The 49,841-nt window shown below is 54.4% G+C and carries 45 protein-coding genes (1 of these 45 running past the window's edge); 24 read left to right on the top strand and 21 right to left on the bottom strand.

The window, feature by feature from the left end:
* Together hisC and CSTAT_RS12775 are read right to left on the bottom strand one after the other, a co-directional pair.
* Nucleotides 1-373 carry the start of a histidinol-phosphate transaminase gene (gene hisC, locus CSTAT_RS12770; protein WP_075723712.1) on the bottom strand. It extends 674 nt beyond the left edge of the window, so 373 of the gene's 1,047 nt are visible here — the first part of the coding sequence; it begins with the start codon at nt 371-373; the stop codon falls past the left edge of the window.
* Between the two features lie 103 nt (nt 374-476).
* Complete coding sequence (locus tag CSTAT_RS12775; RefSeq protein ID WP_075723943.1) at nt 477-2,147, bottom strand: alpha-keto acid decarboxylase family protein; 1,671 nt, start codon at nt 2,145-2,147, stop codon at nt 477-479.
* A 139-nt stretch (nt 2,148-2,286) separates the two neighbouring features.
* Here CSTAT_RS12775 and CSTAT_RS12780 point away from each other — a divergent pair, with 139 nt between their 5' ends.
* A complete protein-coding gene (locus CSTAT_RS12780; RefSeq protein WP_075723713.1) occupies nt 2,287-3,492 on the top strand; it encodes a helix-turn-helix domain-containing protein in 1,206 nt (401 codons plus the stop codon).
* Nucleotides 3,493-3,546: 54 nt separating this feature from the next.
* Here CSTAT_RS12780 and CSTAT_RS12785 read toward each other — a convergent pair whose 3' ends face one another.
* Genes CSTAT_RS12785 through CSTAT_RS12795 form a run of 3 tightly spaced genes read right to left on the bottom strand, consistent with a single transcriptional unit; the run spans nt 3,547 to nt 6,186 of the window.
* Nucleotides 3,547-4,335 (bottom strand): ABC transporter ATP-binding protein, encoded by a 789-nt coding sequence (locus CSTAT_RS12785; protein WP_075723714.1) that lies wholly within the window; start codon nt 4,333-4,335, stop codon nt 3,547-3,549.
* Complete coding sequence (locus tag CSTAT_RS12790) at nt 4,328-5,203, bottom strand: ABC transporter permease (protein WP_066797135.1); 876 nt, start codon at nt 5,201-5,203, stop codon at nt 4,328-4,330. Before CSTAT_RS12790 ends, CSTAT_RS12785 begins: the two co-directional genes overlap by 8 nt.
* Nucleotides 5,200-6,186, bottom strand: coding sequence for an ABC transporter substrate-binding protein (locus CSTAT_RS12795; RefSeq protein ID WP_075723944.1), 987 nt, complete (start codon nt 6,184-6,186; stop codon nt 5,200-5,202). Before CSTAT_RS12795 ends, CSTAT_RS12790 begins: the two co-directional genes overlap by 4 nt.
* A gap of 825 nt (nt 6,187-7,011) precedes the next feature.
* Between CSTAT_RS12795 and CSTAT_RS12800 the strand changes: the two genes are divergently transcribed.
* The 6 genes from CSTAT_RS12800 to trpA all read left to right on the top strand — a co-directional run bounded on the left by CSTAT_RS12800 (nt 7,012) and on the right by trpA (nt 13,805).
* A complete protein-coding gene (locus CSTAT_RS12800) occupies nt 7,012-8,526 on the top strand; it encodes an anthranilate synthase component 1 (RefSeq protein ID WP_075723715.1) in 1,515 nt (504 codons plus the stop codon).
* On the top strand, nt 8,523-9,158 hold the full coding sequence (locus tag CSTAT_RS12805) for an anthranilate synthase component II (RefSeq protein ID WP_075723716.1): 636 nt from the start codon (nt 8,523-8,525) through the stop codon (nt 9,156-9,158). Before CSTAT_RS12800 ends, CSTAT_RS12805 begins: the two co-directional genes overlap by 4 nt.
* 74 nt (nt 9,159-9,232) lie before the next feature.
* On the top strand, nt 9,233-10,252 hold the full coding sequence (gene trpD / locus CSTAT_RS12810; protein ID WP_075723717.1) for an anthranilate phosphoribosyltransferase: 1,020 nt from the start codon (nt 9,233-9,235) through the stop codon (nt 10,250-10,252).
* Nucleotides 10,242-11,717, top strand: coding sequence for a bifunctional indole-3-glycerol-phosphate synthase TrpC/phosphoribosylanthranilate isomerase TrpF (gene trpCF / locus CSTAT_RS12815; protein ID WP_075723718.1), 1,476 nt, complete (start codon nt 10,242-10,244; stop codon nt 11,715-11,717). Before trpD ends, trpCF begins: the two co-directional genes overlap by 11 nt.
* A 13-nt stretch (nt 11,718-11,730) precedes the next feature.
* Nucleotides 11,731-12,939: a tryptophan synthase subunit beta gene (trpB, locus tag CSTAT_RS12820; protein ID WP_075723719.1), complete on the top strand. Its 1,209-nt coding sequence runs from the start codon at nt 11,731-11,733 to the stop codon at nt 12,937-12,939.
* Nucleotides 12,940-12,941: 2 nt separating this feature from the next.
* Nucleotides 12,942-13,805, top strand: coding sequence for a tryptophan synthase subunit alpha (gene trpA, locus CSTAT_RS12825; protein WP_075723720.1), 864 nt, complete (start codon nt 12,942-12,944; stop codon nt 13,803-13,805).
* Nucleotides 13,806-13,896: 91 nt separating this feature from the next.
* Here the strand turns inward: trpA and CSTAT_RS12830 are convergent, their stop codons facing one another.
* Complete coding sequence (locus tag CSTAT_RS12830) at nt 13,897-15,177, bottom strand: dicarboxylate/amino acid:cation symporter (RefSeq protein ID WP_075723721.1); 1,281 nt, start codon at nt 15,175-15,177, stop codon at nt 13,897-13,899.
* Nucleotides 15,178-15,361: 184 nt separating this feature from the next.
* Between CSTAT_RS12830 and CSTAT_RS12835 the strand changes: the two genes are divergently transcribed.
* The 8 genes from CSTAT_RS12835 to CSTAT_RS12870 all read left to right on the top strand — a co-directional run bounded on the left by CSTAT_RS12835 (nt 15,362) and on the right by CSTAT_RS12870 (nt 23,059).
* Nucleotides 15,362-15,832, top strand: a complete 471-nt coding sequence (locus tag CSTAT_RS12835; protein ID WP_075723945.1) for an SdpI family protein — start codon at nt 15,362-15,364, stop codon at nt 15,830-15,832.
* A 244-nt stretch (nt 15,833-16,076) separates the two neighbouring features.
* Nucleotides 16,077-17,114 (top strand): zinc-dependent alcohol dehydrogenase, encoded by a 1,038-nt coding sequence (locus tag CSTAT_RS12840; protein WP_075723722.1) that lies wholly within the window; start codon nt 16,077-16,079, stop codon nt 17,112-17,114.
* A 704-nt stretch (nt 17,115-17,818) separates the two neighbouring features.
* Nucleotides 17,819-18,415: a hypothetical protein gene (locus CSTAT_RS12845; protein WP_075723723.1), complete on the top strand. Its 597-nt coding sequence runs from the start codon at nt 17,819-17,821 to the stop codon at nt 18,413-18,415.
* 57 nt (nt 18,416-18,472) lie between these two features.
* The gene (locus tag CSTAT_RS12850) at nt 18,473-19,213 is read left to right on the top strand and encodes a Crp/Fnr family transcriptional regulator (protein WP_156845138.1); all 741 of its coding nucleotides are present in this window, start codon (nt 18,473-18,475) and stop codon (nt 19,211-19,213) included.
* A gap of 101 nt (nt 19,214-19,314) precedes the next feature.
* On the top strand, nt 19,315-19,551 hold the full coding sequence (locus tag CSTAT_RS12855) for a heavy-metal-associated domain-containing protein (RefSeq protein WP_025388355.1): 237 nt from the start codon (nt 19,315-19,317) through the stop codon (nt 19,549-19,551).
* 219 nt (nt 19,552-19,770) lie between these two features.
* Nucleotides 19,771-21,651 (top strand): heavy metal translocating P-type ATPase, encoded by a 1,881-nt coding sequence (locus CSTAT_RS12860; protein WP_075723724.1) that lies wholly within the window; start codon nt 19,771-19,773, stop codon nt 21,649-21,651.
* Between the two features lie 109 nt (nt 21,652-21,760).
* On the top strand, nt 21,761-22,732 hold the full coding sequence (locus tag CSTAT_RS12865; protein ID WP_075723725.1) for a bile acid:sodium symporter family protein: 972 nt from the start codon (nt 21,761-21,763) through the stop codon (nt 22,730-22,732).
* A 15-nt stretch (nt 22,733-22,747) separates the two neighbouring features.
* A complete protein-coding gene (locus CSTAT_RS12870) occupies nt 22,748-23,059 on the top strand; it encodes a hypothetical protein (protein ID WP_075723726.1) in 312 nt (103 codons plus the stop codon).
* Nucleotides 23,060-23,137: 78 nt separating this feature from the next.
* On the opposite strand, the gene CSTAT_RS12875 is transcribed toward CSTAT_RS12870, so the two are convergent.
* From CSTAT_RS12875 to CSTAT_RS12890, 4 genes are all read right to left on the bottom strand, one after another.
* Nucleotides 23,138-23,470 (bottom strand): branched-chain amino acid transporter permease, encoded by a 333-nt coding sequence (locus CSTAT_RS12875; protein WP_075723727.1) that lies wholly within the window; start codon nt 23,468-23,470, stop codon nt 23,138-23,140.
* Nucleotides 23,463-24,176 (bottom strand): AzlC family ABC transporter permease, encoded by a 714-nt coding sequence (locus CSTAT_RS12880; protein WP_075723728.1) that lies wholly within the window; start codon nt 24,174-24,176, stop codon nt 23,463-23,465. Before CSTAT_RS12880 ends, CSTAT_RS12875 begins: the two co-directional genes overlap by 8 nt.
* A 117-nt stretch (nt 24,177-24,293) precedes the next feature.
* Entirely contained in the window at nt 24,294-24,890 is a 597-nt protein-coding gene (locus CSTAT_RS12885; protein WP_066839453.1) for a YqgE/AlgH family protein, read from the bottom strand.
* Nucleotides 24,890-26,302, bottom strand: a complete 1,413-nt coding sequence (locus CSTAT_RS12890) for a CCA tRNA nucleotidyltransferase (protein ID WP_244892943.1) — start codon at nt 26,300-26,302, stop codon at nt 24,890-24,892. The genes CSTAT_RS12885 and CSTAT_RS12890 overlap by 1 nt, the downstream gene beginning before the upstream one ends.
* A 52-nt stretch (nt 26,303-26,354) precedes the next feature.
* On the opposite strand from CSTAT_RS12890, the gene CSTAT_RS12895 reads away from it, so the two are divergent.
* From CSTAT_RS12895 to CSTAT_RS12910, 4 genes are all read left to right on the top strand, one after another.
* A complete protein-coding gene (locus CSTAT_RS12895) occupies nt 26,355-26,939 on the top strand; it encodes an NUDIX hydrolase (protein WP_066797192.1) in 585 nt (194 codons plus the stop codon).
* On the top strand, nt 26,939-29,197 hold the full coding sequence (locus tag CSTAT_RS12900; RefSeq protein ID WP_083640876.1) for a hypothetical protein: 2,259 nt from the start codon (nt 26,939-26,941) through the stop codon (nt 29,195-29,197). The genes CSTAT_RS12895 and CSTAT_RS12900 overlap by 1 nt, the downstream gene beginning before the upstream one ends.
* Entirely contained in the window at nt 29,181-32,666 is a 3,486-nt protein-coding gene (gene murJ / locus CSTAT_RS12905) for a murein biosynthesis integral membrane protein MurJ (protein ID WP_075723730.1), read from the top strand. The genes CSTAT_RS12900 and murJ overlap by 17 nt, the downstream gene beginning before the upstream one ends.
* 315 nt (nt 32,667-32,981) lie before the next feature.
* On the top strand, nt 32,982-33,518 hold the full coding sequence (locus CSTAT_RS12910) for a YceI family protein (RefSeq protein WP_075723731.1): 537 nt from the start codon (nt 32,982-32,984) through the stop codon (nt 33,516-33,518).
* Between the two features lie 70 nt (nt 33,519-33,588).
* Here CSTAT_RS12910 and CSTAT_RS12915 read toward each other — a convergent pair whose 3' ends face one another.
* From CSTAT_RS12915 to CSTAT_RS12925, 3 genes are all read right to left on the bottom strand, one after another.
* On the bottom strand, nt 33,589-35,322 hold the full coding sequence (locus tag CSTAT_RS12915) for an ABC transporter ATP-binding protein (protein WP_075723732.1): 1,734 nt from the start codon (nt 35,320-35,322) through the stop codon (nt 33,589-33,591).
* The gene (locus CSTAT_RS12920; RefSeq protein WP_075723733.1) at nt 35,323-36,765 is read right to left on the bottom strand and encodes an ABC transporter transmembrane domain-containing protein; all 1,443 of its coding nucleotides are present in this window, start codon (nt 36,763-36,765) and stop codon (nt 35,323-35,325) included.
* Nucleotides 36,766-36,915: 150 nt separating this feature from the next.
* Nucleotides 36,916-37,344: a VOC family protein gene (locus CSTAT_RS12925; protein WP_075723734.1), complete on the bottom strand. Its 429-nt coding sequence runs from the start codon at nt 37,342-37,344 to the stop codon at nt 36,916-36,918.
* Between the two features lie 137 nt (nt 37,345-37,481).
* On the opposite strand from CSTAT_RS12925, the gene pepN reads away from it, so the two are divergent.
* The 5 genes from pepN to CSTAT_RS12950 all read left to right on the top strand — a co-directional run bounded on the left by pepN (nt 37,482) and on the right by CSTAT_RS12950 (nt 43,699).
* Nucleotides 37,482-40,025: an aminopeptidase N gene (gene pepN, locus CSTAT_RS12930; protein ID WP_075723735.1), complete on the top strand. Its 2,544-nt coding sequence runs from the start codon at nt 37,482-37,484 to the stop codon at nt 40,023-40,025.
* A gap of 159 nt (nt 40,026-40,184) precedes the next feature.
* Nucleotides 40,185-40,733, top strand: a complete 549-nt coding sequence (locus CSTAT_RS12935; protein WP_075723736.1) for an RNA polymerase sigma factor — start codon at nt 40,185-40,187, stop codon at nt 40,731-40,733.
* A gap of 209 nt (nt 40,734-40,942) precedes the next feature.
* Nucleotides 40,943-41,869, top strand: coding sequence for a thioredoxin-disulfide reductase (trxB, locus tag CSTAT_RS12940; RefSeq protein WP_075723737.1), 927 nt, complete (start codon nt 40,943-40,945; stop codon nt 41,867-41,869).
* A 7-nt stretch (nt 41,870-41,876) separates the two neighbouring features.
* Nucleotides 41,877-42,203 carry a thioredoxin gene (gene trxA / locus CSTAT_RS12945; protein WP_066839472.1) on the top strand — a complete coding sequence of 109 codons (327 nt, stop codon included), beginning with the start codon at nt 41,877-41,879 and terminating at the stop codon, nt 42,201-42,203.
* Nucleotides 42,204-42,514: 311 nt separating this feature from the next.
* Entirely contained in the window at nt 42,515-43,699 is a 1,185-nt protein-coding gene (locus CSTAT_RS12950; RefSeq protein WP_066797223.1) for an N-acetylmuramoyl-L-alanine amidase, read from the top strand.
* A gap of 87 nt (nt 43,700-43,786) precedes the next feature.
* Here CSTAT_RS12950 and CSTAT_RS12955 read toward each other — a convergent pair whose 3' ends face one another.
* The 8 genes from CSTAT_RS12955 to rpmH all read right to left on the bottom strand — a co-directional run bounded on the left by CSTAT_RS12955 (nt 43,787) and on the right by rpmH (nt 49,044).
* Nucleotides 43,787-44,476 carry a hypothetical protein gene (locus CSTAT_RS12955; protein ID WP_075723738.1) on the bottom strand — a complete coding sequence of 230 codons (690 nt, stop codon included), beginning with the start codon at nt 44,474-44,476 and terminating at the stop codon, nt 43,787-43,789.
* A gap of 42 nt (nt 44,477-44,518) precedes the next feature.
* Nucleotides 44,519-45,643 carry a ParB/RepB/Spo0J family partition protein gene (locus CSTAT_RS12960; RefSeq protein WP_066797225.1) on the bottom strand — a complete coding sequence of 375 codons (1,125 nt, stop codon included), beginning with the start codon at nt 45,641-45,643 and terminating at the stop codon, nt 44,519-44,521.
* A 16-nt stretch (nt 45,644-45,659) separates the two neighbouring features.
* Nucleotides 45,660-46,508 carry a ParA family protein gene (locus CSTAT_RS12965; RefSeq protein ID WP_066798043.1) on the bottom strand — a complete coding sequence of 283 codons (849 nt, stop codon included), beginning with the start codon at nt 46,506-46,508 and terminating at the stop codon, nt 45,660-45,662.
* Between the two features lie 10 nt (nt 46,509-46,518).
* Entirely contained in the window at nt 46,519-47,118 is a 600-nt protein-coding gene (rsmG, locus tag CSTAT_RS12970; protein ID WP_228385279.1) for a 16S rRNA (guanine(527)-N(7))-methyltransferase RsmG, read from the bottom strand.
* Nucleotides 47,119-47,232: 114 nt separating this feature from the next.
* Nucleotides 47,233-48,216: a membrane protein insertase YidC gene (gene yidC, locus CSTAT_RS12975; RefSeq protein ID WP_075723739.1), complete on the bottom strand. Its 984-nt coding sequence runs from the start codon at nt 48,214-48,216 to the stop codon at nt 47,233-47,235.
* Nucleotides 48,217-48,252: 36 nt separating this feature from the next.
* On the bottom strand, nt 48,253-48,528 hold the full coding sequence (gene yidD / locus CSTAT_RS12980) for a membrane protein insertion efficiency factor YidD (protein ID WP_191373151.1): 276 nt from the start codon (nt 48,526-48,528) through the stop codon (nt 48,253-48,255).
* Nucleotides 48,529-48,897: a ribonuclease P protein component gene (gene rnpA, locus CSTAT_RS12985; protein ID WP_066797230.1), complete on the bottom strand. Its 369-nt coding sequence runs from the start codon at nt 48,895-48,897 to the stop codon at nt 48,529-48,531.
* A gap of 3 nt (nt 48,898-48,900) precedes the next feature.
* The gene (gene rpmH / locus CSTAT_RS12990; RefSeq protein ID WP_003847033.1) at nt 48,901-49,044 is read right to left on the bottom strand and encodes a 50S ribosomal protein L34; all 144 of its coding nucleotides are present in this window, start codon (nt 49,042-49,044) and stop codon (nt 48,901-48,903) included.
* Nucleotides 49,045-49,841 lie beyond the last annotated feature (797 nt).

Below are 49,841 nucleotides of genomic sequence, written 5' to 3' on the forward strand. Positions count from 1 at the left end.
TAAGCTCCACAGGCACGGGGGTTGCACCGACGACCTGCGCGAAGATTGGATAAGCCTCGAAGCTGCGCCACGGGAAAACCACCTCATTATCGGCAGTGGTGGTGGCGTGGACCAGCTGCTGGCACAACGCGGAGGAACCCGTGCCAACGGCGGTCTGTTCAAAATCCACACCTAAATGCTTGGCCAACGCGGTGCGCAATTCAACGGCACCCATATCTGGATAGCGATTCACGCCAATTGCTGCCTCGCTCATGGCCTTAGCTACCGAAGGCAGCGGGGCATAGGAGGACTCATTGGATGAGAGCTTGACGGCATCATCCATGCGTGCGCCTGGTACATAAGCGGGGAGGTTGTCCAGATCTTTTCGGATCATTATCTATAGCTACCTTTTCTTGTGCTTTATTAAACGCTGCAGGTTTATAGGGTGTGACCGCGAAACCTAGCTTTATCCTAGCCCGCGGGCAACCAGTCCCATGTTATGGATTACGGGGACCGCGTGGGCCGAAGTCAAAATCAGCGGTCATAGGACCAAAGGCCTTCAACCCAGCAGGTGCATCCATAGCGTCAAGGTGGACTTCGAGGAAAGCTCCGGCATCAGAAGCCTGAATCTTGCTCAATGCGTCTTCGAGTTCACCTTCGGTACGCGCCTGGTAGGACACCATGGTGGTATCCGGGACAAAGACTTGCGGAAGCTTGGCGTATTGCCAATCAGCAATGTCGTTGTACTTTTCTTCCATACCGAGGATATAACGCTCAATGGTGTAGCCCTTGTTGTTGACCAGCACGATAATCGGCTTGAGGTCTTCACGCAGGATGGTTGAGAGTTCCTGGGCAGTGAGCTGGAAAGAGCCATCGCCGATAAAGAGCACGTGTCGGCGGTCGCGGTTTGCCAGCATGCTGCCCAATAGTGCGGGCAGGGTAAAGCCAATAGCGCCCCAGATAGGGGAGTTGATATAACGTGCACCCTTGGGCAGACGCTCTGGGGTGAGACCAATGTGGGAGGTTCCGGCCTCTGCAATCACGGTGTCATCGTCTTCCAAGAAACGGATGAATCGCGGCCACATGCGCGCATGCGTTAATGGTGCTTCGGCCCTAACTTCCCATTTTTCGTAGACAAACTCTTCCTTTTTCTTCTTGCGAGAGGTCTTGGTGCGGTCGATAAGGGCATCGAGAAGCTCTAGCGTATTGATGCCGACGAAAAACTCACCGCCGACGTTGACGTGCTGGTCACCGAAGTTCACGATGGCTTCCGCAGGCAGGTGGTGGGTGAAGGAACCGGAATTCACCTCGATGAAGCGTGGGTTGGTGGTAAAGAGCAGGTCAGCCGATTCCACAATCTTTTGAACACCCGGTGCGGAAGCCTTGCCGTTGTAGGAGCCAAGGAAAAGGCCATCGCGTTCGGAAAGCACGCCCTTGCCGGAAGTCAGCTGGGAATAAGGAATCTGCAGCTTATCCACCAAGGTACGAAATTTTTCCGTGAAACCGTGGCGATCAGTGTCCTGGTCAAAGAGAAAGACAGGCTTTTTCGCCTCGGCGATGCGCTCTAACACGCGGGCGGTGGCGGCTTCGAGGCGTTCGGCATCGGAAGTTGGCAGCGTCGTGTCCAATACTTCGTCTGGTGCTTCAATTTCCAGATGCGTGATATCCGAAGGGATCTGGATGTGCACTGGGCGCTTTTCGCGCAAGCAGATGTGCAGCGCGCGGTCTAGCTCTTCCACCACGTTCATCGGCGTAATGCGCACCGCTGCACCAGTAAACGGCAGGATAGATTCGAGCATGTTCTCAAAGTCGCCATCGGCAAGCGAGTGGTGCAGATTCCAGCGATATTCCGTGGAATACAACGGGGGAGAACCGGCCAAGCTCACCATGGGAATGTGCTCCGCGCGTGCACCAGCGATGCCATTGAGCGCGGAGAGCTCACCCACGCCATAGGTCGTCAGCAGCGCGCCGACGCCTGACTGACGGCCGTAGCCATCTGCCGCATATGCCGCGTTGAGCTCATTACACGCGCCTACAAATTCGATGTTGTCTGCTTCGTTGATCTGCTCGATGAAGCTTAAGTTGAAATCTCCGGGCACACCGATGATGTGTTCAATCCCCAGTTCTTTCAACCGCCTAATGATGAATTCACCTACGGTAGTGCGCATCGTCTTATCCTCAACTTTCTTGCCATGTGACGGCATTATCCTGCATTAACACCTATTGTGCTGCACATCACTTTCAAAGTCACTAGACAAAAAGCGTGAATTTCTTCGACGAATGTCAAAATGTGCCACACTTTGAACCATGGATTCCTCCACGCCACAAGCAACACCCCGCGCGGCCCAGCTCGGTCAGATTCAATCTTTGGTCGATGAGTTAGCCAGCAAGCTGCAGCGTTCAGTCCAGGTTGATACGCCGGCCTTTTATGCCTTTTGCTCCAGCCCACAATATGGCGAGGTCGATAATGAGCGGGTTTTTAATGTGCTGCACCGTGAACCCAACCCCGAGCCCATCCCGTGGCTAGTTGCCAACGGCGTACAGGAATCCCGCGATGCTGTGCGTGTGCCCGCTCATAAAGAATTCGACTTGCTTCCGCGCCTGTGCGTTCCGCTGTGGGAAGGGGAGAAGCTGTGCGGACACATCTGGCTCATTGACTCGCCAGCTATTAGTGAAGAGGACTTAGAGATCATCACCAGCTATCGTCGGCCGATTATTGACCTGATGGCCGCGCGCGATGAAACCTTTGTACGGCGCGTAGCAGAGATGCGCGAGATAGCTCGCGATGTCACCTTGGGCCTAGATGGGTCGCTCGCGCATGCGGTGGACAATAATTTCTTGCCGCGGAGCGGGGTCATCCGTATTCACCAGCTCACCATTCGTGAGGCCGCCGAAGCTGCAGTCACCACAGATGCACCTGAGCGGCTCATGTTGGAATTGCTGCGCTTTCGGCGCCGTCGACCTTTCCTTGTCACGGATAATCATGATGGGTTGACCATCGTCGAGCGCTCAGATGATGTGGCCGCATCGCAGTCGCTTTTCGATGCCCTCCAGGCCGCCTCAGTCGCCGTCGGCGCCCAAGTTGTTTCACGTGGAACATCGACAATCAATGAGTTAAGTGGCGCCCGCAATACAGCCCGGCGCGCGAGTTTCATCGCCACGGTGGCGTCACTGCTTGGGCAAGAAACCCTCACATGGGAGGATTCCGGCGCTTGGCGCTTGTTGTTGGGCTGGGAGCTTACGCCCGCGACCGTCAGCGCAATTTCCCCAGCAGCGGCAGCCCTGATTGCTGAGGGTTCCCAATTTTTATGGGAGACGGTGCTGGAGTATTTAGACAATGCTCGTAATGTCACCGCCACCGCAGATAACCTGTTTATTCACCGCGCTACTTTGCACTACCGCTTGGAAAAAGCTCGAACAGTGTTGCCCCAAGGCGCGCTCGATGATGGTTGGGAGTCCACCTGTTTACACGCAGCGCTGCGCCTTCATGCGGCGTTGAATACAGTGCCATAGAAAAATCCAGTCTCGCCCGGGGAGAACGAAGACTGGATTTTCGGAGCAGATTTTCTACTGCAGCAGAGTGCGGTCAGAAGTTCCGCCTTTAATCTTGGCAAATTCTGACATGAGGTCTTGCACGGCGAGTTTTTGCTTTTGCTCTTCGGAAGCCTCGTAAATAATTTTGCCATCATGCATCATGATGAGTCGGTTGCCCACCTGGATGGCTTGCGCCATGTTGTGGGTGACCATCAAGGTGGTTAGGTTGCCTTGGGAGACAATACGTTCCGTCAAGGTGGTCACCAGCTCCGCACGTTGGGGGTCTAGCGCTGCGGTGTGCTCATCGAGCAGCATCACGTCAGGGTTGGTAAAGCCCGCCATGAGAAGGCTGAGCGCCTGGCGCTGACCACCCGACAGCAGACCCACCTTGGAGCCCATGCGATCTTCGAGGCCAAGTTCTAGGCTTGCGAGCTGCTCGCGGAAGAATGCCCGGCGCTTGGAGTTAAGTCCCAATGACAGCCCACGGCCTTTGCCACGCAAGTATGCGAGGGAGAGGTTTTCTTCAATCGTGAGGTTTGGTGCAGTACCCGCCATCGGGTCTTGGAAGACGCGGCCGACAACCTTCGCACGCTTGTGCTCCGGTTGGCGGGAGACATTCTTGCCTTCGATGGAGATGGTTCCGGAATCAACTATCAACCGACCTGAAATCGAGTTGAGCAATGTTGATTTTCCGGCGCCATTAGAACCAATCACGGTGACGAAATCACCGGGATTTAGATGCAGGGAGACATCGACAAGCGCCTTGCGTTCGTTGGCTGTGCCGGCGAAGAAGGTTTTGGAAATGCTATCAATCTTAAGCATTGGCTACCTTCCTCCCGGCGACTTTCGGCGTCCGGCCAGTCAGCTTCGGCAGCAGCAGCGCGGCGATGACAAGCACTGCGGTAATCAACTTCATGTCGTTCGGATTCAGGCCCACCGTCAGCGCCACGTAGATGATCAGGCGGTAGAGGATGGAGCCCAACGCAACCGAGCCGACAATCAGCCACAGGCGACGCTGCGGGATAACAGCTTGGCCGACAATGACAGATGCCAGGCCGACCAAGATGAGGCCGACACCCATGGAGATATCCGCGAAGCCCTGGAATTGCGCAATCAGCGCGCCACACAGGCCAACCAGACCATTCGACAGTGCGAGGGTCAGCGTCTTGGTGAAGTCAGTGGAGACACCGAAAGAGGTAATCATCTGCTGATTATCACCTGTAGCGCGCAGCGCCAGCCCGAGGTCGGTGGACAGGAACCACACGATGAGTGCAACCAGCGCGATGGCGCCGATGACCAACAGGCCGACGACAGCCCAGTCATTTTTGATGCTATCGAGCGGGGTAAACACGGAGTCTTGGCTCAGCAGCGGGATATTCGCACCGCCCATAATGCGCAGGTTGATTGACCACAGGCCAATCATGGTCAAGATACCAGCGAGCAGGCCGTCAATCTTGCCCTTGGTGTGCAACAGGCCGGTGATGATGCCGGCGATAAAACCCGCAACGAAACCCACGCCCGTAGCGAGGATGGGATTAACACCGTTGGTAATGAGCACGCCGGCGGCAGCAGCACCGGTGGTGAAACTGCCGTCAACGGTTAGGTCAGGGAAATCTAGAACTCGGAAGGTGAGGTAGACGCCTACCGCCATCACGGCATAAAGGAGTCCGAGCTCAACTGCACCGATCATACGGTTTCAGCTTCTTCCAAAATCGCTTCTGGAATCTCAATGCCCTGCGCCTCAGCAGCTTCTGGGTTGACGACGTAGGTAAATTCCTTCGCGGATTCCACAGGCGTAGACGCTGGCTCTTCGCCGTCTTGCAGGATGCGCAGCGCCATCTCACCGGTCTGGCGTCCCAGCTGCTCGTAGTCAATACCCAAGGTTGCAGCAGCGCCACCTTCAACGGTGCCGGCCTCAGCGCCGATGACTGGAATCTGCTTCTCATTGGCCACGTTGATCAAAGAAGCAATACCGGAGACCACCATGTTGTCGGTGGGGACGTAGATGGCATCGACATCGCCAAGCGCCTGCACTGCCTGCGGGATTTCAGTCACGGAAGTCACGGTCTGGGACTTCACATCAATATCAGAGTCACCAGCAACGGAAGTCAGCTCATCCACCTGCACCTGGGAGTTGACCTCACCAGAGGCGTAGACAACTCCAACGGTCTTCGCATCCGGAACCAGTTCCTTGAGCAGGTCCACCTGGTCAGAAATCGGCGCGATATCGGAGGTACCAGTCACGTTTGCGCCCGGAGCATCGTTGGAATCTACCAACTCTGCTGCCTCTGGGTCAGTGACAGCGGTAAAGAGCAGGGGAGCGTCCTTGATGGACTGTGCCATCGCCTGCGCCGCTGGGGTAGCAATAGCCAAGTACAGATCGTGGTCGGCATTAGCCATCTGCTGCGCGATGGTCACCGCGGTGGACTGCTCACCGTTCGCATTTTGCTCATCCCACTCCACCTCGACGCCGGCGTCTTCGAACGCGGCCTTGAAGCCTGCGGCGCTGGCATCCAGTGCCGGGTGCTGCACGAGCTGGTTGATACCGATGGAGTAGCTTTCCGATGCACCTTCGCCGCCAGCGTTATCGCCAGCAGCGTCGTCGCCGCTTTCCGATGAACAGCCGGCGAGCACGAGGGCAGTCGCAGAAAGGGTAGCGATGACTGAAGTCATGCGGGAGGGCTTGGAGATTCGATTAATTCTCATATTGAGAGCTTCCTTATGTGTTGAAGGGAGTTCACAGGAAACGGTGGCGCCAGTTGGCGCACCACGGCGCTTCCTTCTGCAAAACCAGTAGGGTAGTTCTAAACATATCCGTTAAGCAGGGGTTTCAATACTCTTTCAACAAATTAATTCAGGCTCTATACAGCTGAATTCTTCGCCCAATCCCCAAGCTTGCGTAATGCAAGTCACATAACATGCAGCTCATAGCTACGCCAGTCTTTTATTCACGCCTTGCCCTAACTGTCTTTACGGTCAGTAAATATTTGGCTTTCTAGCCCCGACTGGGGGTATCAACCTATGGCATAACGGTCCAGGATTCCCCGCATCCGGAACATAACACTCAACATAGTACTTAACATAGTAATCCGGAGTAAAAGTACTATCTCAAGTACGGAGTTAAGCACTATGCTAGAATATCCGCAGTTCAAGTCACGTTTTGAGGTCTTGGACTGTAATGAGTTGGATGGGCAATACTTAGTAGTGGTGAGTATGGGCCCGGGAGGAAAGAATTAAATTCGGGATCCGTATCCCATTTTTGAAGAGGTAGTGCTACAGTGTGTTTCATGAAGAACTTGAGCACCGTTAATCTTTGGTGGTGGCGCGCGTAACACGCGGGCCCATTGAAGCTTCCTTCTTTAAAGCTTTCCTTAAAACCAGGCTCGCAGTATGCGGGCCTTTTCGTTGTCTTAAGGGACATAAACCGGTATAGACCCGCGAACTGCGAGATAAAAATAATTAGTCTCTCAATAACACAGTCGCGAAAGATAGATAGCTATGACCGGATTTTCTACCGCATCACGGCAGCTCCCGTACTACACGGATGCCGCTGCATTATTTGATGCCCTGGCCACCACGCATGATTCCATGCTGCTGGAATCAGCAGATATTGAATCCAAGAAGAATGTACAGTGCCTCGCTGTTCTGGATGCCGCGCTCAAGGTCACCTGCCGCGGCCAGCGCGTATACGCCGAGGTGCTTTCTCCCACTGGGCACGCGATGCTCGAGCGCTTAGAAGAACAGCTTTCTGAGTACCGCGTTGGGGCAGGGGAGTTTGAATTCCAACGCCCTACCGATAGTGATGAACGCCGTCGCCTGAAGGCCATTTCCAATGCAGAAGTCCTGCGTAAGCTGCAGTTAGATGCAGGTTATTCACATGAAATGTTGCCCTTTCTAGGCGGCGGCTTTGCTTATGATTACCTCGATACATTTGAGGTACTTCCTGAGGTGCCAGATAGCACTAATGAATACCCGGACTATGAGTTCATCGTGGCACAGACCTTGCTGCACGTTGATCACCTCAACCACAGCATTGTTATCCACGGCGTCGATACTGATGAAGCTGCGCTGCAAGGGCGCTTAGATGAACAGCTGGACAAAGCACAAAAGCTTGCCGATGCCCCCCTGACCGAAACCACTGAGGTCGCCGAAAAGAAAACCGTGACCGTCACCGCGGATATCTTGGATAAGGATTTCCGCGAGCATGTAAGCAACCTGCAGAAGAATATCTACGAGGGCGATATTTATCAGGTTGTGCCAGCACGGTCTTTCTCCATGGAATGCCCAGATGCTTTCGCTGCTTACCGGAAGCTGCGCGAGACCAATCCTTCGCCCTATATGTTCTATATCCGCGGCGCAGATTATGAACTCATTGGCGCATCCCCTGAATCCAACCTGAAATTCGATGCTGATACCCGCGAGGTGCAGCTCTATCCCATCGCAGGTACCCGTCCCCGCGGTGCAACGCATGAATTAGATATCCGCAATGAGCTGGACATGCGCACCGATACTAAGGAACTGGCCGAGCACACCATGCTCGTTGACCTCGCGCGCAATGACCTGGCACGGGTCGCGGTTCCTGGAACCCGGCGCGTGGCGGATCTTCTGCAGGTGGATCGCTACTCCCGCGTGATGCACTTGGTCTCCCGTGTGGTGGCAGAGTTGCACCCTGATTTCGACGCGATTGATGCCTACCGCGCATGCATGAATATGGGCACACTCACCGGCGCGCCGAAACTGCGCGCGATGGAATTGGTTCGCAACACCGAGAACAAGCGCCGCGGTTCCTATGGCGGGGCAGTGGGGTACCTGCGCGGAGATGGCTCCATGGATAACTGCATCGTCATCCGCTCCGCCTACATCAAAAATGACACGGCAATTGTCCAAGCCGGTGCCGGCGTTGTCCGCGACTCCGTTCCACAATCCGAAGCCGATGAAACTTTGCACAAGGCTTATGCCGTCCTGCACGCAATTGCTGCTGCCAACAACGCCACCCTGGAGGTCATCCGATGAGCACTGTAGAAACCAAACCGAAGGTTTTACTTCTCGATAATCACGATTCTTTCGTTTATAACCTTGTCGATGCTCTTTCTGGCTATGACACCGTGGTTATGCGCAATACCGTCACAGTGACGGAAATCCTCGATGAGTCCCCTGACCTGATTGTGCTCTCCCCAGGACCCGGACACCCCACTGATGCCGGCTGCATGATGGAACTCATCGACACCGTCTTGGGCAAGATCCCACTGCTGGGCATATGCCTCGGTTTCCAGGCGCTCTTGGAATACCACGGTGGAAAGGTCGCACCGTGCGGACCCGTCCACGGTTCTACCGACACCATGGTTCTCACCGGTGAGGGAGCGCAGCACCCCGTTTTCCACGGACTGACTACCGACGTGGAACCAGACCAACCCGATTACGTAGGCACCCAGGTTCCGATTGCGCGTTATCACTCCCTGGGTTGCACGCAGTTGCCAGAGGGCTTGCGCGCATTGGGCTATATCGATGACATCGTGATGGCCGCCGAAACCACTGACGGCACCGCACTAGGCCTGCAGTTCCACCCAGAATCCGTGCTCACGCCAACAGGTCCCGTCATGTTAGAGCGTTGTGTGGAGCAGTTGGCATCGAAAAGCGTGCTCTAAGCACACCATTAACCGCACGTTAAACCATATTAATTAAAGTATCTATTAAGAACTAGAAAGGATGCCTCCCTCTCATGGCAGCACCACTGAATGTATTAATGAAATTCCTCGACAACCCTGCGCCCACGGTGGAGGAGGCCCAAGAGGTCTTTAACCCGCTGAGCAACGGCGATTACGACGACATCCATATCGCTGCACTGCTGGCCACCATCCGCACCCGAGGCGAAACCTTCGCGGACTTGGCTGGCGCAGCCAAAGCCTTCCTCAATGCCTCACGCCCATTCCCGATTACTGGCCAAGGCATCATGGACTCCGCTGGCACGGGCGGTGATGGCACCAATACCATCAATATCTCCACCGGCGCATCGCTGGTGCTCGGCGCTGGGGGAGCGAAGGTCGTGAAATGCGGCAACCGTTCCGTATCTTCTAAGTCCGGCTCCGCGGATGCACTAGAAGCTCTCAACATCCCACTGGACTTGGACGTTGACCGCGCTGTGCGCCAGTTCGAGGAATCCGGCTTTACCTTCCTGTACGCACCGGCGTACCACCCAGCGGTCGCGCACGTCATGCCCGTTCGCCGCGCGCTGAAGGTACCCACGATCTTCAACTCGCTGGGTCCCATCCTTTCCCCAGCGCGCCCAGAGTTTCAGATCATGGGCGTTGCCAACCCGAAGCTGGGCCGCACCATCGCTGAGGTCTTTAAAGAATTGGGTCGCGGCCGCGCCATCGTCATGCACGGCGCAGGCACCGACGAAATCGCTGTGCACGGCCCAACCCAGGTGTGGGAGCTACGCGACGGCGAGATCGAAGAATACACCGTAACCCCAGACGATTTCGGCGTGGGCACCCACCAACTTGCCGACCTCACCGGTGGTGACGGCGCCGAAAACGCCGAGGCACTGCGCCAGGTCTTCAATAACACTGCACCAGCTGCACACCGCGATGCGATTGCCGCGAACGCCGGCGCCATGTTCTACCTCACCGGCCACGCTGATAGCTACAAGGAAGGCACCGACAAGGCGCTCGGTTTGCTTGCCGATGGCACCGTGAAAGATTGGTTGCAGCGCCACGAGGAGGCTAACTATGCCAAGTAATCATCAATTACCCACGGTCCTAGAAAACATTGTGGAGACCCGTCGCACGCACTTAGAGGACATCGCCGAGCGAATTGCGCACGTCGATGTTGCCAACCTGCCGCGCTCGACACGCTCGCTGTATGACAACCTGCACGGCGCAACCAATGCCTTCATCATGGAGTGCAAGTCATCGTCTCCATCCCTGGGCCTTATCCGTGAGCACTACGAGCCCGGCACCATCGCACGTACCTACTCTCGTTATGCCGCTGGCATCTCCGTGTTGTGCGAACCCGTGCGCTTCGGTGGCGACTACGACCACCTACAAACCGTTGCTTTGTCCACACACCTGCCGGTACTGTGCAAGGATTTCATTGTTGACGAGGTCCAGATTCACGCAGCCCGCTACTTCGGGGCCGATGCCATCTTGCTGATGCTCTCTGTCCTCGACGATGAGGAATACACCCGCCTGCAGGATGAAGCACACCGGTTGGGACTCGACGTCCTTACCGAGGTTATCGATGTCGAAGAAACTGAGCGTGCCATTCGCTTAGGCGCGAAGATCTTTGGCATTAACCACCGCAACCTGCATGACCTCAGCATCGATCTGACCCGTTCGAAGACCTTGAGCGAGCTTTTGCCTGAAGGTTCGGTAGTGGTGTCTGAATCTGGCATTCGTGACAACAAGACCGTACGCAGCCTGGGCAACCACTCCAATGCCTACTTAGTGGGGTCGCAGCTTACTTCAGCACCGGATGTCGATCGGGCCGCTCGCGCACTCGTGTATGGCGAAAATAAGGTGTGTGGTTTGACCACTTGGTCGGCTGCACAAGCTGCGCGTGCCGCGGGAGCTGTCTATGGAGGCCTTGTTTTTGAAGAGGCTTCTCCGCGCAATGTTTCACGTGAAACAGCGGAAGATATCATTGCGCATGAACCCGACTTGGACTACGTCGCAGTTTCGCGCCGCACCGAAGACTGGGCCGAACTAGCCGCCATTGATGGGGTAGAAGCACTCCAACTGCATGCACCTTACCAGGGAAGCATCGAAGCAGAGCTCGACTACATCCACACCGTGGTTCAAGAAGTCCGTGACGCCGGTATCCCCGTTACATCCTCCAAGGATGAGGATTTGGACTTCGGCGCAGAGCAGGAGAGTGGCTTACAAATCTGGCGCGCTGTCTCCATGAGCCATACGGATGGCCCGGCCTTGGCCCAAGCACTCATTGCTGACAAGGCCGTTGACCGCATCGTCCTCGACTCCGGCAACGGCGGAACCGGCACCAGCTTTGAGTGGGATACCGTTCCCGCTGAGGTTTTAGATTACGCGCTTCTTGCCGGCGGCATCGGTCTGGATAACATTGAACAAGCTCTAAAAATCGGCACCGTTGGCGTTGACCTGAATTCCGGGTTAGAAACGGTCAAGGGCACCAAAGACACCGGCCTCATTGCACGCGCATTTGCCACCATCAGAAATTTCTACCGCTAAGGATTAACCACCCATGACTGACAACTCTCGGGAAACTTTACTTCCTGCGTATTTTGGAGAGTTCGGCGGACAGTTTGTCCCAGAATCTCTCATTCCCGCATTGGACCAGCTCGAAAAATCCTTCGTGGATGCAATGGCGGACGAGTCTTTCCAAAAGGAACTCGCAGACCTCCTGCGTGACTACTTGGGTCGACCAACGCCCATCACCGAGGTTCATAAGCTCGGGGGCAAAGCGCGTATTTTTCTCAAGCGCGAGGACCTTGTCCACGGCGGCGCTCACAAGACCAACCAGGTTTTGGGTCAGGCGCTACTGGCTAAGCGCATGGGCAAGACCCGCATCATTGCCGAAACCGGTGCGGGCCAACACGGCACGGCAACGGCTCTTGCGTGCGCACTCTTGGACCTTGAATGCGTCGTGTACATGGGCGCTAAAGACGTCGCGCGCCAGCAACCCAACGTTTTCCGCATGGAACTCATGGGCGCAAAAGTCGTTCCCGTCGATACCGGCTCCGGCACCCTAAAAGATGCCGTGAATGAGGCGCTGCGGGACTGGACCGCCACCTTCCATGAGTCGCACTACCTGCTTGGCACAGCGGCTGGCCCACACCCATTCCCAACCATCGTGCGTGAGTTCCACCGCGTCATCTCCACTGAGGCGAAGGCGCAAATGCTTGAGCGCATCGACGGCCTGCCGGACTTGGTCGTCGCCTGTGTGGGTGGCGGTTCCAACGCCATTGGCATGTTCGCAGATTTCATTGATGAAGAAGGCGTGGAACTTGTCGGCGCTGAACCCGGCGGAGAAGGACTCGATTCCGGCAAGCATGGCGCAACCATCAACAATGGCACCATCGGCATTTTGCACGGCGCTCGCAGCTACCTCATGCGCAATAGCGACGGCCAGGTGGAGGAGTCCTACTCGATCTCCGCCGGACTGGATTACCCAGGCGTAGGCCCACAGCACGCGCACTTGCACGCTACCGGTCGCGCGAAGTACGTCGGCATTACTGATGCTGAGGCACTTGAAGCTTTCCAGCTGCTCTCCCAACAAGAGGGCATCATTCCAGCACTCGAATCTTCCCACGCGCTGGCTTATGCGCTCAAGCGCAAGGACGAAGACATCAACATTCTGGTCTCGCTTTCCGGTCGTGGTGACAAAGACATCGACCACGTTCGCCAGACTCTCGAAGCACACCCTGAGCTTGTCATCAAGGAGAAGAACTAACCATGACTACAACCCGTGATGGCGCTAGCCGCTTTGAAGCACTATTTGCTGCACTTGATGAGAAGAACGAAGGTGCATTCGTCCCTTTCCTCATGCTCAATGACCCGACGGCTGAAGACAGCATGGAAATCATCCGCACCGTCGTCGAAGCAGGCGCTGACGTCCTCGAACTTGGCGTTCCTTTCTCCGACCCAGTTGCTGACGGCCCAACCATTCAGGGCTCACACATCCGCGCTCTGGACAATGGCGCAACCGTTGATAATTCCCTGAACCTAGTTCGCCAAATCCGCGAAGAGTTCCCTGATACTCCCGTCGGCATGCTCATCTACGGCAACGTTCCCTTTACCCGTGGGCTAGATAAGTTCTACGAGGAATTTGGTGCTGCTGGCGCTGATGCCATCCTGATCCCGGATGTTCCAGTCCGAGAAGGCGCACCCTTTGCCGCCGCTGCTGAGAAGGCTGGGGTAGCTCCAGTATTCATCGCTCCGGCCCGTGCTTCAGAGCGCACCCTCGAAGGCGTTGCTAAGTACTCTAAGGGCTACATTTACGCTGTCTCCCGCGATGGAGTAACCGGTACAGAGCAAGAGTCCCAAACTCTTGGCCTCGACGAGGTAGTTGCCAATATCCACCGTTATAACGGTGCCCCAGCTCTTCTCGGCTTTGGTATTTCTACGCCAGAGCACGTTGCCGAAGCGATCGCCGCTGGCGCCGCTGGCGCGATTAGCGGCTCAGCAATCACCAAGATTGTCAACGGTTACGTTTCACGTGAAACAGAGGATTCTCCCGCCGTCATTACCAACATGGAAGCTCTGAAGAAAGAAATCACGGAATACGTCTCCGCGATGAAAGCTGCGACCAAGAAATAAAAAAGAAGCCTGGTTCCTTCTTACCTCTTTCAAGAGGAAGGAACCAGGCTTTTGTTATGCCGATTTTCGATCAGACCTGTACCCTAAAGAGCTACTTTTCCGCGTGCTTTCCAGAGCCAGTTTCAGCATCAACGCCTTCAATAAACTCAGCCTCGTAGCCCTCTCCACCCAGGAAGTTATCTGGGTCATCAGCATCGACCATCTTATTCTTAGCAAAGCGGTCAACGATCATGGCGATTGCACCGTCACCGGTTACATTCGCTGCGGTGCCGAAGGAGTCGACCGCGATGTAGGCGGCAATCATCAAAGCGACCATGGAATCATCGAAGCCCATCATGCTTTGCATCAGACCAACTGCCACCATGACTGCGCCACCTGGAACACCCGGTGCGGCAATCATCATTACGCCCAGCAGCAGAATGAATCCTGCTGCCGTCGTCAGGCTAACGTTCAGTCCAGCCAGGTAGACGACTGCAAAGCCATACAACGTCAGCTTGATCATCGAGCCCGATAGGTGAATGGTCGCGCACAGAGGAATAACAAAACCGGCAATCGGCTTGGAAATTCCGTTGTTCAGTGCGGCCCTGTGAGTAACTGGAATGGTAGCTGCAGATGAAGAAGTACCCAACGCGGTAAAGTACGCAGGCAACATGATGCGCAATGCTTTAAATGGGTTGCGCTTGGCAATTGCGCCTGCCACAACGTACTGCAAGATCAGGTACGCAATGGTCATGACGACTGACAGGATTAACACCTTCGCAAAGGCAGAAAGCACATCGAGCAGGTTGCCATTCATACCCAGGCCGAGGAACATACCAAAGATATAGATTGGCAATAGTGGGATGACAAATCCCCAGATTACTTTGATGACAATAGCTTCCAGCTCGCGCGAAGCGTTGTAAATGGTCTCTGCTTTGACTGCAGTCATTGCAACGCCGACACAGAAAGCCAGCAGCAAGGCCGTCATAACCTCAAAAGGTGCAGGCATTTCGACTTCGAAGTAAGGTGTCAACGAGCCTTCATCGATGTCGGATACATCCAATCCGAGCGACTGGTTACCAAGCAATAGTGGATAGAGCAGCTTTGCGGTAATGAGCGCAATAGCGCCGGCAATAATGGTCGAACCATAAGCAATAGCAGTGGTATATCCCAACCACTTTCCGGCACCTTTTCCTAGACCAGCAATCGCTGGCGAGATGAGCGCAAAAATCAAGACCGGAATGAAGAAGTTCAGGAAGTTGCTGAACAGCCCATTGAATGTCGCGAAAATGCGCCCTAGCCATTCTGGGGCAAAAAGACTTACAATAATGCCAAGAACAATCGCGATGACGATCTTGAACAACAGTGAGTCTGTCACTTTTGACTTAGACATTGTTTTCAATTCTTTAAACGTGCTGCGGCGGGGATCTACCTACTCACAACTATTCGACAGGGGCTCGCCGCTAACAGGCTGTATTACCTGTCAAGCGACACGGCACTAACTTTAGCCCACGCCGGAACCTTTCCGACAGTTACTGTTTGGGTATTTTCGCCGAGCCGGGATTACAATGACCGTCATGGTCGATGTTGGTATTATCATGTTGATTTTCGCCGTGTATTGGCTGGTTTTTGGCGGTTTAGCTACCGCCCGCCGACTACCGGGAAACAAGTATTTTGGATTGCGTATCCCAGATGTACGCAAGTCCAAAGAAGCCTGGGACGGCTCGCACGTCGTGGCTGGCCCAGTCTGGATCCTCGCTGGCGTCTCTTTCCTCTTTGGCGCACTCGTTGCATTCCGAGCCTCGGGCTGGATGTGGCTGATCCCCGTCGCCACCGTTCTCATCGCAATTGTTGCAATCTCGGTCGGTTCTAACCTTGGCGCGCGGGCAGCCCACCTGTACACGCTTAAAGATCAAGAGGAGAACGGCGGCTGCAACTCCGAAGGTGGCTGCAGCTGTGGCTCCGGCGGATGCGGTTCTTCTACAGAAGCTCCACAAGTTGATATGGATGCACTCCGCAACGCGGTCAAAAATGTAGAAGGCGTCTAATACGCCCCAACACATTCGAAAAATTATCCCGGTACTTTGTATCGGGATTTTTTGATCCCGATCTCGGAATCACAACACTTCGTGTACACACTAATGACAAGGACACACATACAATCTCAAATCCGCAGTGACGCAGATAACATTTGCGTTATAGTTGGCGTGATACCTCGACAGCCAGGGTATCAAATTCGCGACAACCACAACTTCACCAAGAAGAGGCCGAAAGTCAGATAGGAGTGGCTCGATGTCTGCCGCTGAATCCCAAACTTTTAATGCTGCTGTTGTTGAAAAATTTGGCCAGGAAGTCACAGTCAAAGAGATTGGCCTCCCACAACCTGGCCCCAATCAAGCACTGGTTAAGGTGCTTACCTCTGGAATTTTCCATACGGATCTCCACGCGCTTGAGGGCGACTGGCCGGTAAAACCTGAACCACCATTTGTACCTGGACATGAAGGTGTCGGGGAAGTAGTCGAACTGGGCCCTGGGGAGCATGACGTCAATGTTGGAGACATCGTCGGCAACGCTTGGTCATGGTCCGCTCGTGGCACTTGTGAATTCTGCATTACAGGTCGAGAGACCCATTGTCCCGATGCCGAATATGGAGGCTATACCCAGAACGGCTCCTTTGGCGAGCACATGCTGGTCGACACGCGCTATGCTGCCCGCATCCCAGAGGGAGTCGACTACCTAGAAGCAGCTCCCATCCTATGCGCTGGGGTGACCGTCTATAAAGCCCTCAAGCAGTCCGAGGCACGCCCAGGTCAATTTATGGTAATTTCCGGCATTGGCGGCTTAGGGCATATTGCTGTGCAATACGCCGTAGCGATGGGTCTACGTGTTATCGCAGTAGATATTGCAACCGAAAAGCTAGACCTAGCATCTAGACTCGGTGCTGAATATACCGTCAACGCGGGTGACGAAGATCCTGGCTCAGCTGTGCAGAAATACACCGAAGGCGGATCCCATGGCGTATTGGTTACAGCAGTCCACGAAGCAGCATTTGGGCAAGCGCTGGACATGGCACGCAGCGGCGGCACAATCGTCTTCAACGGCCTGCCACCTGGAGAATTTCCTGCATCTGTATTCGACATCGTGTTCCGAGGATTAACTATCCGCGGATCCCTGGTAGGCACTCGACAAGATATGACGGAGGCGTTGGACTTCTTTGCTCGCGGTTTAATTAAACCTACCGTTACTGAATGCTCACTTGATGATGTCAACGATGTCTTTGAGCGAATGCGTAACGGCCAGATCGACGGTCGGGTAGCGATCCGGTACTAACACTGACTGACAGCCATCCCAATATTGGTCCCAAAGAAGATGCCACGCTGCGTACACCAAGTACGGGCGTGGCATCTCACTGTTGTATGAGCGCATCGAATTCCTCAGCCGGTAGACTTTCACAACAGGAAAAATTGATTTTCACGCGAACAGGACTGAGGTACTAACCCGCTCTAATAGCGTCACTGTGACGCTATTAAGTACGGACTACCACCGCTTTTCAAGCCGAGAAAATTTACCTATTCCAAAACGTTAACTATAGATCTTAGCAATGATTGAATAACTCATATTACGACCAAACTGTCTGCGATAGGGGAGAATGCGCGAATTCGTTGGCGAACCGATCTTTAAGGTTGTCTTTAATGGGATTGCTCAACCATTGATATGTTCTATACTCGCATTTGCCCAAGGTGCAGGTGCCCTATCCTAAAGAACACGTATAGATGATCCTGGGAGACGCTGAATAGAAATTCTCTGTGGAATGCACGCAACGTGCGACTGCGCTCCCGACGGGCGCTGGATTACTACGTTGTTATTTTACACGAGAAGACTTTAACAACAACAGCCCCAGCCTCCACAGCTTAGAGCAGCGGGGATAGCGAGCCAAAGAGTTAACTGCGTAACAATATAAAGGTTTCTGCCAATCTCCTGCCCAAGTAGCCAATAAGGAAGATATCTACCGCTGAGTAAGGGATGATGGAGACATGAATAAGTCCGTAGCTATTACCGCACTCGCCGTTTCCGCCCTTGCGTTAGCTTCCTGTTCTACGGAAGCGTCTAATGACGACAGCGCGGACAATGGCGCCATGACCCAAACCGCCACCCAGGAGTCTCCGGAAACCACGGAGGAGACCTCAGAGGAAACCTCTGAGACCACCAGCGCCGAAGAATCCAGCTCTGAAACAACGAACACCGCCGCATCGAGCTCCGGTCGATTCGATGAAGCCGCTCTCAAGAGTGAACTAGAAGGCATGGGGTACCAGTGCGATGACGATGATGACTGCACCAAGACCGAAGGCGCCATCATCTACGACGTCGATATCGATGATGATTCCGTAGACGTTGAAGTCCAGGGCAATGACGATCTTGATCAGCACTTTGAAACCATCCTGACCGATGTTGGAACTGCATTCGGAGAGTATGACTTCGGTGGGGCATCGTGGGATGAAATCCAGACTTGGGGCATCGAGGCCGGGGAAGATGAGGAAACCGTTCTCGGAAATGTTGAGCTAGAGCATGACCGCGGGGAAGACGATGGAATCCCATCCCGCGATCTCAGCGTAGAGCTCATCGAAAGCTAAACCGCGTCGACTAGCCTACAGCGGAAAATACTCCTGGAGACCAGGTAAAATGAAATCATGTCCGCTAACCCTGTCCGTCCCAATTGTGCGCGTCCGCATTCTTGTTCTTTAGATGTCCGTCTGGATGCCATGGCGCGTTCACCGCTTACACGTGAACTCAAGCCCGAAGAACATCTAGATCTGGATTCCTTCGTCACGTCGTGGGCGTGGTCGGAGGGTGATCCGCTCATGCTGGCAGGGCAGAAGGTATCGGGTTCTTATCTCGTTGTGGCAGGTCGAGTACGGGTAGTGCGCGATACTATCGATGGCCGTGAGATCACCGTCGACATTGCCTCGCCAGGAGATATCATTGGACCGCTAGAGACGAATCCTTCGTATGCGGTGGATTCAGCCTGGGCAATGGAAACCACCTGTGCGTTGTACCTACCTGCGGACCGTCTCGCAGAAGTCATCGCTAGACACCCGGCTTTGGCAGTAGCAATTGTGCAAATGCAACACACGCGATTGGCGCAAGCACGAGATAGAGATGTCAATCAAAGCGCCAAGACCGTTGTGCAGCGCGTAGCTACCGTTCTGCTTAGGCTCGATGCCAAATTGGGGGACTTGCGCCCAGACGGCAACAGCTTGCTGCAAGTACGCCTTCGACGCGACGATATCGCCGGGATGGCTGGGACAACGCTCGAGTCCACCTCGCGGGCCATGTCGCAAATGAAAAAAGATGGACTCATCGACTCTGGACGGGAGTGGGTGTCCATCATCGATGCCCAAGCATTAGAGCGCATTGTCGATGGTGAATAACAAGTTCTACGCTCTTTGATCTGCGTCAAAGAACCTTTCCTTACTTCGTCCTAACGTAGTAATTGCAAGCACGAAGAGAAGTGAAAGGAAGCTGAGAAGCCATGACCACCCCAACCGCATTGAAGAAGACCACCCTGCGCTCTGATGAATTCACCTGCCCAAGCTGCATCGCGAAAATCGAGAATAAGCTACGCAGCCTCGATGGTGTGGAGTCTGCAGAGGTGAAGTTCTCCTCGGGCCGCATCCTTGTGGAACACGACCCCGAAAAGGCGAGTGTCCGCGACCTCGTCGACGCCGTGGCGGAAGTCGGATACACGGCTAAGCCATCCGCTATCTAAGCAACCACCGGGCAGTAAGCGGAGAAACCGCAATTACTGACCGCTCATTGCACAGCCTGTTCCTGACCATCATCAGGAACAGGCTTTTTGTATTTGCGGTGCGCATACCAACGAAAAGCAGTATCGCGAACATTGATCTGGATCAAGGAACCCCAACTGCCTTCGCCATAACGTTAAAGGTGACATCACAACACCAGTGAGGGAAGGAACTTGAGAACAATGAAAACGTGGAAGACGTGGGGAGTGGTTGGCGTATCAGCGCTGCTGGTTGCGCTGTCCTGGTTAAGCCCCGCAGAATCACTCATCGCAGATGCTCTGGTGATTGCTGCTGCAGTTGTAGCAGGTTGGAATATCGCTATCTCCGCGATCCAGGCACTACGGATTAAGATGGTCTCGATCGATCTCTTGGTTGTCGTCGCCGCCATCGGCGCACTGTTTATCAACAACTATTGGGAATCCGCAGCCGTCACATTCCTCTTCGCCTTGGGTAAGACTTTGGAAAAGGCCACGATGAATCGCACCCGCAAGGCCTTGAGCGACTTGGTAGATTCCGCGCCGGAGACGGCAACGAAACTGCACGACGATGGCTCTACCGAGACGGTGGAAGTTTGGGAGCTGATGCCCGGGGAAAAGGTTCTGGTTCGCAATGGCGAACAAATCCCTGTGGACGGCCGGGTGATATCCGGATTCGCGGGAGTGGACGAAGCCAGCATTACCGGCGAGTCCGTTCCAGCAGAAAAATCTGAGGGCGCGGAAGTCTTCGCGGGAACCTGGCTACGCAGTGGCGTACTCCGCGTCGAGGCCACAGCGGTGGGATCAGAATCCACCTTGGCGAAAATCATCCACCGCGTCGAAGACGCGCAGGACGATAAAGCAAAGACGCAGACATTTTTAGAGCGCTTTTCCAAGTGGTACACCCCGGGTGTCATGATCGCGGCGTTAGCGGTCGGCCTCATCACCCAAAACGTAGAACTGGCACTGACCTTGCTGGTTATCGCATGTCCAGGCGCTCTGGTTATCTCCATTCCAGTCTCCATCGTCGCCGGCATTGGTCGCTCGGCGAAAGATGGCGTACTTATCAAGGGTGGGGAATACCTGGAGGCCTCCGCGAAGGTGGACGCCGTTGTCGTCGATAAGACTGGCACCTTAACCAATGGACAACCAGAACTTACTGACGTCGAAGTACTCGACCCTGCTTATACCGCCAACGAGGTTCTGCAGCTTGCTGCGCGCGCGGAAACCGCCTCCGAGCACCCGCTTGCCGATGCCATCATCCGCGGAGCCAAGACCCGCGGTCTAGAGGTGGAGCTCGTAGAAAGCGCACAACCAGTGATGGGTAAGGGGATTAGGGCTGAAGTTGATGGACACGCAGTCGCAGTTGGCTCCGCAGAGCTTCTCGATAAAACCCCTAACGAGGATCGCGTCCTGGAGTTAAATGCTCAGGGCAAGACCGCCATGTACGTCGGCGTCGATGGCCGTGCCATTGGCTTGGTCGCAGTTGCCGATACCATCCGCAGTGATGCACCTGCCGCCGTGAAGTCCTTACATGACAATGGCATCAAGGTTGTCATGGCAACTGGTGACGCCCAGCGTGTTGCCGAAAACGTTGCCCGCGAATTAGGTGTGGATGAAGTCCACGCCGAGATGATGCCGGAAGACAAGCTGGACTTGGTCAAGGAACTACAAAGCCGCGGCCACGTCGTGGCCATGGTCGGTGATGGCGTCAATGACACGCCAGCCCTGGCCCAAGCAGACATCGGTGTCGCCATGGGCGCGGCAGGCTCACCCGCCGCTATTGAAACCGCGGATATCGCGCTGATGGCAGATAAGCTACCACGCTTGCCCTATGCGCTACACCTGGCTCAACGCACCGTCCGAACCATGACGCTCAACATCGTCATCGCACTGGCAACCGTCGCAGTTCTGCTAGCAGGCGTGCTCCTGGGTGGCGTGACCATGTCCATTGGCATGTTGGTCCACGAGGCTAGTGTCCTCCTCGTCATTGGCATCGCGATGCTGCTTCTGCGCCCAGTGCTGAAGCCAGAAGTGACGAGCGAGAGTCCAGTTCCACGTGAAACACAAGAAGTCGCTGCAGCCTAGACATCACCGTAGGTTCTGTGAACGATAAACAGACTGGACAAGGGGCAAATGTCTTGCCCCTTGTCCTTAATTCTCGCCCAAAGCGAGTGCACTGCGTAAGCTAACACTCATGCTTGAGCGCTTGAAAAAGGTCGACCCACTTATTGTTTTGATTATCTCGGCGGTCATCATCGCCATTATCTTCCCGGCCCGAGGGCAGTTCGCCGAAGTGTTTTCAACACTGGTCAGTATCGCGATCGCGGTGTTGTTCTTTCTGTATGGCGCACGATTATCCACGCAAGAAGCGCTCAATGGCCTAAAGCACTGGAAGCTGCATCTGACCATCTTGATGTTTACTTTCGTGCTCTTTCCCATCGTCGGGCTAGCCCTGCGGCCACTGACGTTATTTATTACCGATGAGATGTACCTCGGTATTTTATTCCTCACCCTGGTTCCCTCAACCGTGCAGTCTTCGGTGGCATTTACCTCCATCGGTCGCGGCAATGTGGCCGGAGCAATCGTGGCCGCATCTGCATCTAACCTCGTCGGCGTTATCGCCACCCCAGTCCTAGTGATGCTCTTGATGAATTCCACTGGCGGAATCCACATCGACGCCTCGGTCTTCGGCGAGATTGCGCTTCAACTTCTCGCACCGTTTATCTTTGGCCAGATCGTGCGCCCGTGGGTGAAGAATTTCGCAGCGAATAAAGCCACCAAAGTAGTCGACCGCGGCTCCATTGCCATGGTCGTCTACTCAGCTTTTTCCTCGGGCATGGTCTCCGGAGTGTGGGGGAAAATCTCTGTCGGAGAAGTTATCTTCCTCGTTGTCTTCTCCGCCGTGCTGGTCTGCTTCATGCTCTTTCTTACCCGCGTAATCAGCAAGCGCTTAGGTTTTAATCGGGGCGATACCATCGCGGCGGAGTTTTGTGGTTCCAAGAAGTCTCTAGCAACGGGCTTGCCCATGGCATCGGTCATGTTTGGCTCGGGCGCCACACTAGGTCTGCTGATTTTGCCACTGATGATTTACCACCAAATTCAGTTGATGATCTGCTCATGGCTTGCCGCGCACTATGGCAAGGAAGAAACCGAGCCAGTGACTTAGATAGACTGTCAGACCATGGACACCATTCACTACGTACGCACCACCTTGTCTGTTCCCGGCGCAGGCATGGCCATCCACATCGCCGAGCTCAAGGAGCTCAATAGCCAAGTGTGCGAGATGTTGCGCTTGATTGCTTTAGACCCCAATAATTCCATCGTGGGCGCAGCAGCTGGCGATGCACGTGAAGGCAACATTGATATGCCCACCAAGCAGGTTCCACACCCGGAAACCTATGACCAATTCCCGGATATTGAAGCGACGTACATCGATTCGCAGGAATTCGAAGGTTTGTGGTCGGAAGCCCAGGCGCTTTTCCCACGCCTGTAAGCACGACACGAAAGCGTCGCCCTCAAAGCAACAGAATGCCTCTGCAAGGTTTCACGTGAAACTTTGCAGAGGCATTATTTAGAAGACCAGGTTGACCAACAACATATAGGTAATAGTTCCGCCCAAAATGGATAAACCAACATCGCGGCGCCACTTGTGCAACAGATAAGTAGCAGCCACTGCGATGGCCACCGCCACGAAACCACCGGGAGACTCACGCTGCCCGTACCAAGTGTAAACCACCAGTACCGTCATTACTCCCACGGGCATGGTGCGACCCAAGACGGTCATAAACTCACTGTTTTTGAGATAACGCAGCAAGCTAAAGGGAAGAGCGCGCAGGGCGACCGTCACGATAAACAGAGGGATGATGACCGCGAGGATCATCCCTAAATCAACACCATTAGGCATCCTTCGCCCCCCTTCGCCATTCCATTTTTTCATCGATCTGTGGCGAGTAGAAGCGCAGCAGCAGTACCGCGAGGTAGGCCGTCAGTGCCACCATCAGGATCTGGTTAGGAAAGATCACCGCTGCGATAATCCCAAAGACTCCTGCGGTAAGCGGGAGGGAGTAATCCTGGTTATTCTTAAACGAATCCATCATTAACACGACGAATAGAGCAACCAGAGCAAACTCCAGTCCTTCTAAGTTGGGTGGAATGATTTGGCCGGCGAGTGCGCCGATAATCCCGCCACCGACCCACGCGAGTTGGCACAGAATTTGAATACTTAAGATGCGCGGTCCTGTAAGTTGCAGATCCCTCGGCATGGCCGAGACGATTGCATAGGACTCATCGGTAAGCGCGTAAGTGGAGTAAACCTTCCCCGGACCTGAATTAATACGATGGCGGGGAAAGGTCAGCCCATAGAACATGTGCCGGAAATTCACCATGAAGCCGGTAATGATAGATGCGGCAACGCTGGTGTTGTTTAAGACCATGGGAATGGCCAAAAATTCCATCGAACCAGCGTAGACGACGATGGAAAATATAGGCGTCCACCACCAGGCAAAGCCCGTTTGAACCATCAAGAGTCCAAACGCTAATCCTAAGGGAATTAGTCCGATGCCTACCGCCCAGGAATCCTTGATCCCCTTCTTTATCTCCTCAACGTGCATGCAGATACCTTATCAGTGCAAAACTAATTCAGCGCACCGGAATTCACCGCAGAATCCACCTCGGGATTCCGTGCGCTGACGTGCCGTTTTCCAGCAGGAAAGGGCGGGCGTTGAGGGCTAGTTGGCCTCGAGATCTTCCGGGAAGGTGGCATAGAGCGGAAGCGGCATGTCTTGGCGGCGCATGACATCGCCCCACAGGTCCGCCGAACCCGGCGTAATTACGTCTTGTGGCAGGGCAGGGGTGACAAACCAGTCGCCGCGCTCAATCTCATCATTAAGCTGTCCCGGACCCCATTCGGCGTAGCCTGCAAAAAGGCGCACACCGTCGACGTAGTTGGCGAGCTCTTCCGGATCGGTGCGCATATCCACGTGCGCAAGGCGAGGCGCAAGGCGGTTGAGATGCGGTTGGGCATCGATATTCACGCCCGTCTTGGTCATGGCCAATCCGACTACGGATTGCTGGTTGAGCGGACCACCGATATAAAGAGCTTGTGGCTTAGCGATGACCGGAAGCCAGTCCGGAAGCACGTTAAATACCGCGACCTCGCTGCGGGAAGTCAGGTCCACGCCGAAACTCATAGAATCGGTGTGCTCAATGACGAGCAAAACGGTGCGGTTAAAGTGCGGGGACATCGTGCCGGGCGCAGACACCAGCAGTTGGCCAGGGCCTGGCTCGTTGCGCTCTAAGGCGTTGAATAATCTATCGGCGTACATCATTTCTTAGACTCCCACCATTTCAGCAACTCCGCAATAGCTTCGTCCCGCGACAGCGGGCCGACCTCGAGCCGCAAATCTTTCATAAAGGCCCACGCTTGACCAACTTCGGGGCCAGGCTTGAGATCTAGAATTTCCATGATCTCATTGCCATCCAAATCTGGACGGACTGCAGCGATGCCTTCTTTTTCTTGAATCTCCGCAATGCGCTCTACTAAATGATCATAGGTGCGTTGCAGGCGCCGCGCCTTACGTTCGTTGCGCGTGGTGCAGTCCGCGCGCACTAGCTTGTGGAGCCGCGGGAGCAATTCACCGGCATCGTTGACGTAGCGACGTACCGCAGAATCCGTCCACTGACCTTCACCAAAGCCATGGAAACGCATGTGCAAGCGCACTAGCTCGGAGATCGCCGAAATAGTAGCTTTTGGGTACTTCAGCTGACGCATGCGCCGGCGAGCTAATTTCGCACCGACAATCTCATGCTGGTGGAAACTAACCTTGCCGTCAGTGACATCCCGGGTATCAGGCTTGCCGATGTCATGCAGCAGCGCGGCCCACCGCAATACCAGATCGGGGCCGTCTTCTTCTTGTTCCATCGCTTGGCGAAGAACCGTGAGCGAGTGCGCATAGACATCCTTATGCTGCGCGTGCTCATCCGGTTCCATGGCCATCGCAGGAATTTCGGGGAAGATGATCTGCGCCAGGCCTGTCTCCACGAGCAGGTCAATGCCATCCCACGGAGCTGCACCGAGGATCATCTTGTCCATCTCTACCTGGATGCGTTCAACAGTGATGCGGCGGATTTCCTCAGCCATGTCGGCCATGGCTTGACGCACGCGGTCGCTCACCCCAAATTCCAACTGGGAAACAAAGCGCGCGGCACGCAGCATCCGCAGCGGGTCATCGCGGAAAGAAAGCTCCGGGGCAGCCGGAGTGTCCATGATCCCAGCCTGCAAGTCCTTGAGACCTGCCATCGGGTCAAAGAATTCCCGGGTGCCATCGGCACGGAGCTCGATTGCCATGGCGTTGACTTTAAAGTCACGGCGAATCAAGTCATCGTCAAGCGTGTTGCCAAACGTGACCTCCGGGTTACGGCTATCCCCGTCATAAAGATCAGCGCGGAAGGTAGTGATTTCAATCTGCTGGCCCTTGTACACCGCAGAGACCGTGCCAAACTCAATGCCAGTATCCCACGTTGTCTCCGCCCAGCCGTCCAAGATCTCATGAACAACCTCGGGCCGAGCATCAGTGGTGAAATCCAGGTCATTGCCCAAACGGCCCAACAAAGCATCACGAACGGAGCCACCTACTAAATAGAGGGAGTGTCCGCGGCGCGAAAATTCGGATATCAAGCCGGATAAAAGATCACTTAAGCCTGCAATGGTCGAGTCTGCACGGGCGAGAAGCCCCATTAGCTGAGTGTCCTGTAAATCCACGCCTTGGAGTCTACTACGATAAGCAGGGATGACTAACCACGCTAACCGGAAGCGGCGCAAACGCCGCCCAGCGCAACGGCCGCAACGCCAGACGCGCTCGACAAATAAAATGGTAACCCGCGATGAAACCTCAGCGGGTGGCTTAGTGGTGTCCGGATTAGCTGAGGCAGTCGGTGAAGACGGGGAAGTAGATCTCACCCGCATTTACGTCGCGCTGATCGGCAGGCTTGATCGCCGCGGCCGCCTGTTGTGGTCCATGCCGAAGGGCCATGTCGAAGATGGAGAGCCCAAAGACCTCACCGCGCAGCGCGAGGTGTGGGAAGAAACTGGCATCCATGGAGAGGTAATCTCCGAATTGGGCGTCATTGATTATTGGTTCGTCTCCGATGGCGTGCGCATTCACAAAACGGTGCACCACTTCCTCTTGCGCTTTGTCGATGGCATCTTAAATGACGAAGATCCTGAGGTCACCGAGGTGGCCTGGGTTCCAGTGGCCACGTTGATTGAGCATTTGGCCTATGCCGATGAACGCAAGCTCGCGCGCTTGGCACATGATCAGCTCCCGGATCTCGCACGAAAGGAAGCCGCAGCAGGAAGGGCAACCCCGCGGTGATGACGGTGAGGTCAAGGCACTTTTTGTGGCGTCTTCCCATAAAGCGCGCAGCGGGCATTTCCGCTGCCGCGGCTTTAACCATGCCTTTGGCACTTGGCGGTGCGCTAATCGCTCCCGCGCCTAGTGCAGATGCTCAGGAATATGTCCAAGAAGATAGTGACGTAGCCGTTCAACACCCAGGCTGGGAGAGCCTTTCGACCCGCCGCGATGATCGCGTGGGCTTTGAGCTCACCACGAATCCGGGCAGCGTGGAGTTAGATGAGCGCTTCAACGTCGGGATGGAAATTTCCAACGACACTATGGGCACGCTGGAAAACCTCCAGGTTACGGCTCGTCGCGGCCCGCAGGTCACAGATGCCGAATCTGCGCAGCAACAGCTTGCGCACGGGGATTTTCCCTATTATGGCTCCACGGTATTCCCAGCGGCTATGGCACCGGGGGATAGTGCCACTGAAGATATTGATATCGCTGTCGGCTTGGAAGATGAAGCCACCTTGGCGATTACTAGCCCAGGTGTTTATCCCGTCATGTTGTCGCTGACAGGCACACTCGATGGGGAGCCAGTTGCGCTTGCCGATGACCGCTTCTTGCTCACTGTCACCGACGCCGATGGCCAGATTCCCGGTGCGGATGATTCATTTGCACCCTCGACTCTGATCTATCCCATTACGGCGCAGACCAATATCGCGCCAGGAGAAACCGGCGATAGCCCGCTGGTGCTTAACGATGAATCTCTGGCCGAGCAATTAGCCAACGGTGGTCGTTTGGATCGCCTCGTTGATATCTACGAGGACCATAAGTTAGGCGATGGCGCTTGCATCGCTATCGATCCGGCCCTTTTAGACACCGTGGATCGCATGAGTGATGGCTATAACGTGGCTGATAAGCATCCGCCGATTGTTAAAGAGCGCAAACGCCTGCGCGATTCCTGGTTTGATAATGATGACTATGACGAAGGCGTTCCCGGCACCGGCGCTGCCGATGCCAAGCGCTGGGTCGAGCGTGTTTCACAGTTGAATTGTCTCATCGCGATGCCGTGGGCGAATACTGATCCGAATGCGGTCGCGCGCGTTAATAACAACTGGCTCAATGTTGAAGCCACCGAACGCGGTAAAGAAACCATTCGCGCAATTACGGGCAAAGAAGTTGCCTCTGATCTGATCGTTTTGGCATCAGGTTATTCAGAAACCAAGACCGAATTGCCTTTCTTAGTTGCCGATAACACCGGCTGGGAGGGCGAAGCAGCAACTTTTGATGCCAACCAAGCAGCGCTGCTGGCCCAAGCGGGCACGAGACCACAAACCACCGCGTATACCGATCCGTGGCTGCGTTATGACTTCACCACGGATTCTGTGCATGCTCGTGATCTCTCAGCAGCGTCGGCAATCTTTTTGCAGGATGCCCAAGAAGACACCAATGAAGCTCCGAGTATTGTGAAGTTGCCGAATTACTTGGAGCCATCGACAGCCGAAGCGGTACTCGATGCCGTCGATAAGCTGCCCGAGCTACGCCCGCTTACTGCAGTAGAAATGCGCACCACCGATCAAAAACCGGGGCTGCCTATGGATAGCACTGGGGTACAAGCGGTGTCTGACCCAGCGGCTTTTACTGATCCGGAAATCCAGCGCATCGCTCAGCAAGCTCGTTATACCGATGAGCTGACCATGATGATGGAAAATAGCGAATCCATCGCGATGACGCGTTATGGCTTTACCTTGCCGCTGCGTCGCGATTTGCTTGCTGCCTTGTCGATGACCAAGCGCGATTCCTTGCACAGTCATGATGACGCGGTGAGCACTGCGAACCGCCGTTTGCAGGAAGATAACGTGGTGCTGCGCACATTGCGCGATGCGGTGAATTTGATCCCACCGGGCAATGTGTACACGCGCACCTCAGATTCTTCGCCGCTGCTGGTCGTAGCGGAAAATGCGTTGCCTTTACCAGTACGTGCGAAGTTGGAATATGACAGCATTGACGCCGTTAGTTTGAACACGTCCGAAGACATCGTCATTCCGGCAAAAGGTTCGATTACGGTGTCATTAACCGCTTCCATGCCTGAGCGGCAGGAGCGAACAAATATTTCTATGTGGCTTGCCACTGAAGACGGTGCGACAATCTCCGAGCCTGCCAACATCGCTGTGCAGACTCGAGGCGGTATCGTAAACATCTATGGCGCCGCCATAGCGTGTGCCTTGATCTTTGTCCTTGCCGTGGTGGTGAGAATTAGTCGGAAGAAGAAACGTGGACGACAAACCTAAATCTCTGAGTTCGACGGAGAAGCAGGACCAACCTGTTTCTCCGTCAAATGCTACTGCCCCTTCTGTCACGGAGGAAGACGCTGCCGCAACTGCTGTTGCCGCGGCGAATATTCCTGCGCTAAACAACGGCGGAGGTTCCGAAGAAACCTCGCCGGAAGGGGGCGCTGAAGAAGCTGAAGGTTCCTCGGTCGGCTTGCGCCAACGCATCGTTGCGCCTTCGCCACCGGCTCCCGTGCCGGAGCTGAAAAAACCGGAGCCAGTACCGCCGGCGGTAGAGGATAAGTCAACGCTGAAATCAGCGCAGGCGACCCAAACCAGTGACGGCGACGTCGTGCGCGCGACCGGCTCCATGGCGGTAGCGACGCTACTGTCACGCATCACGGGCTTTATCCGCAACGTGCTCATTGGTTCATCGTTAGGCGCGGCGATTGCTTCAGCGTTTACAACAGCAAACCAGCTGCCCAACCTGATTACGGAAATCGTCCTCGGAGCCGTGTTGACCTCGCTTGTGGTCCCAGTGCTGGTGCGTGCGGAAAAGGAAGACGCCGACCACGGCGAAGCCTTCGTACGAAGACTATTCACCCTGGCAGTCACGCTGCTGGGGGCTATCACCTTGCTGTCCATTGTCTTCGCGCCTCAACTGGTGAAGATGATGCTGCCGGAAACCGGCCAGGTCAACACCACGCAAGCAACAAGTTTTGCCTATCTGCTGCTCCCGCAGATCTTCTTCTATGGCCTGTTTGCACTGTTCCAAGCAGTGCTCAACACCAAGCACATCTTTGGCCCCGCGGCCTGGGCGCCGGTGGCCAATAACGTCATTTCTATCTCGGTCTTGCTGGCTTATCAGTTTGTTCCCGGCCAGCTCAATGCCGCTGAAGCTTCCCCAGTAACAGATCCCCACGTCCTGCTGCTGGCTGCTGGTACCACCTTAGGCGTGATTATCCAGTGCGCGATTTTGATGCCTTATATCAAAAAGGCCGGCATCAATATCAAGCCTTTGTGGGGCCTGGATGCACGCTTAAAGCAGTTCGGAAACATGGCGATTGCCATTGTTGCCTACGTGGCAATTTCCCAATTCGGCTACATTGTCACCTCCCGTATCGGCGCGCTTGCTGATGAAGCAGCACCGTTTACTTACCAGCAAGCATGGCTGCTTTTGCAGGTTCCATACGGCATCATTGGCGTCACTTTGCTCACGGCGATTATGCCAAGGCTCTCGCGCAACGCTGCCGAAGGCGACGTCAAGGCCGTCGTTCGCGACCTGACTTTGGGCACCAAACTGACCTTTATTGCGCTGATTCCAATCGTCATTTTCATGACTGCTTTTGGCGTTCCGATTGCGCGCGGGCTGTTCCAGTACAACAATTTCTCCGCCGATGACGCTGAGCTTTTGGGACTCACGCTATCCTTCTCGGCGTTTACGCTGATTCCTTATGCCTTGGTGCTTTTGCACCTGCGCGTGTTCTACGCGCGTGAAGAAGCCTGGATTCCGACTTATATTATTGCCGGCACCATCTTCACCAAGGTTGTGTTGACCATGCTCTCACCACTGGTGGCAGGCTCTCCTGAGCGCGTGGTTATTTTGCTCGCGGCTTCCAACGGGTTTGGTTTCATTGCTGGTGCCGTCATCGGCGCTTTCTTGCTGCGTCGCAAGCTGGGCAACCTCGGTGGCCCAGAAGTCATGTCCACTACCTACTGGGCTGTAGGCGCATCCCTGGTCGGCTTAGTGCCTTCTGCGCTGCTGATGTGGCTGATGAACTGGCTGCTGCCAGATTCTGTTCCGAGCGTGGTCTTCTTGCTGCTGCTAGCTATTGTCGGCGTCATTTTTGTGATCACCACCGGTGTGGTCTTGGGCCGCTCGAGCTTGCCGGAGGTCGTCAACCTTGGCCGTGCGCTGCAGAGGATCCCAGGCCTCAGCCGCTTTATCCGCGTGCGCACCGAAGATGGCATTAACGTCGAAGCCCCCGAGATGGCTGAAATTCAGCCGATCTACGGCCTGGATGCATTCAACTCTTCGCCAGTTCCACCACCAATGTCCGCGGGTATTGTGCGCGGCCCACGCTTGGTCCCTGGTGCGCCAGTTTCTGATGGCCGCTTCCGCCTGCTGCGTGACTGTGGTTCCGTTCCAGGTGCACGCTTCTGGCAAGCCCGTGAGCAAGATACGGGCCGCACTGTGGCGCTCACATTCGTTGACACCACCTCGCAGGCACCGCTGGCGCCAGCTCCTCCAGCAGAGGCAGCACGCCGTTCAGCGCTGGTATCGCGCAATACCCGCAAGCTTGCTGAGCTCAACCTCGACACCATGCCAACCGGCGTGGAAATCTTGGGCTACCGCTCAGGTTGCTTGGTTGTAGCGGACTGGGTCGAGGGCTCTGATCTGGCAACCGTTGCTGAGTCCGGCAGCTTGGATCCACACGCTGTAGCTCGCGCGCTGGCGCCACTGGTGGAGGATTCCGCCACCGCGCACGAGGAAGGGCTTGCGGTAGGTATTGATAACCGTTCCCGCATCCGTATTTCCACCGATGGGGTAGCGGTGCTGGCTTTCCCGGCAGTGCTTAATGAGGCGACTGAAGAGACCGACCGCAAGTCATTGTCTTCTGCTCTTCGCTTGCTTGTCGATGCCTCCACCCCAACCCCACAGGTTCTGGTGGACTTAGGCGATAAGGACGCGGATCATTCCCTCGAAGAAATCGCCGCTGGATTGCGGGATTACGCACCAGTAGAGACTGATGAGCAAGAAGAGCAAGAGCCAGTTGAGGCGCTACCTATGCCAGAAGAGCCGCTGGCGCGACAGGATATCCCGGAGGAAACCGCTGGCTTTGGTGCCCGCAGCTATACGCGCGTGGGTGCAATTGTTGTTGGTACCGCAGTGATCTTCTTCGTGGTCTTGATGGCCGCGTTGACCACCTGGATCACTTCTTTGATCGGCAAGGATTCAGAGGCCAACCCAGTGGCAAGTGCCCCGCTGGAAAGCCAAGAATCGGCAGAACCTACGTTGGCAACCTCACCGCCGGTGATGCTACCGATGGCCTCAGCCATTGAGGTACCGACCGGGCGTATCGTCGGCGAGGCTGTCGATGATGACCGTGACACCGCTTGGACCGGCGATGAAACTGGTTTGGGAATCGTGGTTACTTCAGAAAACTCCGCACAGCTGCGCGATGTCTTGATCTCCCATCAGGGGTCGTCTGGAGCAGAAGTTGCCATCTATGGCGCCAACGCTGCTGACTTCACCGCGTCGCAGTTCAACGCTGATGAGCTCACGCAGCTGGGCGAGGGCACGCTCTCGCGTGGTCGTACTGCCATCGACCTAGAAGAGGATCCAACCTCTTATGACTCGGTGATTGTGTGGGTAACCAAGCTTCCTTCCGATGATGAAATCAACGTGACGGAAGTACAGCTGACCGGAGTTATCACCGGTGCTGGTTCTACTGACAACCCGGAAGAAGCAGTAGGCGAAGAAAGCTAGTCACAGCTTTGCACCTTCAGCCGGCTTGAAGCTTAAGAGAAAACTCTTGCTTCATGCCGGCTTTAGTATTTGCTATTAGGATTGGTGGCGCGGCCTCCCAAACCGTGGGGAGGCCGATGGTTTCTGATTGGTTGTTATTGCAGTTTTCTACGCGCGAAAAATATTTTTACCGCTTCTAACTGCAATTTCAAAATATTTTTAGTTAAAGGTTGACGTATCATGCAACTGGTGCCATAATAGTTGTTGTTGCGTCAACAAAGGTTGATGCTAAAGCTTGAATCGCAACGCACTTGAATGACTACTTAGGAGTACACAATGTCTAACTTCACCGGTTCTTACACCTTGGACCCAACCCACACCATCATCGGTTTCGTAGCTCGCCACGCAATGGTTACCAAGGTTCGCGGCAAGTTCAACGAGTGGGATGCCACCATTGAAATCGCTGACACCCCAGCAGATTCCAACATCGAGGTTGTAGTTAAGACCGCTTCCGTGGACACCGGCAACGCTGACCGTGACGGCCACGTTCGCGCTGATGATTTCTTCAACTCCGAAGAATTCCCAGACATGATCTTCAAGGCAACCGACTTCAACATCGATGAGAACGGCAACGGCACCCTGACCGGCGACCTGACCATCCGTGAAACCACCAAGTCTGTCACCCTGGATGTAGAGACCGAGGGTATTGCTGAGGACCCATTCGGCAACACCCGCGTGGGCTTCGAGGCTTCCACCAAGATTGACCGCACCGAGTTCGGCCTGAGCTTTAACGCTCCACTGAACACCGGCGGTGTCCTGGTTTCTGAAAAGGTCACCATCGAGATCGAGGGTTCTGCAATCAAAAACGCTTAAGTTAAAACCTTGAAAAGGTCGTGCTGTCGGATTTTCTCCGACAGCACGACCTTTTCAATTGCTCTCTAAACTACACCGACCAGGCTTGCCAAAGATTTTCATACTCCCCACCAAGTGTGCGCAGCTGCTCATGCGTGCCGGATTCTTTAATGCTGCCGGCCTCCATCACGATGATGCGATCTGCATCGGCAGCCTGATCCAGGCGGTGGGCCACTGTCAGGCACCCACGATCTTTGACTACAACCCGCGCTGCTTCTTCCAAACGCTGCGCCTGATCCGAACCAGCTTCTGCAGTCGCTTCATCTAAAATCACCAATTCTGGATTGGCGAGCTCCACGCGCGCCAAAGCCAGCATCTGGCTTTCAACCGCACTAAGACGAAATCCGCCGTCACCGATGACAGTCTCGAGTCCCTGGGGCAAGCGGTCAATCCAAAAATCGCCCACGGTGGAAAGGGCTGCGCGGACTTCTTCATCACTGGCACCAGGTTTAGCCATGCGCACATTGTCAATCACAGTGCCACGAAAACAGTGCATTTCTTGGCTGACCATCGCGATGACACCGCGCAGCTGACCCGGGTCAATATCAGCAATATTTTTGTCATTTAGCGCCACGGTGCCGTCAGTTGGGGTCAACAGCCCGGATGCGATCAACGCCAGCGTGCTCTTGCCGGCACCTGTGGCACCAACAATGGCGATATGCTCACCCGGTGAAATATGCAGACTCACCTTATCGATGACGGGAAGCTCGTCGAAGGCGTGGGAGACATCGACAAGCGAAAGCGTTGCGTGCTGCGGTGCTGCAACCGTTCCGGGTGTGCGTGCCTGCGCTGTGTCGATGACCCCGACCATGCGGATCAGCGAGGCGGCTGCTGACTGAATATCGGCAAACATGCCCACCACAATGCCAATCGGACCGAAAAGCCGGTGAAAGATCAATGCCGCAGTGGAAACCGCACCGACTGTGACAAGATCTTGAGTGACCAGGTAAAAGCCCATGCCCAAAATAGCAATCAGCGTTATGCACTCCGCGCGGTTATTGCGGGAAAAGGCCCAGGTAACAAATCGGAATACCGCAATCGAAATATCCCGCGCCTTGCCTGAAGCCTGGTTGATGCGCGCAAGCTCCGCCGGTTCCGCGTGGTAGGCGCGCAAGGTTGAAGCACCTTCCACAGCACCCAGCAGGCGTTGCGTGCGAACACCAAAAGCTTCGCGCTCTTGGGTATACATAGGACCCGACCTGGGCAAGTAGACGCGCAAAGTTGTCCAGTACAAGGGGATAGCGATTAACCCGATCAGCCCTAAACGCCAATCCACCGCGGTCATGCCGACGGCAGAGACAATCACCGTGAAACCAGCTTGGATGACCATCGGCATAACGGAGCTCGCCGCCGTGGACACTTCCCGGGAGTCATCAGCAACACGTGAGACTAAGTCACCGCGACCGGCACGTTCTACGGTGTCTGAATCCAAGGTCAATGCCGCATCCAGTACCGATTCACGCAAGTTGGCGATGGCTGGTTCTAGAACCCGCGCCAGCAACACGTTGCCCCACCAAGTGCCCAATGCTGCGATGATGCCGCCGACCACGATAAGCAAGCAATACCCGAGTACTTGACGGAAATCCGGGGTGATGAGCAATTTGTCGACCACGACGCCGACTGCCCACGGGCCGATCAGCCCACAGATCGCAGTAACTAAGCCCAAAACCACTACGCCAAGCAGACGAAGCCGATAGGGTTTGAGCTGGTCAAACACGACCTTGAAAGCGTGCTTGGGGCGCGGTGAGGCTAAAATAGTACTCATTTACTTCACCTCGTCTGCTAGGTGCCGAAAAGCCGGTGAGGTGCTGAGCACCAGCGTGGACTTGCCCGCGCGATAGTTATAGATCCCCTGCGCGATACTAACTTCGGTGACTGAATCAACGGCACTGGTGGGATCGCTAAGCACTAGTACTTCCGGATCTGCATACAAGGCGCGCGCTAAAGCCAGCCTTTGGCGCTGACCGCCGGATAAATTGCTGCCCGAATCCCGCACGGGTGCATCCAGGCCCTCGGGGAGTGTTTCAACAATCTCTGCCACACCCGATGCTTCCAGCACCGCTGGGTCAATGACCGTGTTGGGTTCATGCGTCATGGTGATATTAGAGCGCAAGGTTCCCTCAACGATGTCGGCTGAGTGCGGTGCAATCAGTATCTGCTCGTGGTTTTCAGGCAAGGTGATAGCCGCTGGGTCCGCGACAGTGAACGCAGAATCAGCGATTTCTACGTTGTAAGTTTGACCATTCGAAGGTGGGGTAGTGCCCAAGAATTCGCTTACTCGTCCGGCTGCGCCATGCGCAACGGCGGCATCACTCATGGAGTTGCTCAATAGCCGGATCGGTTCTGAAAGGTACACGGCAATACCCACGATGGCCACGAGCTGACCTGGTTCCAAGTGACCGGAGGTGACTCGCCACGCTGACATCAATAACACCGCAGCTAGGTTCAAAGCCACGGCTAGCTCACCAATGCCAGCGACTTTTCCGGTGGCAGCAGCAGTGTTAATAGCCGCGCGCGCGGATTCTTGGGAGGCCCGGTGATAAGCGGAGCTTGCCCATTTCTCACCGCCGATAGCTTTAATGACGCGCAAGCCCAGCATCGTGTCACCGACTTGCGCCCCGGCGGCGGCAAGCGTGGCTTGTTGCTTCGCGCTGCGTTGGGAAATCCCCTTGCTGGTTGAGGCCACGATCAAAGAAATCACCGGCGCGATAATCATTACGATAAGCCCGACTAGCCAGTCGCTAAACAGCAAAAATATCGCACTTACGGCAAAGCCCGTAAGCGCGGAAACACCCGTTCCAATTTGGCCAAAGATGCGCGTGATGGAGTCAGCGTCCGCAGTAGAGCGCGACATCACTTCACCAGGCACAAGATCTTTAGTAGCCAGCTTCGTCAACGCATGCTCTGCAACTTCTACCCGCAAAGAATGCGATTCATGGTTGACTGCACGATTAAGCGCCCGGGAGCCAATGCGATAGGAACCGGAGAGAACCACGAATAATAGCGCGAAGCACACCAACGCGATCCCCATGAGCATGAGATCGCGCGACAACACTGCGTGATCGATGATCAGACCAATGGCGATAGGAACTAGAGCTTCACTAATTTGCCACAGACCTAAGAAAATAGCTCCCGCAACAGCGCGCTTCCATTGTCTTTTTACCGTGCGCTGCAATAGCGATGTTCCGCTGTGCGGCACCTTTTCCATAGCAACCTTTCTCTCCCGCAACAACGACATGGCTTATCGATGCCCGCAGAACCTACTGAATGCTATGAATCTACCTGAGATCAAACTTTAGTAGGCATAGGCGTTTGGAAAGAGAAGGAAGCTAAAGGGGCATTGCAGACGATCCCAGCCTTAATTCGCGGAGACGTTTACAGCCCAGCTGATGCCAAAGCGGTCACGGACGTGGCCATAGAGTTCGCCCCATGGCGCTAACTCCAGCGGCAAAACAACTTCGCCGCCAGTATCTAGGAACGCATCCCAATAGTGTCGGCCTTCTGCTTCATCCTCAGCAATGAGCAAAAGTGAATAAGGCGTGCCATCCAGCCCCGGAGCTGATTCATCCATGGCATCACCACCCGCGAGAGAGATGACATCGGAGACCAAGGTGGCATTGGCAACCGCATCCAGGTTTAGTTCAAAGGGAAATTCCGAGGCCATTTCCTCTGGGAATTGGCCATAGGTCACGATCTCGAGCTCACCACCGAAAATGGAGTGATAGTACTCAAATGCTTCCTTCGCAGTGCCGGGGAAGCTGATGTAGGTATAAGATTTCACGGACATGACGACCCTCCAATGGGGTAGTTGTGGCAACCCCATTCAAGGGCCGCTTAGCCTAAAGCGTACCTGCCCTAGCACCTGAGAAAAGGGCTCAGTGTGCTCAGCGTCATATTTTTCCGGTGAGTTCTACAATGGCAAATATGTCTCAAGCTAATCTCACTCATAAAGAAGCCCAGTTTCGAACCGATGCGCTCTCTTTAGATTCTTACCACCTGCATTTAGATCTGTCGCAAGCACGCGATCACGAGCGCACCACCTATCCGGTGAACACTCGAATCGTGTTCTCAACGACTGCACCGGAGATCTTCTTAGATTATCTAGGTGCGGAAATCTCTGATCTGACTGTCAACGGCAAGCCCGTTGATGTCGACTTCCACGATGGCAGAATTTACCTCCACGATCTGCCAACCGGGGAAGAAGTAACCGTTGAAATTAACAGTATCTCCAGCTATTCACGCAGCGGGCAAGGCTTACACCGCATGCTCGACACCGCGGACGGCAATACCTATCTCTATTCACACTTAGAACCTTCCGATGCCCGCCGGATCTTTCCATGTTTTGAACAGCCTGATTTAAAAGCGAAGTTTCACGTGAAACTTTCAGCACCCGCCGAATGGGAGATCCTGGCCAATCAGCCGGAGGCGTCCCGCGATACCAGTGGGAAAGTAGCAACCGTACAGTTCGCGCCAACTCCGTTGCTGTCTACTTATCTCACATCTTTTGCTGCGGGGCCTTATGCATCCAAGTCACAAACCTGGACCGCACCAGATGGTTCTCTAACGGTGGACTTACGAAGCTTAGCGCGGGCATCCATGGCCGACTACTTGGATGATGAGATCTTGGAACTGACCGCTAGGGGCATGGATTTCTTCCATGAGAACTTTGCCTATCCCTACCCTTGGGGCAAGTATGACTCTATCTTCGTGCCTGAATACAACCTAGGCGCGATGGAGAATCCAGGGCTTGTCACTTTTACTGAGTCTTATCTCTTTAGATCAGCGCCAACGCGCGCACAGCATGCTGCCCGCACCAACACGATCTTGCACGAAATGTCGCACATGTGGTTTGGCGATCTGGTTACTCCACAGTGGTGGGATGACCTGTGGTTGAAAGAATCTTTTGCTGAATACATGGGAGCAGACGCCTCCGTGCATGCCACTCAATATAAAGAGGCGTGGACGAATTTTGCTGGTAGTCGCAAGAATTGGGCATACCTCCAGGATCAGCTGCCCACCACGCACCCAATTAAGGCGGTGATCCCAGATGTGGATGCGGCACGCCAAAATTTTGACGGCATCACCTATGCCAAGGGTGCGGCAGCGCTGAAGCAGCTCGTGCACTATGTCGGCCGCGAAGAGTTTTATGCCGGCGCTCGGGACTATTTCCAGGCGCACGCTTTTGGCGCCGCAACCTTCGACGATCTATTAAACGCGCTGCGTAACCATACCGACCGCGATCTTGAAGCCTGGTCTAATGCATGGTTGAAGACCTCTGGGCCAGATACCCTTACTCCGGAAATTCGCATCCAAGGTGACAGCATTGAATCTTTAGAAATCCATGCGACAGCTGACGAGGAAGTTCGTCCACACCGTTTGAGCATTGCGCTTTTCGATGCCCACCTTCACCGCACTGACACCTTCGACGTCGATATCGCCGCTGGTAGCAGCACTACCGCGATCTCAGAGGCTAGAGGCAAGCCAGCCCCTAGCCTGGTTTTGCTCAATGATGGGGACCATACTTATGCGAAGGTGCGCTTTGATGACAACTCCTTAGAAACGGTGCGCACAAACCTTTCGCAGTTAACGGGAGGAGCCGAAGAAGAACTTTCACGCGCGGTTATCTGGACGGCTCTGTGGAATATGACCCGCGATGGGAAGTGGCCAGCTAAAGAATTTATCGCCACGGTCTTAGAGCATGCCCCGAAAGAAGACAGTGCCGATCTCATGGGCACCAACTTCGCCAATGCGCGCTATGCCGTTACGCATTTCCTGCCAGAAGAACAACGCGATGATGCACGTGCGGAGATCGCCCAGACTTCTTGGAACTTGCTGACCAGCGCCGATCCCGGATCCGATGCGCAATTGACGCTTGCCCGTTCTACCATCGCAACGCTTACCGCAACCCCTGAAGAATCGGGCACTGAGCGCCTGCAAGAGATCCTCAATGGCGCGGTTACGGGCCTTCAATTAAGCCCGGATCTGCGCTGGTCCATCATTCGCGGCCTCGCAGCACGCGATGCACTACCGCTAGAGCTCCTCGATCAGCAGCGTGCAGACGACAACACGCTTACAGGAGAAGCCGAATACCTAGGCGCGAAGCATTCATTCCCTACCGAGGAGAATAAGCGCTATATCTTCGATCAGCTGCTTATTCCGCAGGCGTATTCCAATGCGGAAGTACTGAAATTGCTTGGGGCATTTAACGCTCCACGCTCGGCATCGTTAAACGAAGTCTTTGCGCCAGAGTTCTTTGAAGTCCTATCTACTATCTGGGAAAAGCACCCCATCGAGATTGCCAACCACATTGTGCGCGGTTTGTACCCACAGCTAGAAATGGCTTTAGCGGCGACGGATGAGTTCTTAAGTGCTGACGCTGTCCCCGGTGCTTTACGTCGTGTACTGCTGGAATGCCAGGACACCGTGCGCCGCAACCTTCATGTGCAGAAAGTACAGAAGGGCCAGTAGTCGCAGACTGCGCAGGTCTAAGAAAGGTTGCGCGGTACAGCCCACTTCGGTGGGCTAAAAACCCTAGTTCTTTGTTGAAAGCCCCGTGATAATGGGTGAAGAAACACACCATGTAGTGGTGTTTAATATTTTCATCACAATATCTCGGGGGGATGTGCGATGGCTGCTGATGACAGTGAGCCCACGGACGAAGAACTGGTGGAAGCTTTCTTAAACGGGGACCACAAGGCTTTTTCCACCATCGTTGAACGTCACCGAGAACAACTCGTCTACGTCGCAAAGTCTTATACCAAGACGGAGACAGATGCCCAGGACATCGTGCAGGAGACATTCTTTAAAGCCAGCAATAAACTGCACACCTTCCGGGCTGAGGCCAAGCTTTCGACATGGCTAAACCGGCTGGTGCGAAATTCGGGCTATGACTATGTGCATCACCGTTCCAATGTCCAGCACCATTCTTTCGATGGGGAAGTAGACGCTGATCGAAATAGCTGGCTTTCCCACGAGCCCCTGATGGGCATCGACACACGCTTAGATATCCAAGAAGCTTTACAAAATCTGCAACCTGAGCAAAGGGAAGTGTGGATGCTCACGGAGATTGGTGGTTACTCCTTAAAAGATGTCGCAGGACTGCAGGGAGTAGCGGAAGGAACCGTAAAATCGCGGCGCTCGCGCGCGAAAAGTGCTCTGCGCTTGGCGATTGGCTAGCCGCACCATCGACGGCGGTAGACTCGCAAGAAGAATTGGTTTTTAAGAATTTACTTTCAAACCAAGTCGCCGGGGTCTTTGCAGCTACCTGTCTTGCAAGCTCGGCTCGACATGCAGCAGCTGTGGCGAATGAAATTAGTTCACGAACCCTGCTGTTGATCCTATTGGCGGCTATAATCGCCCACGGTAACAAATAGAGGAGTTAGTACATGACCATCCATGATGTCGCTATTGTTGGGTCCGGCCCAGCAGGCTACACCGCTGCACTTTATGCAGCACGCGCAGAGCTCAAACCCATCGTTTTTGAGGGTTTTGAATACGGTGGCGAATTGATGAACACCACTGAAGTGGAAAACTACCCTGGTTTCCAAAAGGGCATCATGGGCCCTGAGCTCATGGAAGAAATGCGCGCTCAGGCCACTCGCTTTGGCGCTGACCTGCGCATGGAAATCGTGGACTCGGTTGAGCTTGAAGGCGACATTAAGAAGATCCACGTCGGAGACGAAGTCTTTGAGGCTCGCTCTGTCATTCTGGCAACCGGCGCGGCACCACGCCACCTCGGCGTTGAAGGTGAAGACACCTTGACTGGCCGCGGTGTTTCTACCTGTGCAACCTGTGACGGCTTCTTCTTCAAGGGCCACCACATTGCGGTAGTCGGTGGCGGTGACTCTGCGATGGAAGAAGCCACCTTCTTGACCAAATTCGCAGAAACCGTGACCATCATTCACCGTCGTGAAGAGTTCCGTGCTTCCAAGATCATGCTCGAGCGTGCACGCGCGAACCCACAGATTAAGTGGGAGCTGAACAAAACGGTGGAGAAGGTCATCGAGGTTGACGGCAAGGTCGGCGGCCTAGAGCTTAAAGACACCGTTACTGGTGAGACCTCCACGAAGGACTTCACCGCGATGTTCGTCGCTATTGGCCACGATCCACGCTCTGAGTTCCTCGAAGGGCAAGTTGCTACTAACGAAGAAGGCTATGTCGTAGTTGAGCAGCCTTCCACCCGTACCAATGTTGATGGCGTTTTTGCGTGTGGTGACCTTGTTGATGACCACTACCGCCAGGCTATTACTGCTGCTGGTTCCGGTTGCCGCGCAGCTATTGATGCGGAACATTTCTTAGCTGCACAGCGTTAGGGAGAATATGAGCAACGTAATTGACGTAACCAAAGACACCTTCCGCAGCGAAGTTATTGACTCCGACAAGCTCGTGGTCGTTGATTTTTGGGCTGAATGGTGTGGTCCATGCAAGAAGCTGTCCCCATTGCTGGATGAAATCGCCGCGGAAATCGGTGACGATGTCACTATCGCCAAGATCAACGTGGATGAAGAGCGTGAATTGGGCGCGATGTTCCAGGTAATGTCCATCCCTTCTGTCTTGCTCTTCAAAAATGGTGAGAAGGTCGATGAGTTCATCGGGCTGCAGCCAAAGCCTGCGATTACTTCGAAGATTCAGGCGCAGCTTCAGTAATTTTCTCGTGTCTGTCATCAACCGTAAAGTGTGATGAAAAGACTCTAATAATATGTGACGCCGAGGTCGAAAGCTTCCTGCTGAGACCTCGGCGTCTTTGTGTTCCTGCAGGTTATTGCCGCTAATGTGGCATGGCGCCGCGTTAGGGCTAGTCGTGATTAGTTTGTTATCGTAGTTCGCTGATGTTTCCACTGATGTTCGTGTGAAATGGCGTATTCTCAAACTGTCACACTAGAGTGGAATGCAAGATTAATTGTCAACGGATAAAAGTATTTACTGAAATGGTTATGAGTTCTAGAAAGGGGGACGAAGTGGATCAAGTCCTTCGGGTTGGAGATCGCAGTGCCCGCGTTGCTGAAGCTAGGGCTACGCTTGCGCGCGTTGGAATGTTGTCGAACTACACCGGCGACGTATCGGATTGGAAGCGCCAGAAGTTCTCCGAAGAAGACAAGCACTTCGACCCCGAGCTTTCCGACATCCTAAAAGCATTTCAGCAGTCCCGGGGCATCATTCCTTCGGGAAATATAGATGATTTAACCCTGCGGGAACTACGCCAGGCTTCCTATAAATTGGGCAACCGGGTCTTAAGCTACCAACCCAACAATGAACTTGTTGGTGATGATGTCCTGCAGCTGCAACGCCAGCTGCAGGAGTTGGGCTTTTACATGGCGCGTATCGATGGCCATTTTGGCTCATTCACCCATCAAGCACTGCTGGAATATCAGCTCAATTACGGTCTGCAACAAGATGGTGTGTGCGGCCCCGCTACGATTCGTGCGTTCGGCCTCTTGGGCCGACGCATTACCGGCGGGTCTGCACACAACATTCAAGAGCGTGAACGCGTGCGTAATGCGGGACCCCAACTCGCTGGTAAACGCGTTGTTATTGATCCGAGTCTCGGTGGTGATAACAAGGGTCAGCAGGTGAAAGGTCGTTTTGGCCAGATTTCTGAGGAAGAAATCTTGTGGGATCTTGCCGAGCGCCTAGCTGGTCGCATGATTGCAGCGGGCATGGAAATTATCTATTCGCGTACTCGCGAGGATGAGCCTTCCAACAAGGACCGCGCAGAAATAGCCAATGCTTTTGATGCTGATCTGGTTATTTCCTTGTCCTGCGATCGCTACCCGAATGAAAAAGCTAACGGTATCGCAAGCTTTTACTTCGGCTCCGAGCTAGGTAGTACCTCCATGATTGGAGAAACGCTCTCTGGATATATCCAACGCGAGATTGTCGCGCGTACGGATCTGAGCAACAACCATAATCATGCTCGTACGTGGGAGCTGCTGCGTCTTACGCGCATGCCGGTTGTCCAGGTGGTGTTGGGCTATCTGTCCAACCCGCATGACGTTTCGGTACTGACCAATCCATCTAGCCGCGATGATATTGCAGAAGCCATCGTGGTTGCTGTCAAGCGCCTCTATCTGCTTGACGATGATGATGCGCCAACCGGTACCTATAATTTCGCCGAGCTATTGCGTGCTGAACAAGCTCCATAAAGCTTGGCACCAACAGATAATCACCGCATCCATCGAAGATTTACTTCGTTAGCTGCGGTGATTTTTCTATACGCATAATCGGAGTTGCTAGGCCAAGGCTTTAGCGACTAAGTCTTCAACGGCGGCTGCTGAGAGCAGGTCATGGGCCGGTGGCAGCTCTAAACGCAGCCGTGGGGTAACTGGATGGTCTTGGACGACCTCAAAGCCTGCTCCTTGCAGGATAGAGACCGGTAAAAGCCCAATATGATCGGGGCGGATACCTAGAAAGTGCCGGGCAATCTCAAAATTAACGTCGGCGAAAAACTCCGAAGAAGTGCTCTTAAAGAGCTCTTCAATTCCAGGGCCTTGCGTCCCTACATCAGTGCTTTCATAAAAGATTTCATCGTCCGCGGTCTCTCCAAAATCGTGGTAGCCAAAAGCTTCCACGGCGTCGAATTCACGCTGGAGTAAATCCATAATTGCAGTATCCAGAAGAACTGATTCGAGACCTCGGCCGAAACGCTGGGAGGATACGAATAATGACGTGATGATGGCAGCATCTGAAGCTACTGGCCCGGTAGGCATTTTGGCGATACCGGGGGCGTCGTCAGCAGCGCAGTAGATGATGGTGGCATCGGAGCGAATACTGAAACCACACGGACCAAAGCTGAGCAAGGTAGATGAAATCCAGGCTTCTTTTTCAAAGCCCGGATCAGCTACCTCATGCGCGCACTCCCAATACATGGAGCTAGCTGCCCGCGGATGCATCTCCGAATATGGAGTTAGTGGTTCAAGCATTGCCTCATGCTTTTCCTTTACTTGCTGTTGGCTCCTAAAGGACTAAGAGCCTTGTGCTCCTGCGCCGTCGATCAAGGCCATGATGCGTTCGAAGTCTTCTTGATCGCCGAACTCAACTACCATTTTGCCTTTTCGCTTGCCCATTGTCACGGTTACCTTCGTGTCAAAGCGGTCTGAGAGGCGTTCTCCCGCGTTGGTGTAGATCTCCGGCTGTGGTTGTGCAGGCTTCGGTTGTGGAGCGTCAGGCATGCCATTGCGCTTAATTAGCGTCACGGCTTCTTCAGTGGCGCGCACGGACATGCCTTCGGCAACGATGCGCTGCGCCAATTTGTCCATGACGTCTTTATCTTCTAAGCCCAACAATGCACGCGCATGACCGGAGCTCAAAACGCCCGCTGCAACGCGGCGTTGCACTTCAACGGGCAGGCGCAGCAGACGAATGGTGTTGGTGATCTGTGGACGTGAGCGCCCAATCCGATCAGCTAACTCATTCTGAGTGACGCTAAATTCTTCCAGCAACTGCTGATAAGCGTGAGCTTCTTCCAAAGGATTGAGCTGCACACGGTGGATATTTTCCAACAATGCATCGCGCAACAAGGAATCATCTTGAGTATCGCGGACAATCGCTGGAATCGTCGCCAAGCCAGCCTTGGATGCCGCGCGCCAGCGACGCTCACCCATAATCAGCTCAAAGCCACCTTGACCGGATGGACGAACTACAACGGGCTGTAATAGCCCAAACTCACGAATGGAGTGCACCAATTCATTGAGTTCTTCTTCGTCAAAGACGGTACGCGGCTGCTTCGGGTTCGGCTGGATCTCACCAATTGAGATCTCGCGGTAAGTAGCACCGATCGATGCCGGCTTAGGCTGACGCTTCTTAGAATTTGTCGTCGCAATAGTCGGAGCACCAACCACACGCTTATTGCCGCCAGCAGATGAGCCGCCCGTGCCTAAACCACCTTTAGGCTTCGCAGACTTCGAGTCAGCATCCTCAGCGCCAGCTTTGCCTTGGCCATCGCGAGGCTTAGCAGCGCCCAAGATTACATCAGCTGCACTATCGCCGAGACGCGGCTTGCGCGTGGGAGCATCAGGTCCCGTAGGGATCAAAGCAGCAAGGCCTTTGCCCAGCCCGCCTGATCGTGCCTGTGGTTTCTTATCAGCCATAAAGTATCTCTCCAGCCTAAGCTTCTAATTCCGCATAAATTTCCGGACTGACACCAATGACGCCGGTGGTTTCATGTGGAACATAGTCACCGCGTTCATGCAGCTCTCTTGCTGCTGCCACATAAGCGTGGCCGCCTGGTGATGAAGGGTCATATTCAATTACGGTCTTGCCAAAGCCTGGTGCCTCGGACACGCGAATAGAACGCGGAATAATGTTTCCTAAGACCACCGCGCCAAATTGCTCGCGGACTTCATCTGCGACCTGCGATGCCAGCTTGGTACGTGCATCATACATGGTCAAAAGCACGCCAGAGATGTGCAAGTCTTCATTGAGATGCTGACGAATCATGGTGATATTGCCCAGCAGCTGACCCACGCCTTCTAGCGCGTAGTACTCGCATTGAATCGGGATAATGACTTCTTCCGCGCACGTCATCGCGTTAATGGTTAACAATCCCAAAGACGGCGGGCAGTCGATAAAGACATAGTCAAAGCCATGCTTGTCCAAAAAGCCCTTATGCAATGCGTCGTAAAGTCTAAACTCGCGGCGTACCAGCGAGACCATCTCAATTTCCACCGCAGCCAGATCGATGGTGGCTGGGATACAAAACAGATTCTCCAGCGTTGGAGATGCCTGCATGGCCTGATCTGCGTCAATATCGCCTAGGAGCAATTCATAGCTAGACGGAGTGCCGGAACTGTGTTCAACATTAACCGCGGTCGACGCATTGCCCTGCGGGTCAAGGTCGATGACCAGCACTTTATTGCCGGACTCGGACAAGGCAGCAGCAAGGTTTACAGCAGTGGTGGTCTTTCCCACACCGCCTTTTTGATTCGCAATAGTAATCAGGCGCGGTTTGTTCATATCCACCACTCTAGTTCACCCGTGGGATACGGATAATGGTAGTCCCGCGCACTACCTCAACCTGGGCTTTTCCGCCGCCTGCCTTTTTAATATCAGCTGCATCGCGAGCTAATTCTTCGTGTACAGATTCGCCTTTCATAGCGATCATTTCACCACCGCGGCGAACCAGCGGCAGTGACCACTTCGCAAGCTTGCCCAGGGGAGCCACCGCGCGGGAAGTAACGATGTCAGCGCCGGCCACGGCCTTTTTGATAGGTCCTTCTTCAGCCCGGCCGCGGATAACCGTGACGTTGTCAAGGGCTAGCTTGTCGACGACTTCTTGCAGAAACACTGAACGCTTCAGCAAGGGCTCGATCAAGGTGATCCGCAGATCAGGACGGGCGATAGCTAAAGGAATACCGGGTAGCCCTGCGCCTGAGCCAACATCGACAACAGTCGCGCCTTCATCCATCACATCACCAATTACGGCGCAGTTAATCAGGTGCCGTTCCCACAACCGTGGAACCTCGCGCGGGCCGATAAACCCGCGGGTGGAGCCGTCTGTTGCTAGCAAGTCATGGTATTTCTCCGCTAATAGCAGACGGTCTTTGAATACTTCCGACGGCTCCACGCAAGTAACTCCTTGGTCACGAATAGAATTGAGGGGATCTAAAAAGCGCCTGGAATCAAACTATCCCAGACGCTTTAAAGTATAAAGGCTAAAAATACAGCAGCCTATTTATTATTAATTGTTGCCCTGCTTACGCTGCTTCTTAGTGCGGGTATCGCGCTTGCGAGCACCTGGCTTTGGCGCGGTGGTGCGCTTGAGCTCAATTTTTGCCTGCTCTTCTGCTTCTTCCTCGCGGTCCATGTGGTTATTGACCATGCGGGTCTGAACAAAGGTCCAGACGGTGTTGGATAGCATGTAGAACAACAGACCGATTGGCCAGATGAAGCCGGAGATAACCAGCATGCCGGGCATAACCCACAGCATCATCTTGCCCATCATCGCCATTTGCTGCTGCATCATCTCAGCATTTTGGCCCTGTGGAGCTTGGGTCTTGCCGGAGGCACGGCGTGCTTCCTGGCGGTCAAGCGACATGCGAGCATTCAGGTGAGTCAGAACTGCAATGATGATAATCAGCGGAACGATGATGATCGCTGCTTGCAGAGTCGTGACATCCTGCAGAATTGGTGAGTTCAAACGCAGGTTTGCAACCAGTGGAACACCGAAGAGCTCGGCATCCAGGTAAGACTGAACCTGTTCTGGATTGAAGAAGTAGTTACCAATTGAGCGGTTCATCTCAATGGACATTGGCTCACCCGCTGGGTGTCCAATGCCGCCTGCAACTGAGACGGTGCGGTCAAAGGAACGCAGAACGTGGAACAGACCAATAAACATTGGGACCTGCGCCAGCATCGGCAAGCAGCCTGCCATCGGACGCACCTTGGCGTCCTTGTAGACTTTCTGCATTTCTTCTGCTTGCTTGGTCTTGTCGTTGGCGTACTTGCTGCGTACCTCTTGCAGCCGTGGCTGCAATTCCTGCATCTTTCGCTGTGAACGCAGCGAAGTCAGGGTCGGCTTGACCATGATGGCCTTTAGGGTCCAGGTCAGCAAAACAATGGCCAGAATCCATGTGATGCCCGCAGCGGGGTCAAGCACAAGACTCAGTAGCCAATGCCAGCAGTACAGCACGAATGAAATCGGCCAATAAATGAAATTAAGCACTGGGGATTGGTTTCCTCAACTGATCGATAAAATGTGTTACTTCTTCGGCACCGGGTCAAACCCGCCCGGATGCCACGGACCGCATTTGACCAGCCTAGCCGCAGCTAAACCAGCTCCGCGTACCGCACCATGAACAGAAACCGCTTCGAGTGCATAGGCACTACATGTTGGTTCGAAGCGGCAGGTTGACACCGTCTTTAGCGGGGACACGTGCTTTTGATAGAAGCGTACCGCTTTTACCAAAGGTTTTGCTGCGCCACGAGGCCTTGGGATTTCTTCGCCGTCGGAATTGAAATAGACATCCCCGCTCATTTAAGAACTCTTCTCAAGCTTCTTGCGAACCCGCTGCAAAGCGGAGCGCAGATCTTTTTCCAGTTCTGCGCTACTGGCTTGAGAACTTGGCGGCAATGCCCGAATAACAATGTCCAAATTTGCTGGTAGCTCATCCGCTAAGGCCATGCACACATGCCGAAGCCGCCGGGAAGTGCGGTGTCGAATCACAGCATTCCCAACGGCTTTAGAAACAACCAAGCCGAACCGCGGACCAGTGGTCACGAGTTCGGCTTCAGAAGTTGTGTCGTAAGCATGCACGACAACAGTATGCGACCCCACGCGACGCCCACGCTTAATTGTCCGACGAAACTGTGTCGGCGAAGTGAGCTTGTTCGATGTGGGAAGCACGGATTAAGCAGTCAGCTTTGCGCGACCCTTCTTGCGGCGAGCCGCAACGATGGCACGACCCGCACGGGTGGACATACGGGTACGGAAGCCGTGCTTACGAGCACGACGACGGTTATTTGGCTGGAATGTACGCTTTCCCTTTGCCACGATATTCTCCTCTAGGTTCACCGGGCTAGGCATACAAGGCACACCAAGCCCGTAAAAAAATTTACAAATGTGGGTAGTTAACGTTTCACCACCGGTCAAGACTTCCTCGACAGCGCTAAAAAGAAGCGCTTTTCGACGAGTATTTTGCACACGGGGCAAGACACATACTCACGCACAGCCATATTGCTGCGATAGACCATGACAGATTACGTGATTTGACGTGCATTAAACAAATCGACACACAGGGGTACCCGAAATTACAAAGATGTTTTTACCTGCTGGATAACGCCACTTTCATGGGCTCATCCTGCGGCCTTGAACCTTCAGGATTTTGACACCGATTTCCTATCGCGCCAAAAGAAATCGCGAAAACGTACATCACTAGACAGCGGGTTCAAAAAACGGGTAAACATGAGTAATCAACTTGTTCACAACCTAGGCGGTGATGTGGATAACTCTCAATTTACACTTTAGACTTAAGTCATTACTGCAGGTAAATGCAAAATTTAAGGCTATTGGGAGTTATCCACACCCATAGACTAGGCTGTGGATAACCAATCTTTTCACACCTGTGGATAACTCTGTGGACTACAAGGTAGGCACCGAATTCCAACTGTGGAAAGTTCAGTGAGAAAATGAAATCTGGCTGTTAATGCATAAATTACAAGTTCTCCCACGGCTAGAGCCAGTACCTGCACGTTAGTGCACATTGTGATCTAGGCAATAGTCGCGCAGCAGGCGCAAGCCTGCTCTTTTATTTCTGTCCGTTTAACTATTTCAATGCAAAGGGCTTTGGT

The organism is Corynebacterium stationis, from assembly GCF_001941345.1.
Lineage (GTDB): Bacteria > Actinomycetota > Actinomycetes > Mycobacteriales > Mycobacteriaceae > Corynebacterium > Corynebacterium stationis.

Coding starts and splice junctions, on each gene's coding strand:
- CSTAT_RS12920 (WP_075723733.1), bottom strand. CDS start 36,765: ATGGAAAAGGTGCCGCACAGCGGAACATCGCTATTGCAGCGCACGGTA.
- CSTAT_RS12845 (WP_075723723.1), top strand. CDS start 17,819: ATGAATAAGTCCGTAGCTATTACCGCACTCGCCGTTTCCGCCCTTGCG.
- CSTAT_RS12855 (WP_025388355.1), top strand. CDS start 19,315: ATGACCACCCCAACCGCATTGAAGAAGACCACCCTGCGCTCTGATGAA.
- trpD (WP_075723717.1), top strand. CDS start 9,233: ATGGCAGCACCACTGAATGTATTAATGAAATTCCTCGACAACCCTGCG.
- CSTAT_RS12830 (WP_075723721.1), bottom strand. CDS start 15,177: ATGTCTAAGTCAAAAGTGACAGACTCACTGTTGTTCAAGATCGTCATC.
- CSTAT_RS12840 (WP_075723722.1), top strand. CDS start 16,077: ATGTCTGCCGCTGAATCCCAAACTTTTAATGCTGCTGTTGTTGAAAAA.
- CSTAT_RS12865 (WP_075723725.1), top strand. CDS start 21,761: ATGCTTGAGCGCTTGAAAAAGGTCGACCCACTTATTGTTTTGATTATC.
- trxA (WP_066839472.1), top strand. CDS start 41,877: ATGAGCAACGTAATTGACGTAACCAAAGACACCTTCCGCAGCGAAGTT.
- CSTAT_RS12785 (WP_075723714.1), bottom strand. CDS start 4,335: ATGCTTAAGATTGATAGCATTTCCAAAACCTTCTTCGCCGGCACAGCC.
- CSTAT_RS12775 (WP_075723943.1), bottom strand. CDS start 2,147: ATGCGCACTACCGTAGGTGAATTCATCATTAGGCGGTTGAAAGAACTG.
- CSTAT_RS12960 (WP_066797225.1), bottom strand. CDS start 45,643: ATGGCTGATAAGAAACCACAGGCACGATCAGGCGGGCTGGGCAAAGGC.
- trpCF (WP_075723718.1), top strand. CDS start 10,242: ATGCCAAGTAATCATCAATTACCCACGGTCCTAGAAAACATTGTGGAG.
- CSTAT_RS12875 (WP_075723727.1), bottom strand. CDS start 23,470: ATGCCTAATGGTGTTGATTTAGGGATGATCCTCGCGGTCATCATCCCT.
- CSTAT_RS12880 (WP_075723728.1), bottom strand. CDS start 24,176: ATGCACGTTGAGGAGATAAAGAAGGGGATCAAGGATTCCTGGGCGGTA.
- trpB (WP_075723719.1), top strand. CDS start 11,731: ATGACTGACAACTCTCGGGAAACTTTACTTCCTGCGTATTTTGGAGAG.
- CSTAT_RS12885 (WP_066839453.1), bottom strand. CDS start 24,890: ATGTACGCCGATAGATTATTCAACGCCTTAGAGCGCAACGAGCCAGGC.
- CSTAT_RS12955 (WP_075723738.1), bottom strand. CDS start 44,476: ATGCTTGAACCACTAACTCCATATTCGGAGATGCATCCGCGGGCAGCT.
- CSTAT_RS12870 (WP_075723726.1), top strand. CDS start 22,748: ATGGACACCATTCACTACGTACGCACCACCTTGTCTGTTCCCGGCGCA.
- CSTAT_RS12915 (WP_075723732.1), bottom strand. CDS start 35,322: ATGAGTACTATTTTAGCCTCACCGCGCCCCAAGCACGCTTTCAAGGTC.
- CSTAT_RS12780 (WP_075723713.1), top strand. CDS start 2,287: ATGGATTCCTCCACGCCACAAGCAACACCCCGCGCGGCCCAGCTCGGT.
- CSTAT_RS12900 (WP_083640876.1), top strand. CDS start 26,939: ATGACGGTGAGGTCAAGGCACTTTTTGTGGCGTCTTCCCATAAAGCGC.
- trxB (WP_075723737.1), top strand. CDS start 40,943: ATGACCATCCATGATGTCGCTATTGTTGGGTCCGGCCCAGCAGGCTAC.
- CSTAT_RS12965 (WP_066798043.1), bottom strand. CDS start 46,508: ATGAACAAACCGCGCCTGATTACTATTGCGAATCAAAAAGGCGGTGTG.
- CSTAT_RS12860 (WP_075723724.1), top strand. CDS start 19,771: ATGAAAACGTGGAAGACGTGGGGAGTGGTTGGCGTATCAGCGCTGCTG.
- CSTAT_RS12805 (WP_075723716.1), top strand. CDS start 8,523: ATGAGCACTGTAGAAACCAAACCGAAGGTTTTACTTCTCGATAATCAC.
- CSTAT_RS12890 (WP_244892943.1), bottom strand. CDS start 26,302: ATGGGGCTTCTCGCCCGTGCAGACTCGACCATTGCAGGCTTAAGTGAT.
- yidD (WP_191373151.1), bottom strand. CDS start 48,528: ATGAGCGGGGATGTCTATTTCAATTCCGACGGCGAAGAAATCCCAAGG.
- CSTAT_RS12935 (WP_075723736.1), top strand. CDS start 40,185: ATGGCTGCTGATGACAGTGAGCCCACGGACGAAGAACTGGTGGAAGCT.
- trpA (WP_075723720.1), top strand. CDS start 12,942: ATGACTACAACCCGTGATGGCGCTAGCCGCTTTGAAGCACTATTTGCT.
- CSTAT_RS12910 (WP_075723731.1), top strand. CDS start 32,982: ATGTCTAACTTCACCGGTTCTTACACCTTGGACCCAACCCACACCATC.
- CSTAT_RS12835 (WP_075723945.1), top strand. CDS start 15,362: ATGGTCGATGTTGGTATTATCATGTTGATTTTCGCCGTGTATTGGCTG.
- CSTAT_RS12925 (WP_075723734.1), bottom strand. CDS start 37,344: ATGTCCGTGAAATCTTATACCTACATCAGCTTCCCCGGCACTGCGAAG.
- CSTAT_RS12895 (WP_066797192.1), top strand. CDS start 26,355: ATGACTAACCACGCTAACCGGAAGCGGCGCAAACGCCGCCCAGCGCAA.
- CSTAT_RS12850 (WP_156845138.1), top strand. CDS start 18,473: ATGTCCGCTAACCCTGTCCGTCCCAATTGTGCGCGTCCGCATTCTTGT.
- CSTAT_RS12800 (WP_075723715.1), top strand. CDS start 7,012: ATGACCGGATTTTCTACCGCATCACGGCAGCTCCCGTACTACACGGAT.
- pepN (WP_075723735.1), top strand. CDS start 37,482: ATGTCTCAAGCTAATCTCACTCATAAAGAAGCCCAGTTTCGAACCGAT.
- CSTAT_RS12790 (WP_066797135.1), bottom strand. CDS start 5,203: ATGATCGGTGCAGTTGAGCTCGGACTCCTTTATGCCGTGATGGCGGTA.
- CSTAT_RS12795 (WP_075723944.1), bottom strand. CDS start 6,186: ATGACTTCAGTCATCGCTACCCTTTCTGCGACTGCCCTCGTGCTCGCC.